The following is a 57671-nucleotide window of genomic DNA, read 5'->3' as shown; positions in this document are numbered from 1 at the left end:
AAGTTGACAGGTCGGGGCGCTCGCGGTGGAGCCGACCGCTATCCTGGATGGCGCGCGCCGCAGTGGTGCTGGCGGCCGTCGGTGCCACCTGGGGTGCCGGTTGGTCAGCGGGCATGCTGCCTGGCAGTGTTCGCTACTACATGGCGCAGGAAGTTCGTCGGCAGGTGCTACTGCCTGATCACAGCCAGGTGCAACTCAATCAGCGCACCAGCCTTGTCTACCTCGGTTTTCGCGATCAGCGCCAGGTAATGCTGCACAATGGCGAGGCTTTTTTCGATGTGCAGCACGATCCTGAGCAGCCGTTCGTGATTCGTGCCGATAACGCCAGCATCAGGGTCACCGGTACTCATTTCAACGTCTGGACCGGCCAGGAGTTCACCACCGTTACCGTCACCGAGGGTTCGGTGCTCGCTTCGCGCAATGATGGCAGCCGTGACAACAATCAGGGGGCGGTGCTCACGGCCGGTATGCAAGCGGTTTTCGGCCCCGACCGGATGTTGCAATCGGCTCGCATCGATCCATCCCGGGCCGCTGCCTGGCGCAATGGCAAGCTGATGCTCGATGATGTCAGCCTGCGCGAAGCTCTGCCCCTGATCAACCGTTACCTTGACGTACCGTTGACGCTGGCGGACAGCGAAGTCGGTGACTTGCGCTTTGGTGGCACCTATGACACCGCCGATATTGACCAACTGGTCGTCGCGCTGCCGAAGATTCTGCCGGTCAAACTGCGCCACAGTGACCAGGCGACCCTGCTGATCAGGCGCTGAAACCTGTCCCCTGAATTTCTTTTTGTGATTTTCTGAACAAATCACAGGCTCATTCGTCGATCCGGCATGCCCTGACAATCACGCTACCGGAAGCATTATGAGCGCCTATCCACTGAATCGAACCGCCCTGTGCCTGCGCCGCTGCATCGCCGCCGCCACCCTGGGCCTGTCACTGGTGACAGCCGTGTCGGCAGTCGCCGACCCGGTCCAGGTCAACATTCCTTCGCAGGCACTGTCGTCGGCGCTTTCCGATCTGGCCAGACAGACCAACCTGCAGATCATTTACAGCCAGGACACCGTGTCCGGCATGCGTAGCCATGACGTTGCGGGGGAGATGGAGCCGGAGGCAGCACTGCGTCAGTTGCTGGGAGGTACCAGGATTGTCTACCAGATCGAAGGCAACCATGTAACCTTGCAAGGCAGCAGTAGTGACGACTCGGCGATGGCCTTGCCTGTCACCAGCATTGTCGGTCAGGCCTACAGTTCGGTAAGCCCCGACGATGGTTATGTGGCCAAACGCGCCTCGGCAGGCACCAAGACCGACACCCCGCTGGTTGAAACGCCTTACTCGGTTTCTGTGGTCACCCGTGAGCAAATTGAAGCTCAGCAACCGAAGACCATCGCCCAGGCCCTGCGCTATACGCCGGGCGTCAATGCCGAAATCGCCGGCCCTCAGTTTGTGACCGACCAGTTGACCATTCGCGGCTTTCAGCAGGGCACCGGGCGTATGTTGCGTGACGGTACGCGCACCTTCCTGCCCGAGTTTCTCGGCTGGGATGCCCCCGAACCTTATGGCCTGGAACGTATCGAGGTGCTGCGCGGTGCCAGCTCGGTACTTTACGGAGCCTCCGATCCAGGTGGGCAGATCAACCTTGTGACAAAGCGCCCGACCATCGAGCCCCTGCGTCAAGTGCAGCTGCAAATGGGCAACCAGAATTACCAGCAGGGCGCTTTTGACCTGGGCGATGCGCTGGACGAGGAGGGCATCTGGAGTTACCGGTTGACCGGACTGTTCCGGGAGGCCGATGCCCAGACCGACCACATTACCAACCGTCGCCAGTACATCGCCCCAGCCATCAGCTACCGTCCCAGCGACAATACCGAGCTGACGTTCCTGGGCGAGTACCAGAAGCAGACCGGCAACTTCGCCAACCCGTTGCCGGCAGACGGCACTGTGTTTCGGGACCCGCGTGGACGTCTGGATCGTGACACCTACGTGGGTGACAGTGCCTCTGACTTCATGACCAATGAAAAGACCTCGTTGGGTTACGTGCTCGAGCATCACTTTAACGAAGTCTGGACCGGGCGACAGAACGTACGCTACAGCGACTACCGCCAAGCCAGCTCCGAGATTGCCCTGTTCGGGCCGGTAGGCGATCAGTACTCGCGCTATAACGATCAACGCAAGGGCGACGGCCATCTGTTCACCATGGACAACCAGGTACAGGCCAATTTCGCCACGGGCCCGCTCGAACACACGTTATTGACCGGCGTCGATTACAACAACGGCAAGTTTGACCAGGAGCAGTCGCTGAACTTCATCCTGGAAAGCTTCGACGTGTTCAATCCGGTCAATGGGCAGCCACTTACCTTTTTCCCGTTCAGCGCCAACAGCTATGAACAAAAAATGTCGCAAACCGGCGTCTACCTGCAAGACCAGTTGAAAGTTGACAAGTGGGTGTTCCTCCTCGGGGGGCGTTACGATTGGGCCAGCAACCAGAAAGACGACCGCGCGCCGCAAACTCAGAAGGATGAGAAGTTCAGCGGTCGCGCCGGTATCGTCTACCTCTTCGACAATGGCCTGGCGCCTTATGCCAGCTACAGCGAATCGTTTTTGCCGGTGATGGGCGTTACAGCGGACAACTCGCAACTTGATCCGGAAGTCGGCAAGCAATACGAAGTGGGCCTCAAGTATGAGCCTCCAGGGGCCAACGCGCTCTATACGATTGCCTGGTTCGACCTCACCAAACAGAACGCCACCGAGAGCGTTAACGGCTTCTCCAGGCAGGAGGGTGAGGTTCGTTCCAAAGGTGTGGAGCTTGAGGCCAAGACTGAAATCACCCAGGGTTTCAACCTGATCGGCAGTTACACCTGGAATGATGTCGAAGTCACTCAATCGGAGGTCGGCAACAAGGGCAATACGCCGTTCCGGGTGCCGGAGCACATGGCTTCGCTGTGGGGTGACTACATCGTCCAGAGTGGCCCGCTGGCGGGCTTGCGTCTGGGGGCTGGTGCCCGTTACGTGGGCAGCACATTCGGTGATTCGGCCAACAGTTTCAAAGTGGACAGCTATACCGTGGTCGACGCACTGGTCAGCTATGAACTCGGCAAGGTCGCGGCGTCGCTGGAGGGCGTAGAGGTATCGCTCAATGCCACCAACCTCTTCGACGAAGACTATGTAGCCGGTTGCTTCAGCACCGTTGGCTGCCAGTACGGACAGCAACGCACTGTCTACGGCACTGTGAGTTACAACTGGTAAACCCAGGCTGACCAGGTACGGTGTTTGTACCTGGTTGCCGGACCTGCCAGGCAACGCTCGGCAAGCGTGGATTTATAGGAAGGAAATACCGAACATGACCGCCCGAGGCTTGCGCAGCTGGTATCTGGTGCACAAATGGACCAGCCTGATCGCCACCATTTTTTTGTTGTTGCTGTGCCTGACGGGATTACCGCTGATCTTCCATGAAGAGATCGAGCATTACTTCGAACAGCACCCGCCGCTGCGCCCGCTGACTGCCGACGCGCCGCAAATCGATTACGACAAGGTTATTGCCGGTGCCTTGGCAGCAAGGCCAGGGGAGGTCGTGCGCTTCGTTGGTTTCGACCCGCAGGATCCGCTGGGTTTCGTGATCACCGCCACGGGCCTGGTGCCTCCGCCGCTTGACGGTCACATCCAGCCGTTTGATACGCGCACCGGCGAGCTGTTTGCGCCGGAGCCAGCGGATGATGGTTTCATGAACCTGATGCTGCGCCTGCATACCGATTTGTTCATGGGGTTGCCCGGTTATCTGTTCCTCGGGGTCATGGGGCTATTGCTGGTAGCGTCGCTGGTTTCCGGTGTGGTGGTCTATACGCCGTTCATGCGCAAACTCGACTTCTCCACGGTGCGCAGTGGGCGAAGCCGGCGGCTGAAATGGCTGGACCTGCATAATGTGCTCGGCATCGTCACCCTGGCCTGGGTACTGGTGGTTGGCATCACCGGTGTGATCAATACCCTGGCGCTGCCTATACAGGGCATGTGGCAGACGGGCCAGCTGGCGGAGATGACCGCGCCCTACAAAGACGCACCACCGCTGGAGCGCCTGGGGTCATTGCACAAGGCGCTGGAATCTGCCCGAAACGCCGCGCCGGACATGGTGCCAAGCTTCGTTGCGTTTCCCGGTACTCAATTCAGCAGCCAGCATCATTACGCGGTGTTCATGCGTGGTACCACGCCGCTCACCGCGCGCCTGCTCAAACCGGCCCTGGTTGACGCACGCACGAGCGAGCTGACCGACATGCGCGAGATGCCCTTGTACGTGAAAACCTTGCTGGTCTCGCAACCTTTGCACTTTGGCGACTATGGCGGCTTGCCGCTGAAGATCATCTGGGCGCTCTTCGACCTGGTTGCCATCGTCATTCTGGGCAGCGGCCTGTACCTCTGGCTGAGCCGACGCAAAGTACCGTCGGAAAAGCGCCTTTCCGAGCTCAATGGCAAGGCGATGGACGCGGAGGGCAGGGCATGAGACGCGGGCTCTGGATGATATTTCGTTGGCCGCTGTTACTGGCGCTACTGAGCTTTCTCGGCCTGTTTTCGGCGCTTGTCGGCGATGAGGTCTATGACCTGCTTTCGTGGCTCAGCCTGGGCGTGCCATTGCTGCTGGTCGGGGTGGTTTGGCGGCGAATGCTTCAGGCAAACCGGTCGCGTTTGTGATCAAGCCCGCGTCGCTGAACGTGCAGCGACGCGGGGAAGTTAACGGAGGTGGGCAGGGGATACAAAAAGTTATGCTTGGCGGCGGCCCGAACTAGCCTCTCGGGTCAAAGCTTGAACTTGCCCACCATCACTTGCAGCTCCGCGCCCAAACCGGCCAGCTTGATGCTCGAAGCGGCTGTTTCCTCGCTGGCCGTGGCCGTCTGTTCGGACACGTCGCGCACATTGAGCACACTGCGATTGATCTCCTCGGCCACGGCGCTCTGCTGCTCCGATGCCGTCGCGATCTGCAGGTTCATCGACTCGATGGTGGACACCGAACGGCTGATGCTCATCAGCGAAGCGCCTGCCCGGCGCGTCAGTTCAACACTGTTGGTGGTCAGTGCGCGGCTGCGCTCCAGAATTTCGCCGACCTGCTGCGTGCCACGGTGCAAGCCGCCAATCAGCTCTTCGATTTCTTCGGTGGAGCTCTGGGTGCGTTGCGCCAGGCTGCGGACCTCATCGGCGACCACGGCAAAGCCGCGACCGGCTTCACCAGCGCGTGCCGCTTCAATCGCCGCGTTCAGGGCGAGCAGGTTGGTCTGTTGGGCGACCGACTTGATCACATCCAGTACCGTGCCGATCTTGTCGCTTTCACGCTTGAGTTCGGCCATGGCCTGGGTCGAATGGCCCACCTCGATGTCCAGATGGGTAATCTGCTCGATAGCCTGGTTGACGACCGTGTCGCTTTCCCGTGCCTCAAGGCCGGCATTGACCGCCGCATGCGAAGCCTGTTCGGCGCTGCGCGCCACATCCTGCACGGTAGAGGTCATTTCGTTCATGGCGGTGGCCACCTGGTCCGTCTCGACCTTCTGGCTGCTGACGCCGGCACTGGTTTGTTCGGTCACCGCAGACAGCGCTTCGGCGGCACTGGCGATCTGCACCACGCCATCGCGCAATCCGCCGATCAGGTCGCGCAAGTTCAGGGTCATGCGTTGCATGCTCGCCTGCAGCTCGCCCAGCTCGTCACGCCGCGATACCTGGATGTCCTGGCTCAGGTTGCCATTGGCCACCCGCTCGGCACTCTGCAGGGCCTCTTTCAATGGCAGCACGATCAAGCGGGTGATCAACCAGGCAGCCAGAGCACCGACGATCAGGGCCAGCACCGCAGCGAAGATCAACCGCTGCATCGACGCCTGCACTTCATGGTCGCGCTTGCTCGACTGGCTGTCCGACAACTGCCCGGACGCTTCCAGCAGGCTCTTGAGATCGGCCTCCAGTACCTCCAGAGACTGACTGGCCTGGGCAGCGTTGCCACCCTCGATGGCACGGGCGTAATCCTGGAAGTGGTCACGGTAGCGTTCGATTGCGTTGCCGGCCTGCGCTATCCAGCGCAGATCCTCGGGGTCGGTGAACTGCCTGGCGAGCCCGACGATGTGAAGGTTGATTTCATCCATCGCCTTGACCATGAGGGCGGTTTGCGCCGAACCGGGGGCCACCGTGTAGTTCAGGCGCGCAATGCGCACATCACGTGCCTCTTCGTTGATTTTGGCAATGCTACTCAGCTTGGCACTGCGCTCGCCCAGACCGCTCAAGCCGCCCCAGCCGATTGCGGCGATCACAATGGTCAGCAGTAAAACCAGTGCAAAGCCCAGGGTCAGTTTTGACCGCACGCTGATATCAGCCAGCACCTTGCCAATTGCGTCGAACATCTATGTATCCCTTCTGTTAATCGATCCTGAAAAGCCAATGCCGGGTGGTGCCTGTAGGGGCGCCTGTTGCACAAGGTTGGGAGTGCCGCCGCGCACTAAGAAGGCGGCGGTGAAAGAAATGTGGAGTGGGGGCCTAACGTGAAGGCGCACGTAACATGGGGCCGCCTTCACACAGGATGAATCTCTGCGCGGATCTCAGGGATTGGAACCGCATCAGAGGTCGTGGCATTAGGCCATCATTTGCGCGAAATATACATCCAGCGCACATCATCGACAACAGATTATGTGCTTGTTTGTGAACATATTTGTTGATTGATTGTGCGCAATCTTGGGCGGCAGATGATGTGCCCGTTTCGGAGGGATGCTTTCGTGGCGGACCGTCAAGCCCGAGTCGCTGAGCTCGCAGCGACTCGGGTAGGGTGGTGGGGTTGGGGGATACAAGAGTGCGATGGGTCAACGGATGCAACACGCTGGTAGCCCGCGACATAAGCCTTATGCAGTTGCTTAAAAGTAGCGCTGGTTTCCGCCTGAAGTTATGCAATAGCGTCCGCCCTTAGGTCCGTAGCAGGCATTGCCGCCCGCACACGAACATCCACCACCATGGTACCCATATTGCTTTTCATAAGCCTGCTCTTGGGCCCTTTTCTTCTTGGCAGCTTGCGCCGCTTGTGCGGCCAGAATGACTGCCTGCTTTTTGACTTCTGCGAACTGGTCAGCATAAGAGACCATCGCTACCGCGTGGAGCGCCTCAAACTGGGCTGCGGCAGCCTGAACTTGAGTAGAGGGCTTATTGGCGTTGTATTCGTTGTTCCGCTGGATGGCTAAATCCGCAGCAGCTCGAAGGTAAGGGTCCCTGGCGTTCGTTTTGAGAACCACCTGGTTAGCAAGGCTCGCAAAGTCTGTGGTAGGGAACGCGGCGTAGTAGTCCAAGATGGGCTTGCTCATTTCAACGGCTTTGGCCATCGGTCCTCGCATAGCATCAATCGCGGCTATGGCCTTCAAGACGTCACTGTCGGAGGCTACGATGGTGCCACTAACAACATCGTTCACATAGCGATCGGCAGCCATTTTGTAGTGCGAGACTCTCTCGCTCATTACGTTTTGGGCACCGTGTACCGATTGCACATAGGCCCCTGGGGTCCGCGCGTCTACGTAGGCATAAACCTGTGGTCCACTGCCGTAGCTTCCCAGCGAGAGAACTTCTGTGTTCGGCCGAGAGTAGTAAGGTTGAGTGGTGGTCAGTTGCTGGCCCTTCTTGGCCGCCAGGGCATTGACCTCATTAACTACAAATGCGGCGCAGGTCCTGATGGTCCCCCTCGTGGCACCGCAACTCAAAGAATCCAGATTGCTAGTGTCGCATTTGGCTGCGCCGTATGACGGCTCGCATAAAATTTTGTACTGTTGGTTCTGGCAACCGGCCAAGAGTGTGGTGAACGCCAAGACGAATAGAACTCTGTGAAACATAACGATCCCTTAACACGTCGTCGATTGAGCCGGCCTTGCACCAGCGGCGCTGCTTTATACAGGAACTTTATCGCCAGCGCTTCTGGATCAAATTGTGGAGTAGAAGGGGGGGATAGTGCTTTTCTGGAACTCAAACGATGCTTGATACTCTCCATTAACACCCACCGGCAGTAGTGGCTTGCTCCACGACAGGCCTAATCACCGGATGGCCGCATCTGCGGCCTGAACCTGTTACTCCGCTCACTCTACCGGTGCTTGCCCTGCTAGCACGGTACGTCTCAGCACGGCTGCGGTTGCAGCACGCGCCTCAACTTCATCCAGCAACGCCTCCACCAGCGCCAGGCTCATTTCCAGCGAGTGCTGGGTCGCCCACAGCAAACCACGCACCTCGGCATTGACCAAGTCGCAGGCCTGGGCGTTGGTTTGGTAAGCGCTTTTGAGCAGGACGGTGGCGTGGATCAGGGCGTCTTCGGCAGACACGCCGGGGCGTATGGCGAACAGCGGATCGTGGCTGCCGTCGCAAGAGCCGAAGGTGGTGCTGGTTTTGTTGACGAGGGGAGGGGCGGGAACGGGTTTTGTTATTGTGGTGCTCCTTTTGCCGAGGAACTTCCAACCGTCGCCGCGAAACGAATAGGGTGGCAGCTGTGAGTGGGTTCGCGGACCGAGGCAAAAGGAAACCCGGCAGAAGCGGGCACAAAAAAAGCGCCTGCAATTGTGGTGGTGTGGCGCTGTTGCGCCTTTTGCCTTACGGGCCGCGACGCCCGGTCGCTGAATTTGCAGCGACTGGGGGCGGGTAACGGGGGTGGGGTGGGGATTCAAGCGGGCAATGGTAAACGACAGCTCTCGACCCAAAGCTGTTTCTAGCCCTTTTCCGAGCATGCGCCGCCCGATGCCTGCCCCTCACACAAAACGTGATAACAATCAGCACTGATGCTAGACGGTCGCGGCGCATATTCAGCCAACGCATCCCGGATAAACCCGCTCCTGCAACAGCGCGTGCTACTGCCAATCAGGCAAAACATCTGTCTTGCGACTAACTTTACCTCGAACACGAAAGCCTCAGCCCACCGCTTAACCAGGTTAAGGTTCGTTATGACTCAAAAAATCGATCTGACGATCAGCCGCGATTACCTCAATCCGTTTGCCTCGCCGGACAACCCCAAGCTAAGCCCCGAGTTGGTGGACTACCTGTCTGATAGCGCCTGGTACCACCCCGAACTGTGTCTGCACATTCGCTGCCCGGAAGATGAGCAAGAACGCCTGCAGCAAGCCATCAGCAATACCTTTGCGGAAAAGAGCGAACAACTCAGAGGGGATATCCGCACCCAGCGGCTGGTAGCGCTGACACTCCTGGGCTTGGCACTAGCCTTGGTGCTGGCGGGAACGGCTCTGGGAATTGAAGGCACCATCCCTGTGGGAGTCGTTACCGTCACCGCGTGGATGCTGCTCTGGCGTAGCGCAGAGATATTTTTTCTGGATATCCGCAGCATTAACCGGCAGTTGCGTAAGTATCAGCGCATCGCCAGCGCACCAAAGCAGTTTTGATTGAGGTTGATCGTTCCCACGCTACGCGTGGAATTCATGCCAGAGTTCTGGCGAGCTGAAAATCCGACCTTTTCAACTGATGACCTGCGCCATGGTCAGTGCCACTGGCTCCGGGCGGTCATACAGGTCGTAGTGCGACCAGCCTTCGGCAACGAACATCTGCTTGGCTTTTGACGCCGCGCGACCATAGATCTCCCTGCCATCGCGATACCTGGATATCTGTGTGCGCGAGCAACTGGCGTCGGGTGAACTGGTGAGGGTGCTACAGCCTTGGTGCCCGTCTTTCCCAGGCTTTTATCTCTACGCTCCTACGCGTGCGCAAATGCCAGCCAAGGTGCGGGCGCTGATCGATTTTCTGTTAGAGAAGCGATCTCTGCTGGGCTGACATTGTGGCTGCAGAAACGAAGGCGCGAGTGACTGCTTCTGGTCGGTAGCTGTCCTCCACGAAGGGCCGCTTTCGACCCAAAGCGGCCCTTCGCTGAATGCGGTTCGCAGCCAGGAGGGAGGCTCGAAGTAGTCATTTCATTTTGTCAAAGTGAGACAAGTCACGGGCTATCAGCTACTGTATGCAAAGTGTCACCTAATCCCAACCGGAAGCAGGTATCTAAGTTGTGCATCTTGATAAGTAGGGATGCCAGCCCTGCCCTGAACAGACAACAAAAGCCCCAAGTATTGGGGGCTGAAGTATTCTGAAATGTTCTTCTTCGGAGACAAGCGCGGCTACAGTAATTCATGATAGAAATTTCTATATCTCGATATCACAATGAATTTCTCAGCAAAAACTAAGACTCAGGAATGGAGCTTTAACAATTTTATGAAATTCGCAAAATTAACCATCACAGGGTGGCGTCAGTTTTCGGAGATAGATCTAAGGTTGCATCCAAGAATGACAATTATCACCGGTGCAAATGGAGCGGGAAAAACAACTATATTGAAGTTGTTGGCCCAGCATTTTGGCTGGCATTTTCCATTATTATCTACTCCTCATAAAAGACCGGGAGCATCTGCTTTCAGCTATGCTACTGGGCTACTTCTAAAATTAATTAAGCGCACCCCTGACCAGCACCAAAACTCCTTTCAAATTGGAAGTTTAACCTACAGCAATGGTGCGGTTGCTGAACTAATAGTCCCGGACAACGGGTCAGTCGCTTACACTGTTGAAATACGTAACCAACACCAAATTCAAGGGTTGAATATCAATTCTCATCGGCCAGTACAAAGCTATCAGCCTATTGCCTCAATACCAACTAACGCTATAAATGCAGAGCAGGCATACCAAACATACTACTCAGAACTAATGCAGCGATACCAGAACGGCTACAGTCAGTATTCGCCTGTTTATAGGATGAAGGAGACGCTGATCTCAATGGCGATGTTTGGGGCAGGCAATCAGTACGTGCAAAAAGACGAGGCGCTCGAACAATTATTTTTGAACTTTAAGAAAATACTCTCAGAGGTCTTGCCCCCATCGATCGGCTTTATTGACATTAGTGTTCGCATTCCAGATGTAGTGTTGATTACTAGGTCGGGTGAGTTTATGATTGATGCCGCTTCAGGCGGACTAATGTCTTTGATCGACTTGGCCTGGCAAATATTTTTATACTCTTTCAACAAGGAAGAATATACTGTTCTTCTAGATGAGCCTGAAAATCATCTGCACCCTTCAATGCAGAGAAGCCTGCTTGGCCGGCTCACTAAAGCTTTCCCAAGCGCCCAATTCATTGTGGCAACGCATAGTCCATTCATGGTTTCATCAGTGAAGGACAGCATTGTTCATGCGTTAAAGTACACAAATGAAAGTCAGTCGAATGAGGTGCACGAGTCCAATTACTCTAAAGTATCATCGGTAGAGTTGGATTTAAATACTAGAGCGGCTACGGCAAACGAAATCCTTCGGGACGTGCTAGGGGTACCTGTTTCACTTCCACAGTGGGCCGAGGATGACCTGCGCAAAATTACGGCTCAACTGACCGTGCATAGTATCACCCCAGAAGGTCTCGCCAGTTTGAGACGGGAATTAGAGGAGGCAGGCTTGGGTGAGTACTACCCAGATGCTCTGAAGATGGCAGTGGATCGTCGACCATGATAAAACTTACAAAAGAGCCCGAGCCAAAAATCCTTGTAGACAATGCCGCAGCATGGACAGAGAATTTTCTTTCTAAGCTTGCCGCCGGCATTGAACCTTCAGCATCGGAAAAAACCAAGTACCGGCATAAAGACATAAAGTCGGTGCTGGAGAAAGAGACTGGTGGCAAATGCGCTTATTGCGAAAGCAAGTTAAAGCACATACATCATGGAGATGTTGAACATATCTATCCAAAATCTCTGGACCCATCAAAGCAGCTGGAGTGGGCAAATTTAACTCTTGCATGCGAAATATGCAACCAAAACAAGTCCAACCGAGATCCGCATCTTGAATTCATAATCGATCCATATGTAAAAGATCCTGATCAGCACATCTGCTTCGTCGGATCGATGGCATTTCCATTAGGAACTGCTGAAGGGGTAAGCAGCATAACTTTGCTCGATTTGAATCGCCCCGCGTTGGTTCTCATGAGAAATGAAACGGTGCAACGTATCATGAGTCTATACGAAACTTTGCTTCGGCCAGATATTCCGTTGCCGGCAAAAAAAGCGATTCTCGACGATCTTGAATCGAATGAGTCAAGTAGCAAGGCTCAATTTTCGGCCGTGGTCAAAGGGATAATAGCCAGCATGAGATCAAAGCTTCCCCAAGAAGTGTTGGCAGCGAACTAATTCAATTTTAATGGCCAGTTTATGATTGCAACTGGTGCCCGATTAGATGGTCGAGATCATGGTCCAATGTATATCTCAAACTTACGTTATATAGCCGTGAACTGTGGGTTGCGCCCAACATGGTAAGCAGTTCTTGATGGAGAACTGCCAACCGTGAACGGCAGCAATTGGCCGTTAGCTGCCCTCCTCAAGGAGCATCTAACGGCCGTTCTCTGCCGCTCGCCTTTTCGGTTAGCTCAAGTCAGTCTACCGATTGACGGTTGAAGTCCCCGTTCCTGAACTGTGACCCCAGCGTGATATCGCCCACAAAAAAACCGGCTTGTTAGGCCGCTAGCTTCTAGCCACGAACCGCTGCTTCGATTTCGGCAATGTCGATTTTCCTTTGCTTCATCATCGCCGCCATCGCCTTGGCAGATACATTCTTGTCGGCACTTGTCGTCAGTTCAGTCAACCGTCGCGGGAAGACTTGCCAAGACACTCCGTAGCGATCCTTCAGCCAGCCACAGACACTCTCCTCACCGCCATCTGCGGTCAGCGCTGCCCACAGTCGGTCGGTCTCCGACTGATCGTCCGTAGCGACTGAAATGGACACCGCCTCGGTCAGCGTGAATGCCGGCCCTGCGTCAAGAATCTGGTACGGCACCCCGCCCAGCGAGAAGTTGATCACCGAGAACGCGCCGTGTCCGGCATCGCCAGAAAAGATCGTCTCGACCCGACTTCCAGGGATCAGAGAGCAGTAGAACGCTGCGGCCTCTTGGCCTCGCCCGTCGCGGAACCAGAGGCAGGTGCGGATTGTGCTGGACATAATCGTGTTCCTCCTGTGAGTGGATCGATTACTGCGGCCTGACTCTGAATAGACCCCAAGTGGGGTGATAGCGACTTCACGGGCCTGGTGGATAACATTCCATGTTCTGTCGTCTATCCCTGACCAGACCGGGCATTGTGACAGTCGGATGGCCACTGAAGGGGGTTATACACCAGGGACGGAAAGCCCAATCTGCTCAATCAGTTCCGGCAGTGGACCAAGCATAGCTACTCATTTGCTACCGCTCCGTCCATGGGCTGCTATTGGCCGTCAGCTCCACCTTGAAACTGATCCCGCACCTGCGAAAGCCCAAGCGACAGGTAAAACTCCACCGGCCGCTGCAGGGCAGCAAAGGAGACGGAGACTTTCCTGGTGAATGCGTTCTTCAGGATTAAGCAACTGGACTTGGCGGGGCTTGGTGACGAGGAGGCGGGATCGGATTTTGACTGGGTGGAACGCCTTCCTGGAAAGGATCCGCCAACGGGTGGCAGCGGGGTTGCCCCGCGATAGGTCAAATCACCGGATGGCCGCATCTGCGGCCTGAACCAATTACTCACCTCACTCTACCGGCGCTTGCCCCGCTAGCACGGTACGTCTCAGCACAGCTGCAGTCGCAGCACGCGCCTCAACTTCATCCAGCAACGCCTCCACCAGCGCGAGGCTCATTTCCAGCGAGTGCTGGGTAGCCCACAGCAAACCACGTACCTCGGCATTGACCATGTCACAGGCCTGGGCGTTGGTTTGGTAAGCGCTTTTGAGCAGTACGGTGGCGTGAATCAGCGCGTCTTCAGCGGACACGCCGGGACGTACGGCGAACAGCGGATCGTGGCTGCCGTCGCAGGAACCGAAGGTGGTGCTGGTTTTGGTGACGAGGGGTGGGTCGGGAACGGGTTTTGTCATGGTGGAACTCCTTCGTGGAAAGGGTCCGCCACCGGCTGCCGCCAAGCAGAGAAGGGTGACGGACTACGCAAGGTTGGCGGACCGGTACGAAGGAACCCGGCACTTCCGAAGAAGTCCATGCGCAGCCCGCCATAAAGCATCATCGCGGGCACAAAAAAAGCGCCTACGATGGTGATCTGGGGCGCTTTGCGCCTTCGTGTCGGACCGCCAAGTCCGAGTCGCTGAATTTGCAGCGACCGGGGGAGGTTAACGGGGTTGGGGGGCGGATTCAAGCAGGCGATTGTCACCGGCCGCTTTCGACCCGAAGCTGACCTTGTTGAAGGGCAGCAAATGAGCAAAAGTGCTCATTTGATGTGACTACTGAGCTCAAGGTGATTCAAACTCATCTAAGCGTTTGTCTTGAGCTGATCGCCATATGGACAGCAGGCACTTCCCAAGGTACGGTTCAATTGCTATGGCAACCCGCCATCGTTAAGTGATGCCTAGAGGGATTTAGAGTGCACGTTAAATCGATCAAGCTGATCAACTTCAAAAAATTTCGCGACGATTTCCTAGAATTCAACGACGACGTCAACATTTTTGTCGGCGACAACAATGCTGGCAAAAGTACAATCCTAGAAGCGTTAGAAATTGTGCTCAACTTCAGCCATCGTGGACGGCCCTTCAATGGCGAGTTCTCCCCTGATCTTTTCAATCAAGATGCCGTCACTCGCTTTCTCGCTTCAGACTTGAGTATTGAGCACCTGCCTAGCCTGATAATCGAAGCCTACATTGACGGTGTGCCTGAATACCGAGGGTCGAACAACAGCCTCAAGGCTGACGCTCAGGGCGTAGTCGTACAAGCCTGTTTCGACCCATCGCTGGAGGCCGTTTACAATAGCCATTTGCTGACCAAGCCGAACTTTACCAGCATTCCGATTGAGTTCTATAAAGTGGAGTGGCTTGATTTCGGCTGGAACCCCATAAAACCGATCGCCAAGAAGTTCAAGGCACTTTACATCGATCCCACACGCATACACCCCACAATGGGGAAGAACCAGTACATTTCGAGCATCCTCAACACCGCATTGGCCAAGGACGAACTCGTCAAACTAACCCTCAATTATCGTGAAAACCTGCAGGTGTTTAACAACTCCGGAGAGGTGAAGACAATCAATGGTAACCTTGATGCGGGTCACCTTATCACCGATAGCAAACTCACAATTGCAGCAAGTACATTACCAGCAGGCTCCATCCAGACCGGCCTGCAGCTTGAGGTAGATGATGTGCCGTTTCACTTTATCGGCAAGGGCGAACAAAGCAACGTGCAGATCAAACTTGCCATTCAGAATAAGTCTCATGACATCGATCTAGTGATGATGGAAGAGCCCGAAAACCATCTGTCTCATACCAATCTGAACAAGCTGGTGCACTACATCGAAAACCAGCGAGGAGACAAGCAACTGTTCTTGACCACCCACAGTTCGTATGTGTTGAACAAGCTGAGTATCGACAAGATTTGCCTTGTGCAGTCAGGGTATAAAAGGCTGCATATGCTAGACACGAAAGTAGTAAAAACTCTCAAGCGTCTTCCTGGTTACGATACATTGCGGGTGGCACTGTCGGGCAAGGTAGTCCTAGTTGAGGGACCATCGGACGAACTGGTTCTCAAGAAAATCTACCAACGAAAACACAACCGGCTGCCTGAGCAGGATGGGATAGATATTATCGTTGTACGCGGTGTGGGGTTTAAGACGTTCATTGAAGTAGGCAAAGAAATCGGCACCAAGATCCATGTGCTCAGGGATAATGACGGCGACTATAATGGTAACATTGAACAAGGGCGGTTGGAATATGCTGCGTTTCCAAATATCCAGTTGTACTCATCGAAGAACGACGCCGAATTTTCGCTTGAGCCAGCCATGATTTATGCCAACGCAACTGACATCAAAACTCTTGACGCTTTCGCGAAGGAAGTCTTGTCGACGGAAACCTTTAATATCTACAACAAAGAGGTCACTCTGGAGGGTCGAAGAGAGAATCTGATCCATTGGTTTAAAAGCGTAAAGGGCAACGGAAAAGGCGCTAGAAAGGTCGATTCAGCAATAAAACTGTTCGATGGCACACTGGACTTCAAGTACCCGGTATTCCTGGATGAGGTGCTCGATTTTGCCTAACGAACTTTGGATCGCGGGCGCCGGGTCAGGTAAAACGCACAAGATCATCACTGAAGCCATTGAGGTAATTGAGGCTGGTGGGCGGGTGCTTGTAGTCACCTACACGACCAACAATCAGGCAGAATTACGCGCTCGCTTTGTTGAGCTATACGGTGCTAGCAGTGAGCGCTTTGTCGTAAAGGGGCTGTTCTCTTTTTACCTGGAAGATATGATACGTCCCTATCAGAGTGAGGTGTTTCCAGATCGGATCGCGACTATCTCGTTCACTGAGAACAACCCTCACTTGATAGCAGGCACGACCTACTACATTGATGGCAGGGCTGAAAAATTAGAAGACGGCACGATCAACCCGCTGCATTACCTGACATCCTGCAAAACTCAGGCGTACTCCGGATTGTTGGCAAAACTTGCGACGCTTATTGCGAAGTTATCCAAAGATGCATCTGCCAAGCGGCTGAAAGAGATTTATCAAAGGGTCTTTTTTGATGAGGTGCAGGATTTGGTCGGTTGGGACTACGACGTAATCAAATCGCTCAACAAGGTCATGGTGGACTCGATCTGCTGTGTGGGCGACTTTCGGCAGACAATATACACCACGACGTTCGGCCATAAGGCTCCGCAGACGCCCCAACAGAAGATCGAATATTTCGTTGGAAAAATGAGGTTCAAAAAGCATTCAATGCCGAAGAATCGCAGGTGCATCCAAGAAATCTGCGATCTCTCCGACACGATCCACCCGGGGCTCTATGACAAGACAATATCGGGTGTCGAGCAAGTGCCTGATGAAATATCGCATCACCATGGCACCTTCATAGTAAAGCAATCTCAGGTGAGCGATTACCTCTCAGCGTTTCAGCCCCAAGTACTGCGCTGGTCGTCAACCACCGGTACTGGATATCTACCGGGGAATCTTAGCTGTTACACATTCGGTTCCTGCAAAGGCTTAGGCTTTGACCGGGTGCTTGTGATACTGCCAGATAAACATCTAAAGTTTATTGGCGGGAATGTTAATGTATTCGACAAGGATAAAACGGATGAATCGCGGAACAAGCTATACGTCGCGATCACTCGTGCGCGCTATAGTCTAGCCATCCTCGTCGAGGACAAGAAGGTCAAAGGGCTCCCTTACCCTGTTTGGGATGGCGCGCGCGCAGCAGTGTTTGAGACGTGATGCGCAAAGCTGGCGACTTATAGATGTTAGCGCGCGCACGTTGTCCAAAGTGGTCTGTAAAAACGCTCTGAGGCTAAAATGCCATCATGGCTTAACCAGCTTCACTGTAGCGAAGTGTTGAATGCATTGATCGATACGCCCTAAAAGAGGGTTGAATCCGGAAAAATTTATTTTATGCTTGTTAGGAGCCACAACCTTGCTCGCAAAATACTCTTTGCCGTACTCAGTATCGCTATCAGTTTTATTTTGTTTATTAAATACTTTTCCTCCAAGTTTTGTGGCTCTGATTTTTTTTGTGAACAAATCTTCAATTGAGCTTTTATCACCCTTGCCTTTCAGTGGTGTAAGAACAATATAAAGGTTATGTGCAATATGTATGAACTCTGCATTCCGAAAGTCGGTCGCTGGTAAAGTAATAGGAAAGATTGTCGGGTTGTACCTTTTGCCTTTTAAAGCGCTCTCAATTTTACCAAACCCATCGTCATTGTCCAAAATAATAATAACGGGATGGGTCGGCACGGGCGCTTTGTAAAATTTAAAGTGCTCATCGTAATCTAATATGAACTCTTTTAGATATGGTGTGCCGCCGTAGAGCTCAAGGAGAAATCGCGTTCGGTTAGTATAATTGATAAAGTTAACAAGAAGTTCGTATGGATCGTTCCCGGACTTAGCCTTAGCCAGGCTTGGGAACGCAGCTGCACGTTTATTAATAGCAGCTTTCAGGTAGACATTGTCTGTCTTCCCCTCGCATACAATAGTGGGCTTGGTATTGCCATAAAAATGCTTATAGAAAAGAAACCTGCTGAATGTACGCTCTCTTCCATTAAGAAGTTTTCTGGTTTTCGATCCGTGTTTCGAGAGCTCATACTCCGGATTCAAGAGCGGCTTGCTTCGCTTCCGATTAAAGAAATCAATCTGGTCTATGAAGCTTAGCTTCCCCTCCAACACAAAAATATTACCAGCTTGTGGCGGATTTGAACTGTTTTCCAAAAAATTGCCAGTTTGAAATAGCGCGTGACACTGAGACTTAACAGTGCGCCAATATTCAGATTTTGTTCCGGCTTTTTTGTTAACGACTAATCCTGTTACATCTTGGCGAGAATCTTTGTATTGAATTCTGGTTTTTTTAGGGTTGACACTAAACCCGGCTCGCTTGATTTCTGCCGCGAGCCTACTTCCAATAATGTATCCAGATTCTCGGTCCGACATTAAATTATTTGGGAATTCTTTTTTTCGCGTTGAAAAGGTGATGTCATCAGCATATCTAGTATAAGTGCATGAGTTATCCCGTGCCAACGATGCGAGTCTAATGTCGAGCGAATGGGTTATCAGATTTGTTATAACTGGAGAGCACGGGCTTCCCTGGGGAAGTTTGTTGTCGTAGCACGCAATTTGAGCAATTACTGTCGCCACGGCCGGGTCAAGCTGAAAAGTCTTGTTTGATATGAAATAACCTCGAACTCTGCCAAAATTAAACTGATCAAAGAAATCCTTTAAGTCAATGTTTAAGACGTTTCTTTGGTTAAGATGCATTATTGCATTTGTTAAGATTGATCGGTCGCGCACAAAACCATGGGAAAGAGTCGACTTGAATTTTGGCCCCTTCGAAGTATTTATTTCCTGAATGCAATCTTGCAGTAAAGTGGCGAGTGCACTCTGAATCGACTTCAGCTCATCGGATGGAGCATAGATCGTACGTACCCCACCACTTTTTTTCGGGACGGTGAAACTCGTGTATTGAGTTGTTGGTTTTAGTCTGTAAAGAATATTTGTTAGAAACGATGCATCAATACCCATCAGCAATGCGAGGTCTGGCTTAGTCTTTGCTAGGCGCAAGGCACTGATCTTTTTCATTTGTTGACTTTTTTATAAAGGAAAGGGGCTTACGGGCACTCCTACGCACTGTGCCAGGACCGTCAAGAAGCGACAAGTCACCACAAGGGCAATCCTTTCGGACAATTTTTTCACTGATCGCGATGCGCGATCCAAAATCTGCCCGTAAGCCGAGCGCGAGATTAACAAACTGTGGATTGCGAAATCAATCTTTGAAAAAGGTCCTATTTAGCCTGATAACCAAGACTTTCACCGCCTTCCTGAGTCGACTCTAGGGATATAGCTGTAGGTCCGTTTCTGGCCGTTTGCTGCCAGTGGTGAAGGGCGGCTTTGGGTCGATAGCTGCCTGTCGTGATCGACAGCGTTTAGCCAAAAATCGATCCTCACCAAGGTGAGTCAGGTTCATTGTGAAACGCAAAATCACACTACCACCCCATCCTCTTCCCCATAACAACCGTCCGCTCCCCCCCATAAAACTCATTCCGCACCTCCGAAAACCCAAGCAACAAGTAAAACCCCACCGCAGTAATCGAAGACGGCACCCACAACCGCTCAACCCCACCCTCAACCGCCACCGCCTCAACCCGCGCCATCAACAACCGCCCAATACCTCCCCCCTGATACCCCGGTTCAACAAACACACTCCTCACCGTATCCCCATCCAACCCCGCCGTCCCGACAACACGCCCACCAACCACCGCCACAAACACCTGCCGCTGTTCCAGCAACCGAAGCACCGCCCCCGGCGAAAAGTTCTTCTCCACCGCCTCAATAACCTCCGCCGAATAATCCCGAGCATTCGATCCCCGCAACGCAGCAACAATTACCTCACTGATCGCCACCGCATCCACCTCCGTGGCCCCTCGAATCAAACACGCCATTCCTCTATCTCCTTCCATGTCCTTATCCGCCCCAAACCCACTCCACCATGGACAACCCCATCCCCCGGTCCTTATGCTCCCCCGACATCACATGAACAACAATTACAAATCCCATGGATACCGAATACCCCGCGAGCGCGTTCTGGCGGCGGCTGGCGCGCCCGCGCCGCAGCCTGGTGGCGCGTTACACATTGCTTTCCATCGTGGTGATGAGCGTAGCGCTTATCGCCCTGGCGGTGCTCTATGAGCAACTGGCCAAAGACCTGCTCAACCGCCTGACCGGCGAACGCCTCGACGCCCAGGCGCTGTCGACGGCGAACCGGTTGTCGTCGTTTCTCGACGACCGTTTCTACCAGCTCTCGGCACTGTCCAATCACCCGAGCATGCCGGATTTCATCGCCGACCAGGCGCACCCGGCCGGTGATGTGGATGCCTTGCTGAAGCTCGAAAGCGAGTTGCCGTTTCTGTACGGCGTGCTGTTTTTCGACGAGCACGAGCAACTGCTCAAGGTGATACCGGGGCAGGGTGCTTCAGGGGCGCCGTACTGGGGTCGCGAAGCGTGGTCGCTGAACGGGCTGGCCCGGCAGATGGTCGGCGATGTCGAGGTGATCGGGCCGATGCTGCCCCAGGCCGGGCGCTCGGGCTGGCTGCTGATTCGCAAGACGATTCGTAATGGCCGCCTCGATCACCGCGTGCGTATCGGCCTGCACCTGCGCCTGGCGTCACTGACCGAATTGCTGGTCAGCTCTGGCCTGAGCGGGGTGGTTACGCCGCTGCTGCGGGTGCCGGGCGGGGCGTATATCGATGCCACCGGGCGCCAGGTCGAGGCGCCGGGCGAGTGGCGCGACGGCCCGGTGATTCTGCCGGGCTGGCAGGTGGTGTTCAGTGTGCAGCCGGGGGCGGTGCTCAAGCCGCTGGACGACGCGCGCTGGTGGTTGTACCTGGCGGCGGTGGGGTTTATCGGGTTTATCCTGGTGGTGTTCTTTACGCTGTCGCGCCAGCTGCGCGCGCGGGTGGGCTCGCTGGTGGAAGGGGCGCATCAACTGTCGTCGGGCGACCTCGGCTATCGCCTGCCGGAGCAGGCTCATAACGACGAGATCGGCCGGGTGACGCGGGCGTTCAATGTAATGGCGGGGCGCCTGGCGGATGTGATGGAACGCACCGTGCGTGCGGAAAACCTCGCGGTGCTCGGCACCTTCGCCACGGGCGTGGCCCATGAGGTGCGCAACCCGCTGGCGACGATGAAAACCACCGTGCAGGCCCTGCTGCGCCGCGAGCAGGAAGCAGAACGGCGTCTGCTGTTGAGCGACCTCTGCCAGGAAATCGACCGCCTTTCTCACGTAACCAGTGACTTGCTCGAATACGGCCGGCCGCACCCGGCGGTGCCACAAGTGGTAGACCTTACGGCGCTGCTGGCGCGCACGGCGCGGCTGGTTGCGCCGGAGGCCGAGGCCAAGGGCGTCAGCGTTTCCAGCACCTGCAAACCGGGGCTGCAGCTGTGGGTCGACCCGGATCAGGCCCAGCAGATTCTCCTCAACCTGTGCCTGAATGCCGTGGAAGCCAGCGCGCCAGGCCAGTGCGTGGCCATCGATGGCCAGGCCTGGGGCGAGCGGGTGTGTGTGACCGTGGCCGATCAGGGCTGCGGCATTCCCGAGGCGGCACTGGCGCAGGTGCGTCAGCCGTTTTTCACCCTCAAGGCCCGCGGTACCGGCCTGGGCCTGAGCATCTGCCAACAACTGCTGGAAGCCAATGCCTCGCACATGGAACTGGCCAGCACCCCGGGCGCGGGAACGGTGGTCACCCTGGACTTCCCCACGCCCGCAGCGACTTATCTGAAGTGAGCGACCGATGTCTGAAATACGTGTACTGATCGTTGATGATGAAGAAGCGCTGGTGCGCTCACTGAGCTACGCCCTGCGTGGCGAAGGCATGCAGCCGCGCGCGGTCTACAGTGGTGAGGCGGCGCTGGCGCTGCTGGCCGACAGCAGCGTTGAGGTCGATATCGTGTTGCTCGACCTGGGCCTGCCGGGGATGGATGGCATCGCCACCCTCGAAGGCCTGCGCAACTGCCGGTCGAATCTGCCGGTGATCATGATCTCGGCCCACGGCGACACCCGCGCGGCGGTGCAGGCGGTGAAGGGTGGGGCCACGGACTACCTGACCAAACCGTTCGAGCTGGACGACCTGCTGGCGACCATTCACGGCACACTCACGGTGCCTGCCGCTGCGGCCACGGCCGTAGAAGAGCAGGGCGCCTTGCTCGGACAGAGCCCGGCCATGGGTAACCTCAAGGCTGCGGTGCAGCGCATCGCCAACAGTTCGGCCACGCGGATTTTGCTGCTGGGTGAATCCGGCACTGGCAAAACTTTGGTGGCCCAGGCGCTGCACGCTAACAGCTCCCGCGCTGCGCACCCGTTTATCGAGGTGAACTGCGCGGCGCTGCCGGAGCAACTGATCGAGGCCGAGCTGTTCGGTTCGGAAAAGGGCTCGTATACCGGCGCGCACCAGAAGCGTATCGGCCTGGTGACCCAGGCCAACCACGGCACGCTGTTCCTCGATGAAATCGGCGAGCTGCCGTTGGCCTTGCAGGCCAAGCTGCTGCACTTTCTCGAAAACGGCAGTTACCGCGCGGTGGGTGCCAGCCAGGCCAGCAGCGCCGATGTGCGCGTGGTGGCGGCGACCAACCGCGACCTGGCCGACGATGTGCGCCAGGGGCGTTTTCGTGAAGACCTGTTCTACCGCCTCAATGTCATCACCGTGGACATCCCGGCGCTGCGCGAGCGCGGCGACGACATCCTGCTGCTGGCCCGGCACTTTGCCGCGCACCAGGCCCGCGAGGAAAAGGTCGCGCCCATCAGCTTTGCCGCCGACAGCGCTGCGGCGCTGGTGCGCCACCGCTGGCCGGGCAATGTGCGTGAACTGAAAAACCTCATCGAGCGCCTGACCATCTTGCTGCCCGGGCAGGCCATCGGCAGCGCCCAGCTGCCTGCGCACCTGCAATCGGCCGAGCCCGCACCCACGTCGCTGTCGGCGCTGGACGACCGCCTGGAACGTGCCGAGCGTGAGCTGGTGACCGATGCCCTCAGCCGCAGCGCCGGCCACAAGGGGTTGGCGGCTGATTTGCTGGGGATTTCCCGGCATGCGCTCAAGCGCCGTTTGCAGCGCCTGGGCATCGAGCGCCAGGATGAGCGCTAACCGCTCAAGCGCTCGCGCGCGCTGAGCGCTAACCGCTCAACATTGCCCGCACCACGCCGCGTCGGCACCCGTCGCGGCGCCCCCTCCAGATCAATTTTCATCACGCAAAGCCTCGTTCCAGAGCGCTTTCGTGTTATCTCATGCAGCGTTCGCGCAAGGCTGGCACAGCCTTTGCGATAGCCCATTCCGCAAACCGACAAGAGGCGTCCACGAACGCCCCAAGGGATTTTATGCAACTGCCGTTTTCTCACCTGCCCACCGTTGTCGCTCTGAGCGCCTTGCTGCTGGCTCACGCCGGCAGTGCGCATGCCGGACGCGTCGAACTGGGCGCGGCGGCTTCGCAAGCCGAGCTGACCCTGGGTTGCCTGTACCCGATGACCGAGCGGGCAGCGATCTATGGCCAGGACAGCATCGCCGGTATCCAGGTCGCCTTGAGCGAGCTGCAGGCGCAACGTGAAGCCGGGCAGCAGGTGCCCCGCATGCGGGTGATCATCGACGACGACCAGTCCAAGGCCTCGTACGGCACCAGCCTGGCCCGCGCCTTCATTCGCAAGGACGGCGTGCAGGTGCTGTGCGGCATGGTCTCCTCCGGGGTGGCGATTGCTGTCAGCCAGCTGGCCCGCGAAGAGAAGGTGCTGATGATCGGCACCGACCATGCCTCGTCGCGCATGACCCTTGAGAACGGCCACCGTTACTACTTTCGCGTGACCAACGACACCTGGACTTCGATGGCCGCCGGGGCGCATTACCTCAAGGCCCTGCAGGCGAAAACCGGCTGGAAGCGCCTGGCCTTCATCGGCCCCGATTACGAATACGGCCATGTCTCGCGTGACGACCTGCACGAGGCGCTGCGCCAGCTGGGCGTGCAGTTCGACGACGTCACCGAACTGTGGCCGCGCCTGTACGAGCCGGACTACTCGGCGTACATCGCCGCACTTGAACAGGCCAAGCCCGACATCATCGTTTCGGCGCTGTGGGGCGGCGATTTTCATGCCTTCGTCAAGCAGGCCGCCGGCACCCGGCTGTTCGAGACGTCGCGGCTGGCCAACTTCGACACCGGCGGCAACTACGACTTTCTCGTCGCCCTCGGCGACAAGGCGCCGCCGGGCTTGATCCTCTCGGCCCGGCACCACAACAACTGGCCGCAAACGCCGCGCAACCAGTCGTTTGTCGAGCGCTTTCACACCCTCACCGGGCGCTACCCGACCTACGCCGCCGAAGGCGCCTACACCGGGGTGATGGTGCTGGCCAAGGCCAGCCAGAAGGCCGGTGGTGCCACCGACACCGAATCGCTGGTGAACGCCCTCGAAGGGCTGGAAATCGCCTTGCCGGAAGACCCGCCGGGCTTTGTCTCGCGCATCGATGCGCAAACCCACCAGATCCTGCAGACCCAGGCCGTGGGCACCCCGGTGCGCAACGACGACTACCCGCCGGCAAAAGTGATGCTCGGCGACTGGGCGGTGTATTCCGCCCAGGACCTGCTGCCCGACCCGGCCGTGCGCGCACGCCGCCAGGCCACCCAGATCCGTAATCCCGAGGGGCATGCCCCTTAGCTTCAGTAACCCGCAATGGAAATGACCATGAACAACTATAAGAAAAACGTCCCGCACTACCGCAAAGCACTGCCCCTGGCCCTGGCGATCGCCACGGCGGGGATGACTGCCAGCGTCACGGGCGCTGCTGTGGCCGCCGAGAACGGCAAGTTCCGCATCGGCGTGGTGACCTTCCTGTCCGGCCCGGCTGCCGGCCCGTTCGGTGAGCCTTCGGCCAACGCTGCCAAGGTGCTGGTAGACGGCCTCAACCAGGGCAAGCTGCCCGCGCCGTACGACAAGCTGGGCATCAATGGTGCCGAGATCGAGATGGTGATCATCGACGAGGCCGGCGGTGCCGCCAAGCAGGTGGAAGAGTTCCGCAACCTGGTGCAGCGCCAGAAGGTCGACGCCGTGGTCGGCTACATTTCTTCCGGCGACTGCCTGGCAATTGCGCCAGTGGCCGAAGAGCTCGGTGCAATGACCGTGTTCTACGATTGCGGCACCTCGCAACTGTTCAGCGAAGACAAGACCCCGCAGTACGTATTCCGTACCAGCCTGGATGCGGCCGTCGACAACATCGGTGCTGCCCGTTACCTGGCCAAGACCCGCCCGGACGCCGTGCGCGTCGGCGGCATTCAGCAGAACTACGCCTGGGGCCAGGACAGCTGGAGCGACTTCACCCTGTCGATGGCGCAGATCATGCCGAAAAGCGAAGTGGTCGAATCGCAGATGCCGAAGGTCTTCCAGGGCCAGTACGGCGCTGAAATCTCGGCGCTGTCGGTGAAGCGCCCGGACATCATCCACTCCAGCTTCTGGGGTGGCGACATGGAGGCCCTGGTGCTGCAGGCCAACTCCCGCGGCCTGCTCGAAGACGCGACCGCGGTGCTGACCTGCGGCGAGTCGGCGCTGGCCCGCTACAAGGACCAGGCCCCCAACGGCATGATCATCGGCGGCCGTGGCCCGTTCGGTGCCTTCGCCCCCGAGAACCCCCTGAACAACTGGTTCACCCAGGCCTACCAGTCGGCCTACAACGCCGCGCCGACCTACCCGGCAAGCAAGATGGCCCAGGCCATTCTCGGCCTGAAGTTCGCGGCTGAAAACGCCAAGGCCGAAGCCGGCAAGATCCCGGCCCCGCTGGAAATGGCCAAGGCGCTCAAGGGCGCGAGCTTCGAGTCGGTGTCCGGCACCGTGCAGATGGCCCGTGCTGGCGGCCACCAGGCCATGCAAGGCATCGCCTATGGTGAGTACCACTACGACGCGGCGAGCAAGAAGGGCGGCGTGCAGAACGTCATCGCCTTCTCCGGCGAGTGCGTGACCCCGCCTGACGGCACCAGCGCCCACGACTGGATCAAGGCCGGCTTCCCTGGCGCGCAGTGCAACTGATCACGTTGCACACCTGACTGACCGTGGCGGCCGCTGCCGGCCGCCACTCTTGCCAAGGTAGAACCTTATGCTGAGTGTTTACGCGGTGCTGATCGACGGCGCCATCTATGCCTCGTGGCTGTTTCTGGTCGCGGCCGGGCTTACCGTCATTTACGGCGTCATGCGCATTCTGAACATGGCCCATGGCAGTTTCTACGCCATCGGTGCCTATGCCGCCGCCTCGCTGGTGGGCTGGTATTTCAACAACGGGGTAGGGCCGGTGTGGGTCGGCTACCTGATGATGCTCGGCTGTGCGCTGGCCGCCGGGTTGATTGTCGGCCTGCTGATCGAGCGCGGCCTGCTGCGTTTCATGTACGGCCGCGACGAGGTGTTGATGGTGATCATCACCTACGCCTTGCTGCTGATCCTCGAAGACGCCATGAAGATGATCTGGGGCGTCAACCCGTACTTTGCCTACCAGCCTTACGCCGAAATGGGCCGCAGTGTGCTGGCCGGGCTCAAGGTCTCCAATTATGACCTGATGCTGGTGGGCGTCTCGCTGGTGCTCGGCCTGAGCCTGTGGCTGTGGCTGGAACGCACGAATCAAGGAAAGGTCCTGCGTGCAGTGATCCACGACCGCGAAGTGGCCCAGGCCATGGGCGTCAACGTGCGCCGGGTGTTCACCCTGGTGTTCGTGCTCGGCACGGTGCTCGGCACCCTGGCGGGTGCATTGACTGCTCCGGCCATTTCGGTCGCGCCCGGTATCGGTGTGGAAATCATCGTGCTGGCGTTTGCCGTGGTGGTGATCGGCGGCATGGGCAGCATTGAAGGGGCCGCACTCGGCGCCTTGCTGGTGGGCCTGAGCCGCGCCGCTGCCGTGCACTACGCACCGCAATTCGAACTCTTTGTGATCTATGGCGTGATGGCGCTGGTCCTCGCGGTGCGTCCGCAGGGGCTGTTCGGCCGCGTGCTTGCGAGGAAAATCTGATGCGCCTGGATAAAACCGAACTGATTCTGCTCGGCGTCGCCGCCGTGCTCGCCGCCAGCGGCCTGATCGCGCCGCAGTGGCTGGTGTTCCTGCTGACCATGGCGCTGGCCAAGTCGATGGTGGTGCAAGGCGTGGTGATGCAGATGCGCGCCGGCCTGGTGACCTTTGGCCAGGGCCTGTACTTCTGCATCGGTGGCTACGCCGTGGGCATGAGCGGGCACTTCCTGAACATCAGCGACCTGCCGACCCTGCTGCTGATCGGCGTGGTGGCCGCGGTGGCACTGGCGATGCTCCTCGGCCTGCTGATGACCCGCTACCGCGAAATCTTCTTCGCCATGCTGTCGCTGGCGTTCTCGATGATCCTCTACGGCATGCTGGTGAAAAGCCCGGCGCTGGGCAGCACCGACGGCTTCAACGTCAAGGCCTGGACCCTGTTCGGCTGGAGCCCGGCTGCCGGCCAGGCGCCGCTGGCACTGTTCGTCATCATCGTCGCGGTGTCGGCGGTGCTGGCGGTGTTGTTGCACCGCTATGGCCGCAGCAGCGCCGGGGCGATGTGCGAGGCCATCCGCGAAAACGAGGTGCGCGTCGAATACCTCGGCCAGTCGCCACGCTGGGTGCTGTACATGAACTACGTTGCAGCGGCCGGCGTATCGGCGCTGGGCGGCGGCTTCATGGCCCTGGCCGCCGGCCACATCGACCCGGAAATGGCCTACTGGATCACCTCCGGCGAGTTCGTCTTCATCGCCTTGCTCGGCGGCACCGCCCATGTGGCTGCACCGATCATCGCCGCCGTTCTGTTCGCCGTGGTGCGTACCTACGCCATCGAACTGGTACCGCACAGCTGGCAGATGATTCTGGGCATCACCTTGCTCGCCATCATCGTCTTTCTACCCAAGGGCCTGTGGAGCCTGTTCAGTGGCCAGGCCCGCGCGGCCAAGGCAGTGGAGGCCAAGGCATGAGCTGCATTCTCGAAACCCGTGGGCTGTACAAAGAGTTTGGCGCGGTCACCGCGGCCAAAGACGTCAACGTGCGCATCAGCAAGGGCGAAGTGGTGGGGGTGATCGGCTCCAACGGCGCCGGCAAAACCACCTTCATCAACATGGTCACCGGCTATCTCAAGCCCAGCCGTGGCGAGATCCTGTTCAACGGCCAGTCGATCATCGGCCGCACGCCGCGGGCGATCACCCGCGCCGGCATGGCCCGTTCGTTCCAGGTTGCCCAGCTGTTCCCCGAGCTGACCGTGCTCGACAACCTGCTGATTGCCCTGGCGGCGGCCGAATCGCCGTTTCCGTCGTTGCTGCGACCGCTGCGCAATGACGGGCGCATCGCCCGTGCCGAGGCGATTCTCAGCGAGTTCAGCATCCTCACCTGGCGCGACAGCAAGGTGACGGCCGTGCCGCAAGGTGTGCGCAAGCTGATCGACATCGCCATGGCGCTGATCGGCGACCCGCAGATGCTCCTGCTCGACGAGCCCACCAGTGGCGTCAGCGCCGAGGAAAAAACCCAGCTGATGGACACCGTGATGCAGGTGGTGTCGCGCCATCAGGTGACGGTGCTGTTCGTTGAGCACGACATGGACGTGGTGCGTCGCTACGTCTCGCGGATTCTCGCGTTCTACAGCGGTGAAGTGCTGGCCGACGGCCCGCCGCAAACGGTGTTGGCCAACGCCCGGGTCCAGGAACTGGTCACCGGCGGTCAGCGCGCACACAAGGGGGCAACCGCATGAGCCTGGAAATTCGCAACCTCAACGTGGCCATCGAGTCAGTGCCGATCCTGCACAACGTGTCGCTGGATGTCGGTGCCGGGCAGATGGTCGGCCTGATCGGCCATAACGGTGCTGGCAAAACCACCCTGATCCGCACCCTGATGGGCCTGCTGGATGCCACCTCCGGCTCTATCCGTTTTGCCGGCAGCGACCTGTGCGCCCAACCGGGCCACCAGCGCGCGGCAGCGGGCATCAGCTACCTGCCGGAAGACCGCCGGTTGATCCCGGCACTGACGGTCGAGGAGAACATCCTGCTGCCGGTGTGGGCCAACAAGCTGCCGGGCAGCGCCGAGCGCCTGGAGTGGGTGTACAGCCTGATCCCGGAAATCGCCCAGTTCCGCGATCGCCGCGCCATGCAGCTGTCGGGTGGCCAGCAGAAGCTGGTGGCCCTGGCCCGCGCGCTGATGCCGGGCAACCGCCTGCTGATCCTCGACGAGCCGTTCGAGGGCGTGGCGCCGGTGCTGTCGCGCCGCCTCACCGAAGTGATCGCCCAGCTCGGACAGGAAGGACTGTGCGTGCTGATCTCCGAATCCGATGACACCCATTCCGCTGACCTGGTCGATGCCTTGTACCGCATCGAACGCGGCAGCGTACGCGCAGGATAAGCCGCCATGTCGACCTTTACCTTTGAAACCACCCCCCGTGTGATCTGTGAAGTCGATGGCGCCTTGCGCCTCGGCAGCCTGTGCCGCGAACTTGGCGCCGAGCGCGTGCTGCTGGTCAGCGACCCGGGCCTGCAACGCGCCGGCCTGCTGGAGGCGCCGATGCAGGCGTTGCGCGAGGCCGGTGTTGAAGTAACCCTGTACAGCGACGTGCAGGCCGACCCGCCCGAGGCCTCGGTGCTTGAAGCGGTAGCGGCGGGGCACGCCTGCCGCGCCCAGGCGGTGATCGGCCTGGGCGGCGGCAGCTCGCTGGACACCGCCAAGCTGGTGGCGTTGTTGTGCGGCCATGACCAGGCGCTGACCGACATCTACGGCATCAACCTGGCCAAGGGCCCGCGCCTGCCGCTGATCCAGGTGCCGACCACGGCCGGTACCGGCTCGGAAGTCACCGCCGTGGCCATCGTCACCACCCCCAGCCACGAGAAGAAGGGCGTGGTCAGCCCCTTGCTGTACCCGGACATCGCCTTGCTCGATGCGCGCCTGACCGTTGGCCTGCCGGCAGCGGTGAGCGCCATGACCGGTGTCGATGCCATGGTCCATGCCATCGAGGCCTACACCAGCAAGCACAAGAAGAACGTGCTGTCCGACGGCCTGGCCTTGCAGGCCCTGCGCCTGCTGGGTGGCAACCTGGACCGCGTGCTCGCCGAGCCCGGCGACCTGCAGGCGCGTTCGGACATGCTGCTGGGGTCGATGCTGGCCGGCATGGCCTTTGCCAATGCGCCGGTGGCGGCGGTGCACGCGCTGGCCTATCCGCTGGGCGGGCATTTCCATGTGCCCCATGGCCTGAGCAATGCGCTGGTGCTGGTACCGGTGCTGAACTTCAACCGCAGTGCAGCGGAGCCGTTGTACGCGGAACTGGCGGCCACCGTGCTGCCCGGCCAGCGCTTCGACAGCCCGGCGCAGGCCTGCGATGCCTTTATCGCCTTCATGACCGCGCTGGTTGAGCGCATGCCGTTCGCCCAGACCCTGACGCAAGTGGGTGTGACCGAAGCCGACCTCGACCGCCTCAGCGATGACGCGATGAAAGTCGAGCGCCTGCTGATCAACAACCCGCGCCCGGTGACCTGGGCAGATGCCCGCGCCATTTACGCCTCGGTGCTGTGAGGAGAGCGACATGAATCATGAATTCAGAAGTGTGCCGCGTATCGTCTGCGAGGCCGGAGCCTTGCAGGGTATCGGCAAGGTGTTTGCCGGGCTGGCGGTGCGCCGTGTGCTGGTGGTGTGCGATCCGGGCATCGTCAAGCTCGGCTTCGCCGCCAAGGCTTGTGCGGCGCTGGAAGCGGCGGGTTGCAGCGTGGCGGTGTTTGATGAAGTCGTAGCCGACCCGCCGGCAGCGGTGGTCGAGCAGGCGGTTGCCCAGGGCCGTGCGTTCGAGGCCGATGGCGTGCTGGGCCTGGGCGGTGGCAGCTCGCTGGATGCGGCCAAGCTGGTGGCGTTGCTGATCAACAGCGAACAGCCGCTGGAAGACCTGTACGGCACCGACAAGGCGCAAGGCAAGCGCCTGCCCCTGGTGCTGATGCCGACCACGGCAGGCACTGGCTCGGAGGTCACCTGGGTCTCGGTGATCACCGACGCCCAGCAGCGCAAACAGGCGGTGTATTCGGCGCAACTGATGCCGGATGTGGCGGTGCTCGACCCGGAGCTGACCCTTGGCCTGCCCCCCGTGGTTACCGCCGCGACCGGCCTGGATGCCATGGTTCACGCCATCGAGGCCTACACCAGCCGCACGCGCAAGAACCCCATCTCCGACGGCCTTGCCACCACAGCGCTGCGCTTGCTGGGCGGCAACCTGCGCAAGGTGCTGGCCGACGGTAGCGACGTGGCGGCGCGCTCGGCCATGCTGCAGGGCTCGCTGATGGCCGGCATGGCCTTCGTCAACGCCTCGGTGGCGGCGATTCATGGCCTGGCGTACCCGTTGGGCGCACGCTTTCACATCCCCCACGGCCACGCCAATGCCTTGGTGATGGCGCCGATGATCCGCTTCAACCTGCCGGCGGCGCAGCAGCAGTACGCCGAACTGGCGGCGCACCTGTTGCCGGAAGCGGTGTTCGAAGACGAAGCCAGCGCCGCGCAGGCCTTCGTGCAGGCTATCGAAGCGCTGGTAGCCGACAGCGGGCTGGAAACACGGCTGTCCCGGCTGGGCATCGATGAAGCCGCCATTCCAGCAATGGCGGCGGACGTGGTCACCGGGCTCAAACGCCTGATCGACAGCAACCCCAGGGACATGACCGAAGCCGAGGTGGAGGGCATCTATCGCGGCATTTACTGAGCGTGCCCGGATCGCGCTGAAGTTATGCTTCAGCGCTCTATCTCCTGTGAAAAAAAGGAATAGCGACAGCCTTGATTGTCGTCGGCCAGCCACTAGCCTCGACAACAGCCTTCGCACCATTCCCTACAACACAGGAGAGCGCTCATGAGCGAGCGAAGCACTGCGGTGATGCTGCGCTTTGATCCGGCGCTGGCATCGCTGCGCGATGGCCTTTCGGTTGCCCTGCAGATCGGCAACACACTCTGGGTGGCCAACGATGAAACCACCCACCTCGAACGCCTGACCGTCCACAACGATGCGCCAGGCGGCAAGGTGACGTGCGATGAACACCAGTCGTTCGCGCTCGGCAAGTACCTGGACCTGCCCCTTGAGGAAGCAGACGCCGAGATCGACATCGAGGGGCTGGCCTATGACCAGGACAGTGGCTACCTCTGGGTGGTGGGCTCGCATAGCCTCAAACGCAGGAAGGCCGAGGCCGACAAGTCTGCGCAAAAGAACATCAAGCGGCTCTCGACAGTGGTGGTGGACGGCAACCGCTTTCTTCTGGCACGGGTTCCGGTGGTGTCTAAAAACGACAACTATAGCCTCGCTACCGAGGTGGAGGCCGATGGGCGAACGGCGGCGCAGCTTAACGGCGACGAGTTCGGCAACGACCTGACTGCGGAAATTGGCAAAGACGAGCAGTTACGCGACTTTTTGCGCATTCCGGGTAAAGACAACGGTTTTGATATCGAAGGCCTGGCGGTAATCGGCTCGCGGTTGTTGCTGGGGCTGCGGGGGCCGGTGCTGCGTGGCTGGAGCGTGCTGCTGGAGGTTGAGCCCGAACTTGATCGCGGGTCCACTGACACGCTGGTGCTCAAGCAGATCGGCCTGCATGGACGGCACTACCGCAAACACTTCTTCGACCTGCATGGCCTGGGTGTACGGGACCTGTGCTGGCGTGGCGACGACCTGCTGATCCTGGCGGGCCCGACCATGGACCTGGACGGGCCGGTCACGGTGTTCCGCTGGCAAGGAGGCTTCGATTCCGACGAGGAAAGCGTGGTCTTTGCCGATCAACTGGAAACGGTGCTGGAAGTGCCGTTCGGCCAGGGTGATGACCATGCCGAGGGCATGTGCCTGTTCGATGCCGGCGGGCAGGGCGGGGAGGCGTTGCTGGTCGTCTATGACTCGGCGGCAGAGCGTCGTAAACACGGTGAGGCAGGGGTGGAAGCGGACCTATTTGTTCTGGATTAGCCAAGCCGCCAGACCTCCTGCGACAGCTAGCCAGACGAGCACAACGGCCACGGCGGCAAGTCTGTTCACGGGGCGTTGTGCCCGGCTGGCTTCCCAGGCGCGGGCTTTCTGCCGGCTGTCTTCGAGTACCTGCGTGGGCATCAGGTGGAGGGCGAGCAGGATGCCCAGCGGCAGGAGGATCAGGTCGTCCAGGTAGCCAAGCACCGGAATGAAGTCGGGTATCAGGTCGATCGGGCTGAGTGCATAGGCCACGATAATGATCGCGACCCATTTGGGTAACCAGGGTGTTTGCGGATGCCGATAGCAGAACCAGAGCACCATGATGTTCCGCTTGAGTGCACTGGCCCAGCTACGTAGACGATCAATCAAGCGTTTCATGCTGTAGTGCCTTGGTTGGCTGTGCTTTCTTCGTGGGTAAACCCGCTCCCACAGGGTCAGTTGCAAACCCTGTGGGTGCGGGTTTACCCGCGAACACGGGCGAAGCCCGTGCCATGCACCCCTCAGATTGGCTGGTTCACCCGGCTCACTACTTCATCGTGATCGCCCACGTGATAAAGCCTGCAATGCCCGTGGTGCAGGTCAGGGCCGTCAGAAAAAGGCCATCGATCAGTTTTTCCAGCAGGTGATTGCGGTTCAACTGTCGGGTACGCAAGGCCCAGTACGATAGTAGTGTTGTGATCAGGTACAAAATGGCGTTGACCGCAAGAAGGTCATCACCCAGAGAGTCCTCACTTCTCAGCGTACTGACCACCTGAAAAATCCCGATAACCGTGATGCACACACCCACCATCGCAGCGGAGGCGGTAAAAATGTGAACACACACGTCTTCATTCAAACTGACAGGAGAGTCTGTTTCGTTCATGGCATTGTCCCTCGCAAGGGGGTGTACTGCGCAGAACAGGCATCCTGGCCCCGGAAATGAACGGGCTTCAGATTGAACGCTGGTTCACCCGGCTCATCAGCTGTTCGGCGGTTTCCTTGCGTTCCGAGTAACGGTCCACCAGAAACGCCTGGCGGTCACGCAGCAGAATAGTGAACTTCACCAGTTCTTCCATCACATCCACCACCCGGTCGTAGAACGGCGAGGGCTTCATGCGCCCGGCTTCGTCGAACTCCATATAGGCTTTGGGCACCGAGGACTGGTTGGGGATGGTGAACATGCGCATCCAGCGGCCCAGTACCCGCAGCTGGTTGACCACGTTGAACGATTGCGAGCCCCCGCACACCTGCATCACCGCCAGCGTCTTGCCCTGGGTCGGGCGAATGGCACCGAGTGCAAGGGGGATCCAGTCGATCTGTGCCTTGAATACCGCCGACATCGCACCGTGGCGTTCCGGCGAGCACCACACCTGGCCCTCCGACCACAGCACCAGATCGCGCAGTTCCTGCACCTTGGGATGCTCTACCGGTACATCGTCGGGCAGCGGCAAGCCGGAAGGGTCGAAGACGCGTGTTTCGGCACCAAAGTGTTCGAGCAGGCGCGCGGCTTCTTCAACCAGCAGACGGCTGAACGAGCGTTCGCGAGTCGACCCGTACAGCAACAGGATGCGTGGCTTGTGATCGCCTGGGCGAGGGGAGACCTGCGCGTCTTCGAACAGCGAAAGGTCGAGGTTGGGGAGTTGTTCGGACATGTGTCCTCCTACTTAAAGAGCGCCGATTCGATCCAGCTCGCGTTGCAGTTCATCGCGGCTGAGGCGGTTGAAGGGTAGGGCGAGGAAGGCTGCGCAGCGTCGCTCGATGCACGTCAGGGTGGTGCGGAACGCTGCGTCCACTGCCGCCTCGTCACCCACCACGTCGGAAGGATCTTCCAGGCCCCAATGGGCTTTCAGCGCCGGGCCGAAATACACCGGGCAGCTTTCGCCGGCCGCCTTGTCGCAGACGGTAATGACGATGTCCGGGGGATTGTTTTCGAAGGCGTCGTTGCCTTTGCTGCTCAGGCCCTCGATGGCGATGCCGGCCTGTTGCAGGGTGGTCAGGCTGCGCGGCAGCACCTGCCCTTTGGGAAAACTGCCGGCGCTCACCGCCTCGAAGCCCTGGGGGGCCAGGTGGTTGAACAAGGCTTCGCTAAGGATGCTGCGACAGCTGTTGGCGGTGCACATGAACAGGACACGCATGAAATGCTCCTTCCGCGTTGGCGGACATCAAAGGCTCAAGCGCAGTGCCAGCGCCGAGAGGGTGATCAACAGAACCGGAAGGGTCAGCAGGATGCCGACCTTGAAGTAGTAACCCCAGGTAATGAGCACCCCCTTGCGCTGCAGCACATGCAGCCACAGCAGGGTGGCAAGGCTGCCAATGGGGGTGATCTTGGGGCCGAGGTCGCAGCCGATGACGTTGGCGTAGATCATCGCCTCACGCACCAGGCCCTCGGCGCCGCTGGCTTGAATCGACAGTGCGCCGATCAGCACGCTGGGCATGTTGTTCATCACCGATGACAGCAGCGCAGACAGCAGGCCGGTGCCGATGGCGGCGCTCCACAGGCCATGCTCTGCCAGGCGGTCGAGCACCTGGGTGAGTGCATCGGTAAGCCCTGCGTTCTTCAGGCCATACACCACCAGGTACATCCCGAGGGAAAACACCACCACCTGCCAAGGGGCTTCGCGCAACACCCGGCGCGTGGAAATCCGGTGGCCTTTGGCAGCCACCGCAAACAGGATCGCCGCGCACACGGCCGCGACCGCGCTGATGGGAATGCCCAAGGGTTCCAGGGCAAACAGACCAACCAGCAGCACAACCAGTGTCCACCAGCCAACGATGAACGTGGCGCGATCGCGAATCACCGATTCAGGTGCCGGCAACGCATCGACGGCATAGCGTTGCGGCAGGTCCCGGCGAAAATACAGGAACAGCACCAGCAAGGTGGCGGCGACGCTGGCCAGGTTCACCGGCACCATCACCGAGGCGTACTCGGCAAAACCCAGGCCGAAGTAATCGGCGGACACGATGTTGACCAGATTGGACACCACCAGCGGCAGGCTGGCGGTGTCGGCGATGAAGCCGGCGGCCATGACGAACGCCAGGGTCGCGGCAGGCGAGAAACGCAGGGCCAGGAGCATGGACATGACAATGGGCGTAAGGATCAAGGCCGCACCGTCGTTGGCAAACAGGGCAGATACCGCGGCCCCGAGCAGTATGCAGAAGGCGAACAGGCGATAGCCGCTGCCATTGGCCCAGCGTGCCACGTGCAGGGCGGCCCATTCAAAGAAACCCGCCTCATCCAGCAACAGGCTGATGACGATGACGGCGATAAACGTGGCGGTGGCGTTCCAGACGATGGCCCACACCGTGGGGATGTCGTGCAACGACACCGCGCCCACGGCCAGGGCGATGACCGCGCCGATCGTGGCGCTCCAGCCAACGCCGAGGCCTTTCGGTTGCCAGATGACCAGCACGAGGGTGAATACGAAGACTGCAACTGCGACCAGCATTTGAACGCTCACTTGTTCTGGACGGTTAACAGCAGGCGGCGTCACGCACAGGGCGTCCGTCCATGCTCTGCAGGCGGGCGGCGTTGTGGTGCAGCCAGTCGGCGTTGGCCTGGAGCGTGGTCTGCAGGATGTCGTGCACCCAGGTCGGCAGGTCGGGGTTGAGGCGGTAATACACCCACTGGCCCTGACGACGATCCAGCAACAAGCCGTTGCTACGCAGTTGGGCGAGGTGACGGCTGATCTTCGGCTGACTGTCGTCGAGGGCGCACATCAGCTCACAGACACACAGCTCGCCCTGGTCGGCGATGAGCAGCGTGGCGCGGGCACGGGTCTCGTCGGCCAGGCTTTTGAAAACCTCGGGTGGTGTGATCATGCTGGGCACCTTTACATATGGATAGACGAATATACGGATATACATATGTTTATGGCAAGTTCCTTCTCGCCGATCCGCCGTGAACATTTTTCATGTCTACACTTTTCCCAGCAAAGGAGGGCGGGCAGCCCTTGATGCCTGATCGCGATAAATCATGGTGTGAACACAGGAGCTTTTCTGCATGACGACAGTCTTCAAAACCCTGGTCCTGGGCAGTGCATTGGTGGTTCTGGCCGGTTGCGCTTCCACATCGCAACCGGGCAGAAGCACCCCGCTGGCTGAAAACGTCAAGGGCGCAGGCTTCATGCCGGATGTTTACCCCTTGATGAAGGCGGGGGACACGGGCGAGTCGTTGCTGGTTTATCGCAACCCTGAATTTGCCGCGCCTGCGGCGTTTTCCCGCTACAAGAAAATCTACCTGGACCCGGTCAAGCTCTATGGCGGCCCGGCGTCCAAGTTGCATGACACGCCACAGGCGCAGAATGCCGCCATCGCCCAGGGCCTCTACGATCAATTGCATCAGCAGCTCGGGCATGACTATTAGATGGTCGATCAGGCCGGCCCGGATACCCTGCAACTGTCGGTCGCGATCATCGACGCGCAGGAAGCCGACACCTCGCTCAAGGCTGCTTCCTATGTCCCCATTCCATTAGGCCTGCCAGGCGCCAAGATGGCGACGATGCAGACACTGCAGCACACCGCCGGCAAGCCACCGTTCGCCGGACAGGTGACGGTCGAGGGAAAAGTGACCGACGCCAGTACGGGTACGCTGGTGGCGGCGATGATCGACCGGCGGGTAGGGGCGCGCAAGCCGATCATCGGCCTGTTCGAAAGCAGCACCTATGACGCCTGGAGCGATGTAACCGAAGCGGAGCGCTACTGGGCCGAGCAAGTGCGTTACCGGTTCTGCGTTCGCCGTGGGGACAGCAACTGCACACAGGCCAGTGAGTAATCGCCTGCGTCACTGACGGGCGATCAACGCCAAGGAGCCCCACATGCTCAACCGACTTGAGGCCGCGGCACGGGTTGCCGCGTTGTGTTGCACATCGGCCCTGACCGCAAGTGGTGCCATCGCCGCCGAGCCACCGGCCTCGGCGAATGGCGCCTATCCCGCGTCAGAGCTGAGCCGGGCAGTCGTCCAGCAGGACAACATGCAGCCCGCCATCCCCCGTGAAGCGCAAGACAAGGCGGCGGACGAAAAGCTCGACGCCTGGCTAAAGAAAACCGGCAAGCGCCCGAACATCGTCTGGCTGGTGGTGGATGACCTTGGCTTCGGCGATGTCGGCGGCCCGTGGGGCGGCGGGGCGCATATCGGTGCAGCCACACCTCACATCGATACCCTGGCCGCCAGCGGGCTGGCGATGACCTCGACCTATGCCCAGCCAACCTGCACGCCGACGCGCTCGGCGATGATGACCGGAAGACTGCCTGCGCGCACCGGCCTGATCCGCCCGATTCTTGCGGGCGACAAGGTAACCAAAAATCCCTGGGAAGACGAACACAGCATCGCCGAACTGCTCTCCGGCGCGGGCTATCACACGGTCCTGACCGGCAAGTGGCACACCGGTGAGCTGCAAGGCATGCGGCCCTGGGAGGTGGGGTTTGACGAGTTCCAGGGCTATTACGCTTCGCAGAAGGAGCTGACCCAGCAGTTCGATGGCCGGCGTTACCCGGACCTGGTGTACGACGCCGAGAAGCTTGCGCGCTTCCAGAAGGTCGGCGGCAAAATCGACATGTACTACGGCGCCAAGGGCCAGGGTGAAAAGGTCGTAGAGAAAACCACCAGCATCGAACAGTTCGCCGAAGCGGACCAGACGCTCGCCGCCTTCACCATCGACCGGATCAACGCGCTGGCCAAGGACAGCAAGCCGTTCTTCATCGCCCACAACTTCATGCGGGTGCACGCTGACAACCATCCCAGCAAGGCCTTTCTGGGCGCCAGCGCCAGCAAATACCCGTTCAAGGACAACGTCGTCGAAGTCGACGCCCTGGTCGGGCGGATCGTCGAGGCGCTGGACAAGGCCGGTGTGCTGGAAAACACCTTCATCTTCCTTACCTCCGACAACGGCCCGCAAATGGACAGTTGGCCCGACTCCGGCTACACACCGTTTCGCGGTGCCAAGGGCTCGGCGTGGGAGGGTGGGGTGCGGGTGCCGGGGATCGCCTACTGGAAGAACATGATCGCGCCGCGTGAAAGCGCGGAGCTGTTCGACCTGATGGACCTGTTCAACACCAGCCTGCACTTCGCCGGGGCCAGCGACAAATTGCTCAAGGACCGTTACTACGACGGTATCGACCAGGCGTCGTTCCTGCTGGCAGATGATGGCCAGAGCAAGCGTGAGGCCGAGTACATCTGGACCGGGGCGAACCTTGCTGCCGTGCGCATGCGTGAATACAAGATCCACTTGAAGATGACCGTGGAGCAGGCGCCGCACATGACCCTCGATTACAGCACCACCGAGCAGATCGGGCTGGCGCCCTGGCTGTTCAACCTGTACATCGACCCCAAGGAGTCGCTACCGCTGGGGCACCGGCTGAACCCATGGCTGGCGTCCATGTTGTCGGAGGCCCAGGCGCACATGGCCACCTTCAAGAAATACCCGCCGAAGAAAATCGGCTTGTGAGCAGGGCATAGCAACCAGCCACAGGGCTTGGGTCATGGCGGGGCGTATTTTTTGTATACAGGAATAAATATTTCTGCTTACATTATGCCGCGCCTACGACAGCGGTAATCGCCGCTGCGTATTGCGATGGTCTTCGCCATGCGACACCCACACCCGCTCGACCTCTTCGAGCACCCTCTGCGATTGTCGTTCGTCGTTCGTTACGCTGCTTGCGTGAGTGATGAATTAGTCTTTATCCCGTTCGCCGGGAACACCCCGAGATTTCTCGATCCTTTGCCCAGGGGCAGTACCTGGACAACGTCCGTGCGCGTGCACTGACCGATCAAGCCACAAGGCGCCCACTTCATACGGCGCCTGGTTGCATGGGCTTGGCTGAACACGCAAACCGGGTGCCTGTAAAAGAATCACGTTGAAATCCAACTCCAAGCGGGAGAGGAATACCCATGCCCAAGACATTACTGGTCAAGAACGCCGAACTTCTGGTGACCATGGACGGCGAGCGCCGCGAGATCAAGCGCGGTGGCCTGTATATCGAGGACAACCTGATCAAGCAGGTCGGCCCGAGCGACACCCTGCCGCAACACGCCGATGTGGTGCTGGACATGACCGGCAAGGTGGTCATCCCAGGCCTGATCAACACCCACCACCACATGTACCAGAGCCTCACCCGCGTGGTGCCGGCCGCTCAGGACGGCGAGCTGTTCAACTGGCTGACCAACCTCTACCCGATCTGGGCACGGCTGACACCGGAAATGATCGCGGTATCGACCCAGACCGCGATGGCGGAGTTGATTCTGTCGGGCTGCACCACTTCCAGTGACCACCTGTATATCTACCCCAATGGCTGCAAGCTCGACGACAGCATCCATGCCGCAGGCGAAATCGGCATGCGCTTCCATGCCGCGCGCGGCAGCATGAGCGTCGGCCAGAGCCAGGGCGGCCTGCCGCCGGATTCGGTGGTGGAGAAAGAAAGCGACATCCTCAAGGAGTCCCAGCGCCTGATCGAGGACTACCACGACGCCAGCCACGGTTCGATGCTGCGTGTGGTGGTGGCGCCGTGTTCACCGTTTTCGGTGAGCCGCGACCTGATGCGCGAAGCCGCGGTGCTGGCGCGTCAGTATGGCGTATCGATGCATACGCACCTGGCGGAAAACGTCAACGACATCGCCTACAGCCGGGAGAAGTTCGGCATGACGCCTGCCGAGTACGCCGAAGACCTGGGCTGGGTAGGGCACGATGTATGGCACGCCCACTGTGTGCAGCTCGACCAGCACGGTATCGAGCTGTTTGCCCGTACCGGTACGGGGGTTGCTCATTGCCCGTGCTCGAACATGCGCCTGGCTTCCGGTATCGCGCCGATCCGCAAGATGCGCGACCACGGTGTGCCGGTAGGCCTGGGTGTCGACGGTTCGGCCTCCAACGATGGCGCCAGCATGATCGGCGAAGTACGTCAGGCGCTGCTGCTTCAGCGTGTCGGATTTGGCCCGGATGCGATGACGGCGCGCGAAGCGCTGGAAATCGCCACCCTGGGCGGCGCCAAGGTGCTCAACCGTAACGATGTCGGTGCCCTGGCGCCGGGCATGGTCGCGGACTTCGTTGCCTTCGACCTTGGCCATGTGGCCTATGCCGGCGCCCACCACGACCCGTTGGCGGCCCTGGTGTTCTGCACGCCGACCCACGTCGACACCAGCGTGATCAATGGCCGTGTGGTGGTCAAGGATGGCCGCATTACCACCGTGGACCTGCCACGGGTGCTGGAGCGCCACAACCAGTTGGCCTACCAGTTGGTCAGCGGCGAGTGAGCTGATCTGACGTGACCTGAGTTGACCTTGCCGTTGCGCGCTGAGCGCAGCGGCGGGGTGCTGTTGTGCCTGTTAAAAACGTTTCAAACGCGACTGAGACCGTGCTGTTAGACGCATCAAAATAACAAAAGCGAGCTACTCACCATGACTTCTCCAGCTTCAACCCTTCCGGAAGACGAGAACCTCGGCGTTGGTGCCAACCTGGCCTACGGGCTGCAACATGTGCTGACGATGTATGGCGGGATCATCGCGGTGCCGCTGATTATCGGTCAGGCCGCCGGCCTTTCGCCTGCGGACGTGGGCTTGCTGATTGCCGCGTCACTGTTCGCCGGTGGCCTGGCGACTTTGCTGCAGACCCTCGGCATTCCGTTCTTCGGCTGCCGCCTGCCGCTGGTGCAGGGCGTGTCGTTTGCCAGCGTCGCGACCATGGTCGCAATTATCGGCAACGACGGTACGGGCGGTTTGTCGGTGGTGTTCGGCGCGGTGATCGTGTCGTCGCTGATCGGCTTGCTGATCACGCCACTCTTCTCGCGCATCATCAAGTTCTTTCCACCGCTGGTGACGGGCATCGTCATCACCACCATCGGCCTGACCCTGATGCCGGTGACGGCGCGCTGGGCCATGGGCGGCAACAGCCAGGCCGCCGATTTTGGCAGTACGGCGAACATCTCCCTGGCGGCGTTCACCCTGGTGACCGTGCTGTTGCTGAGCAAACTGGGCAGCGCCAGCCTTTCGCGCCTGTCGATTCTGCTGGCGATCGTCATCGGCACCTTCGTGGCGATGGCCTTTGGCATGGCCGACTTCTCCCAGGCCCTTGAAGGCCCGTTTGTGGCACTGCCGGAGATCCTGCCGCTGGGTGCACCGCAATTTCAGCTCGCCGCGATCCTGTCGATGCTGATCGTGATTGTGGTGACCATGGTCGAGACCTCTGCCGACATTCTGGCCGTGGGCGAGATCATCGAAACCAAGGTGGACTCAAAACGCCTAGGCAACGGTTTGCGTGCAGACATGATCTCCAGCGCGCTGGCGCCGTTGTTCGGCTCCTTCACCCAGAGTGCCTTTGCCCAGAACGTCGGCCTGGTGGCCGTGACCGGTGTGAAGAGCCGCTACGTGGTGGCCACCGCAGGGCTGATCCTGGTGACGTTCGGGTTGCTGCCGGTGATGGGCCGTTTGGTCGCTGCAGTGCCAACCGCAGTGCTCGGTGGAGCAGGGCTGGTGCTGTTCGGCACCGTTGCGGCCAGCGGTATCCGTACTCTGGCCCAGGTGGACTACCGCAACAACATGAACCTGATCATCGTTGCCACGTCGATTGGCTTTGGCATGATCCCGATTGCTGCACCGGGTTTCTATCACCATTTCCCGACCTGGTTCGAGACCATTTTCCACTCCGGCATCAGCTCGGCAGCGATCATGGCCATCCTCCTCAACCTGTTGTTCAACCACCTGCGCGCCGGCAACTCTGACCAGCAGTCGGTGTTCGTAGCCGCCAGTGAGCGCACCCTGCGTTACCGGGATATCGCCGGCCTCAACGATGGCGACTTCTTCCGTGACGGCAAGCTGTTCGACTGTGACGGTAAGGAAGTGCTCATTGTTGAAAACGACGAGGCGCACGAGGATGTTCCGCCACCGCGTAGAAAGCACCCGCAACCGGTGCACTAAACAGTAAAAAGCCTGGCAAGGGGCGTGCGGCGATATACTGCGCGCCCTCAGCCAGCAGTCGGGAGTCAGCATGCGTCAGGTTCTGCTCAGCGTGGATATCCAGTCCACCTTCAATCCACCCCAGTGGCTGATCGACGGTGTGCGGGTGTTGTCGGCGCGGATTCCCACTGTCGTTTCGGTCGAGCTGCATGACGAGCAGGTCACTCCGTTTCAACGCCAGCTCGGCTGGCACCCGGCCGCCGAAGACGAAAGCCTGATCGAGGCCGATCAGGTGTTCATCAAGCACGGCTACGGGCCGACGGCTGAAATGCTCGCGTACCTCAAACAGTGCAACGTCGAGCGTGTGCTGGTGTGTGGCATCCAGACCGAAACCTGTGTGCTCGCCGCCGGCTTTGCGCTGTTCGATGCCGGTTTGTGCCCGACGCTGGTTACCGACCTGACCGTGGGGTCGTCGCTGGACAGGTCGGGGCAGTTGGGGATCGACTTGTGGAAGCATCACTTTGGCCAGGTCACCACCCGTGCCGAGGTGCTTGCCGGGCTGGCTGAAATAGACGGCTAAAAAGCTTGCTCCAGCGCACTGGCTGGCGATAGATTCAGGCGCTTGCCTGCGCGTCCACTGGACTGGACGCGCCTTATCGACCCACAGGGAATGCCGCATGCAGGTGATCAAGCGCCGGCGCTCGTTCGCCGGATTCATCGCCCTGGCCGTTGGCCTGATCGGCTTTTCGGCTGCGTTGCTGCTCAAGTCCGAGACGCACCGCTGGGAAACGCGTTTTTCGCAGTATGTGCAGGGCATCTCTGGTGTGGTGCGCAATCAGCTCGATACCAATGAAGCGGTGCTGGCCGGCTTTACGGCTTTTCTCCAGGCGGTAGAGCAGAGCGATGCGCAGGCAGCGGCGCGCTATTGTGAAGCGGTGCTGGCCGCTTACCCGCATCTGTACATGATTGAAGTGGCTCGGGGCATCCCTGTGTCAGAGCAGGCGGATTTTGAAGCGCTGCTGCGTCGCAACTGGCGAGCGGATTTTGCCTTCAAGGACTTTCCCAGCCTGACCCATCAAGCACCCGCGCAGCAGCTCAACCTCGGCGAAACCTGGCCGGTACTGTTTATGTACCCCGAGCTTGAACAAGCCCGCGCCATCTATGGTGTAAAGCTGGAAAGCGTCGGTTACCTGTCCTACGCGCTGGCCCAGGCGCGCAAAAGCCTCAAGCCCACGGTATCGCCGATTTTCTCGATGTACGAAGGCGAGAACGCCTACATCCTGATGCAGTCCGTCATGCGTCCCGAGCAGGCGCAACAGCCGGCGCGCCCCAACTTCTTTGGCAGCACCATGGTTGCGTTGCTGGTGATCAAGACCGACGCGATCCGTCAGGCTGTGAGCGCGGTCGATCCGGACCCGCAGGTGGGCATCCGTGCCGTGCTCAACGGCGTCACCGGTGATCGCGGTGTGCTGTTTGCCAAGGACACCGAACTGGCCGGCGTGCTGGACCGCCTGTTGCTGCCACGCCTGAATGACAGCGTCGAGATCACCCACAACTCGCAACCGGTAACCTTGTCGTTCGAACGTCAATTGCGCCTGGGCGATGTGCTCACGGCCGAAGCGCTGACGCTGCTGGCGGTACTCGCCGGCGCCCTGGTGCTGATGCCGCTGGTGTTGGTCCGCCATTTCAAGGCCATTGAGCAGGCTGAGCGCGAGCACGAGAAGTCAGCCTATCTTGCCACCCACGACGTCCTCACCAAGCTGCCCAACCGCCAGTTGCTGAGCGAGCGCTTCGAGCAGGCATGCGAGCACTGGCATCAACACGGCGTGCCGTTTGCGTTGATGCTGATCGACCTCGACCGTTTCAAGCCGATCAACGACAACCATGGCCATGAGGTTGGCGACCAGGTGCTGCGTGCCGTGGCCAGCCGCTTGCTGCAAACCGCGCGGTCGAGCGACACCGTGGCACGTTTCGGCGGCGATGAGTTTGTGGTGCTGGTGGCAGACCTGTTCAATGCCGCGGATGCCGAGAAGGTGGGCAATCGGATGCTCGACGCCGTTCGCCAGCCCATCGTGACGACGGCGGGTGAGTTCACGATCTCGTGCAGCATCGGTATTGCCCGCTGTCCGGGCGACGGGCAGAACCTTGCGGTGTTGCTCAAGGCTGCGGATCACGCCATGTACCAGGTCAAGCAGCGCGGGCGGGAAGGGGTTGCCTTCGCGGGGAACGAAGCTGAGGCATAAAAATCTGTTCCATTTGCAATTCACTTGGTGATAATGCGACATATTTGCAATTGATGTCGGCACAGTGGAAGGAACGGCATGTCTGGCAGACACCCCATCGAGCATCTCTACGTCGAGCATCATGGCTGGTTGCGGGGCTGGTTGCGTCAGCGCCTGAACAACTCGGCCGATGCCGCTGATCTGGCACAGGACACTTTCATTCGTGTGCTGCTTGCGCGCACCTCCGGCACCCTGCAGGAGCCGCGTCGTTACCTGGCGACCATTGCCCGTGGCCTGGTCATCGACATGTACCGCCGGCGCAGCCTGGAACAGGCCTACCTGGAAGCGCTGAAGTTGCGCCCCGAGATCCACGCGCCGTCGGCAGAAGACCGCGCGCTGATCTTCGACAGCCTGCTGGCCATCGACCGCATGCTCGACGGCCTTGGCACGCGCACCCGGCAGATCTTCCTCGCCGTGCAACTCGACGGGCTCAGCTATGAGAAAACCGCCGAGCGGGTTGGCGTGTCGGTCAGCACGGTGCGCAAGCACCTCGCCAACGCCCTGATGCACTGCCTGCTGCTGGACGAAGCATGAAACGCATCCTGGCCCAGGCGGTGGACTGGTATGTGCGGTTGCACGAAAGCACCGTGAGCGAAGCCACCCGTAACGAATGGCGTACCTGGCTGACGGCTGACCCGCAACATGCCGAGGCCTGGAAGCGCATCGAGCAGCTGCAGCAACGCCTCGGGCAGGCCCCGGCCGTCGCCGCCACCACCCTCGAACAGGCCAGGCAACAGCGTCGCGCGGCGCTGAAAATGTTCGCCATGCTGCTCGGTGTCGGTGTGGTCGGCTGGCAGGGTTATGAGGTTTCGCCTTGGCGTGCGGACTACACCACAAGGGTAGGGCAGCGGCGTCATCTGACCCTGGCCGACGGCAGCCGCCTGGTGCTCGACACCGATACCCGGGTTGACGTGCACTTCGATGAGCGCCAGCGCCTGATTGTGCTGCGTCAGGGCGAAATTCTGGTGGAGACGGCCAAGGATGCTCGCCCGCTGAGTGTGCACAGTGCACAGGGCACTGTACGCGCCCTCGGTACACGCTTTGTCGTGCGCCAAGGCGACGGTGTTACCCGGGTGACGGTGGAGGCACACGCGGTGGAAGTGCGTCCGCGCCTGGCCACTGCGCACAGCGTGCGTGCCGAGGCAGGGCAGACCCTGAGCTTTGCCGCTGACAGCGTCGGCCCCTTGCTGCCCGCTGCAACGCAAGCGTCGGCGTGGACGCGCGGCATGCTGGTGGTGATCGACTGGCGGCTGCAGGATGTTCTCGCCGAGCTTTCCCGGTACCGCCATGGGTACCTTGGCTGTGCCCCCGAGGTTGCCGACCTGCGACTTTCCGGCACCTTCCTGCTCGATGACAGTGAGGCGGTGCTGGCCAACCTGGAGGACTCCCTGCCTGTGCAGGTACGCCGCCTGACTCGCTACTGGGTTCGGGTCGAGGGCAGAGCAACCTGAGTGGGTGAAAATATTTTGCTTTTTCGGGTAACAGATTTTCATTCCTGTTTCGGCCCTACCTGCACATGCGCATCAGACGCAGCCATTGCCAACCCGAACAGGAACCTTTCGATGCATTTGCGCCCCTCACTTCTTGCCAGCTGCTTGCGCCCTGCGGCGCTGACCCTGAGCCTTGCCGGGTCGTTGCTGGCGCTGACGCCGGCCTGGGCGAAACCGCTGGCCTACGATATTCCGGCCGGTAGCCTGGCCACTGCACTCAGCCAGTTCGCGGCTGCCAGTGGCGTGATGATCACCTTCAGCAGCGAAGAAACCGCCGGCCTGCAATCGCCAGGGTTGCACGGTGATTTCGAGCTGGAGCAGGGCTTTGCCCGCCTGCTGCAGGGCAGCGGCCTGCGCGTGCTGCAAGCCGGGGAAAAGCGCTACGTGCTGGCCCGCAGTGAAAACGGCAGCGCCCTGGAGCTCGGGGCTACCAGCATCAATGCCGCCGGCCTGGGCGCAACCACCGACGGCACAGGCTCGTACACCACAGGCTCGAGCAATACCGCCATCAAGTTGCCGCTGTCGCTGCGCGAGACGCCGCAGTCGGTCAGTGTCATCACCCGCCAACGCATGGACGATCAGGCCCTCAACGACCTCACCGACGTGCTCAAGCAGACCCCCGGTCTTTCGGTGCAGAGCCTGGGCAGCGAACGTTTCAATATCTACTCGCGTGGCTACAGCGTCGACAACTACCAGTTCGATGGCATTCCCACCACCCTGGATATCGTCAGCCAGGTGTCGGCGCAGAGCCTGGCCGACATGGCCATCTACGACCGTGTCGAAGTGCTGCGCGGTGCTTCCGGCCTGATGACTGGCGCGGGCGACCCTTCGGCCACCATCAACCTGGTGCGCAAGCGTCCCACCGCCGAATTCAAGGGGCACGTGACCGCAGGCCTGGGCTCCTGGGACAAGTACCGCACCGAGCTCGACCTGTCCGGCCCGCTCACCCCGACCGGCAACGTGCGCGGGCGGATGGTCGCGGCCTATCAGCAGAACAACAGCTATGTGGATCACTATTCCCAGGAAAAGCAGATTTTCTACGGGATACTCGAAGCTGACCTCAGCGACACCACGCTGCTGACGGTGGGCGCCGACTACCAGAAGAACGAACCCGAAGGCTCCTCTTCGGTGGCCTTCCCGCTGTTCTACAGCAACGGCAAGCAAACCGACTTTTCGCGCTCGACCAACAGTGCCGCACGCTGGAGCAGCAACCCCCAGGATGCGCTCAATACCTTCGCCAGCATCGAACAGCAACTGGGCTACGACTGGAGCCTGCGGGTGGCCGTCAACCAGATGTACATCAAGCGTGACGACTACAAGCTCGCCACCGCCAGCTGGGGCTTTCCCGATATCAACACCGGTGCCGGCGTGCGCCTGTACGGAGGTGCCGGCAGCACCTGGCAGAAGCAGACCGGTGTGGACGTCATGGCCCAGGGGCCGTTTCAACTGTTCGGCCGCCAGCATGAGCTGATTGTCGGCTATAACTTCTCGCGCTTTGAAAACCGCCACTCGCCGCTGCGTGGCACGGCGATCGAAGGCACGTTCGTCAACTTCTACGACTGGGACAACTACACCAAAGAGCCGAACACCAGCAACGGCAAGCTGTATGACGGCGACACCACCATCTACCAGAGCGGCAGCTACATCGCCACGCGCCTGCGCCCGACCGACGACCTGTCGATCATCCTTGGCGCCCGGGCCAGCAACTACAAGTACAACTACGACCTCGAATATGTGCTGACCCCGAACAGCAACCGCAACACCCAGTACCGCGAAAGCGGCGTGGTGACGCCGTATGCCGGCGTGGTCTACGACCTCAACGACATTCATTCGGTGTATGCCAGCTACACCAGCATCTACAAGCCACAAAGCGTGCGCGACGCCAACGGTGCCACCCTCGACCCGCGTGAAGGCGACAACTACGAAGTCGGCCTGAAAAGCGAATTCTTTGGTGGCCGCCTGAACACCAGCATTGCCGCTTACCAGATCAAGCAGGACAACCTCGCCGTGGTCGATCCGGGCAAAGTCATTCCCGGAACCACATCGGCGGCTTACAAGGCGGTCAGCGGCGCCACCACCCGCGGCTTCGAGGTCGAGGCCAATGGCGAGCTGATGACGGACTGGAACGTTGCTGCCAGCTACAACCACAGCATCACCGAAGACGCCGACGACGAGCGCATCAACACCGAAGCGCCGGCCAACATGATCAAGCTGTGGAGCACCTATCGCCTGCCAGGCGACTTCAACCGGCTGACCGTCGGTGGGGGCGCCAACTGGCAGAGTGGCACCCACATCACGGTGACTCCGAGCTCGGCATTGGGCACCGTCAAGGCCACGCAGGAGCAGTTCACCGTGGTCAATCTGATGGCCCGTTACCAGTTGACCGATCAGCTCTCCACCAGCCTCAACGTCAACAACGTGTTCGACAAGAAGTACATCAGCGCGCTGGATACCACGTTTTTCAGCGGCTATTACGGGGAGCCGCGTAATGTGATGCTCACTACCCGGTACGACTTCTGAGTGATCACCTTGGCCCTTTCGCGGCTAAAGCCGCTCCCACAGGTGAAGTCCCGACTCTGTGGGAGCGGCTTCAGCCGCGAACACGGGCGCAGCCCGTGCCATCCACCCGCCTCATACTTATGTGAATCTGATATCAGTGCTATGTAATTACTGCACTTTATCGATGAATCACTGAACGGTACTTTGCCCTCGAGCCCCCTGATCGAGAGCACCATGATGCGAACCACGTTGAAGGCCACCCTGATGGCGGCCATGATCGGAATGTCGGGCGCCGAGGCAGCCGACTACAAACAGAACCCCTTCACTTTGACCTACGACGGCGCGCTGACCCGCAACGAGCCGGGCAAGGTCAACATCCATCCAGTCACCTACACGCTCAATGGCCTCGAGATTGCCGCCAACGTCTATACCCCGGCGAACTACGATGCGGTGAAGCGCTACCCGGTCGTGGTGGTGGCGCACCCCAATGGCGGGGTGAAGGAACAGGTCGCGGGGCTGTATGCCCAGCGTCTGGCCGATCAGGGCTACATCACCATCACCGCCGATGCCGCGTATCAAGGCGCCAGCGGTGGCCAGCCACGCAACGTCGACAAGCCGGCGCATCGCATCGAAGACATTCACGGCATGGCTGATTTCATTGCCAACTATCCCGGCGCCGACAATAAACGCCTGGGCTTGTTGGGTATCTGTGGCGGGGGCGGCTATGCCCTGGCGGCCGCGCAAACCGACAAGCGCTTCCAGGCAATCGCTACCTTGAGCCTGTTCAATTCCGGGCGGGTCCGCCGTAACGGCTATCAGGATTCGCAGCTGTCTACGGTCCAGGAGCGCCTGCAACAGGCCTCGGCGGCCCGCGCCGAGGAGGCGGCGGGAGGCGAGGTGCGCTATGTCGGTGACGCCACACTGACCGATGAGCAGATCGCCAAGCTGCCGTTTGACCTGTACCGGCAGGGCTTTGAGTACTACGGCAAGACCCACGCGCACCCCAACTCTACCTTCCGTTACACCCAGAGCAGCTTGCTCGACCTGATGCGCTTCGACGCCACCGACCAGCTCGAACTGCTCGACACGCCGCTGCTGCTGATCGCGGGGAGCAAGGCCGACAGCCTGTACATGTCGCAACAGGCCTTTGCCAAGGCCTCCGGTACCCAGGACAAAATCCTGTTCACTATCGACGGCGCGACCCATATCGACACCTATTGGGTGCCAGCGTATGTGGACATCGCCATGGACCAGTTGACTGCGTTTTACGCCAGAACACTCTGACAAGAGGACGTCTTGATGAAGAACACCCTGATCGGCATCGCCGTGTGCGCTGCCGCCCCGTTTGCCGACGCCGCTGGCGCTGGCGATGCCCGTGAACCCCGGTCCGCACAACAGATCACCCGTGCGGGCAGTCAGGCGGCGGTTGCGGGTCCGGCGGACTATTTCACCGGGAACGTGCGCGTCGACCCGCTATTTACAGCCACAGACGAGGTCAACGCCTCTGGTGCCTACGTCAGCTTCGAAGCGGGCGCGCGCTCGGCCTGGCATACCCACCCCGCAGGCCAGCGGTTGATGGTGACGTCCGGTGTGGGGCTGGTTCAGGAGTGGGGCAAGCCGATACAGCAAATTCACCCGGGCGATGTCATCACCTGCCCGCCGGGCGTCAAGCACTGGCATGGCGCCGCGCCGGACAGCGCCATGACCCACCTGGCCGTGACCGGTTCGGTGGATGGCAAGAATGTGCACTGGCTGGAGAAGGTGACCGATGCGCAATACCAGGCTCATGGGTCGCCGACTGAGCTTGACGAGCCTGCCAGCCAGCCGATCTCCGAGACGCTTTCCGGTAAACAACAGGCCATCCCGCTGATCGCGGCGGCCATGGCCACCAGCAACATGCCGGGGCTCAACGCGGCACTGAACCGGGGGCTGGATGCAGGCCTGACGGTCAGCGAGACGAAGGAAATCCTCGTGCAGCTCTACGCTTACAGTGGCTTTCCTCGCAGTCTCAATGCCCTAGGCGAGCTGATGAAGGTGGTCGAGGCCCGCAAGCAAAGCGGACTTAAGGACGAGCCGGGGCGCGAGCCCGGTCGCTACATCCCGGTCGGCGATGCGCTGCTGGCGGCGGGTAAAGCCAACCAGACGAAGATCGCCGGGGCACCTGTCCAGGGCCCGTTGTTCGATTTCGTGCCGGTCATCAACCAGTATTTGCAGGCGCACCTGTTCGGCGACATTTTCGCGCGCGACAACCTCGACTGGCAAAGCCGGGAGCTGGCGACCGTTGCGGCGTTGGCTGTCACGCCGGGTGTCGAGTCGCAGCTGCGCTCGCACATGGCGGCAAGCCTGCGGGTGGGCCTGACAGCGGCGCAGTTGCGCCAGCTGATTCAATTGCTGGCCGATCAGGGCGATGCCGACGCGGCCCAGCGTGCCGGGGCAGCGCTGCACAGCGTCGAGGCCGATCAACCTTCGTAACGCAGGGTATCGCGCAGCAAGGTGAAGGCCGGTGAACTCTGGCGCCGGCTCGGGTAGTAGAGGTGGTAGCCGGAGAAGGGTTCGCACCAGTCTTCGAGCACCCGCACCAGGCGGCCTTGCGCGATCAGTTCCTGTACCAGGTCCTCGGGCATGTAGGCCAGCCCCAGGCCCTGAAGGACGGCCTGCAGGCGCATGGCGATGTTGTTGAACACCAGCTGGCCCTCGACCCGCACGTTCAGGGTTTGCCCGTTTTTGTCGAACTCCCACAGCGACAGGCCGCCGTAGGTTGGCAGGCGCAGGGTGATGCAGTTGTGCGCCATGAGGTCACTGGGGGCGACGGGCCTGGGGTGGCGGCTGAAATACGCCGGTGAACCCACCACCGCCATGCGCATGTCAGGCCCGATGCGCATCGCGATCATGTCCTTGGCCACTTGTTCACCCAGGCGTACACCGGCGTCGAAGCCCTCCGCGACGATATCGGTAAAGCCATAGTCGACGATGATTTCGATGTTCAGGTCGGGGTTGTCGGGCAGCAATCTGGCCAGTACCGGTTGCAACACGGTGATCGCCGAGTGTTCACCAGCGGTGATTCGCAGCTTGCCGGCCGGCTTGTCGCGAAACGCACTGAGCAATGCCAGTTCGCTGTCGATCTCCTCAAAGCGGGGAGCGATCACGCGCAGCAAATGCTCGCCGGCTTCGGTAGGGGAGACGCTGCGCGTGGTGCGCGCCAGCAAGCGCACACCCAGGCGTTCCTCCAGTTGCCGCATGGCCCGGCTCAAGGCCGGTTGTGACATGCCGAGCCGGGCGGCAGCGCGGGTGAAACTGCGCTCCTGTGCCACGGCTGAGAAAATCGCCAGCTGGTCGTAACTTTCGACGGTCATTTATGCGGGCCTGTTATGAGTCCTGTCCGATTATGCCACGGTGTTCAGGCACTGGATTACCCGGCAAAGGCTGCTAGCGTTCAAGGCGATGCCGGCACACGCGGAGTTGCGAAATGCCCTTAGCACTGCTTACCCAAAAAGCACGTTCAGGTTGTATTGCCGTGTCGGCGCTAATGCTGGCCATCGGTGCGCCAACGGTCGGTGCTGCCCAGCCCCCAGGCACATTTGCCAGCAAGCCGGACATTCACACCGTCACCGACGCCTACACCTACCTGTTGGGCCGCTTGCTGGTCATTCGCCAGGAGCAGATGGACCGCGCCGGCGACGGATTCAACTGGAATGCCATCAAATACAACCCGCTGGGTTCTGCAGACTTTGTGAACCCGAACTTCGATGTGGCCTACCTGGAGGCCTGGATCGCTGCCGATGATCACAACGGCGTGCTGCTGGAAGTCCCGCAGGTAAAGGGTCGTTATTACACCGCGCAACTACTGGATGAATGGGGCGAGGTGATTGCCAACATCAATGAACGCACCTTCCCGTCAAAACCGTATGGCAAATTTGCCCTGGTCAAACCCGGCTCCACGGCAACGATCCCGCCCGATGCGGCACGCATAGAGCTGCATTCAAGCAAGGCGAAGTTGCTCGCACGGGTCGAAATCAAAGGCGATCCCGACGGCGCGTTGGCCCTGCAAAAGCAGTTCAAGGTGACCCCGCTTGGCGACATTGCCGTCGTACCGGCACCCGAGGTCAAGCCGTTCGATAATGCCAGGCTGCTTGGCGTGGAAGCCTTCGATAACGTCGACAAGGTGTTCTCCAGCGCTCTGGATGTGTCGCCGGTTGCCGCGCAGATGCAGCAAAAGGTGCGTTACGTTGCCCAGTATGTGGCGTCTTCGCCACAGGCCCGGGAGGCGATCGACAAGCAGCTCAAAGACACCGTCGTCCCCGATTTCGTCACCCATGCAATTGCCCGCAGCGCCGAGCCGCACAACAACTGGGTAGGCGGCAAAAAGACCGGGAATTATGGTGAAAACTACAGCCTGCGCACCACAGTGAACTACGCCGGCATCTGGGCCAATACCACCGACGAGGTCATCTACTTTGTACCCGTCGCCGATGCCGCCAACCATCCACTGGATGGCAGCAGGCGCTATGTCATGCATTTTGCGGCCGACAGCCTGCCTTCAAGCGTGGTCGACGGATACTGGTCGGTCATTCTGGTCAGCGTGCCTGACTACCGCGTGGTGCCCAACCCGTGGAACCGTTTCAACTTCAACAGCCATTCAAACCTGAAAAAAGAGCCGGACGGCTCGTTGAAAATCGCCATCGGGCCCAAACCCGTTGCGGGCATCCCGGAGTCGAACTGGTTACCCTCTTTAGCGGGCAAACCGTTTTCGCTGACTTTCCGTACCTACGTGCCCAAGGACATCGTCAAGCAGGGCAAGTGGGCACCACCGGTGCTTACCGAGCAGCCTTGAAGCGGTCGGCAGAGGCAGCGGCGGTCAGCGCCGCACCCGCCGGTACTGCTGCAGCGCAAACGCCCCTGCACAAACGCCCCAGGCCAGCCAGGCGACAACCACCTGCCAGTGGCTGGACGCCGCTGCGGGGTCGCCCATGAAGAACGCCGCAGCCGCCAGAAAGAGGATCAACGCACCTGCCGCCACCGCGATGCGCAATGTTCCGCTCAGGGTGCGCCACCACACGCCGGGGGCATAGCGGGCTTCGATGCGGCGGGTCAGTAGCGTCAGCCCGGCGAGCAGCAACGCGCTCACTACCAGCAGAAGCGGGATGCCAAAAATGGCCATCGCCGGTTCGAACTCGCCACCATCCTCGCCCGGGGTGTAGTAACTGGCCTGCCAGATGTCTTTGCACAGCCCCGCGATCAGGTAGATCACGGCGATGGGCGCGACGGGGAAGATCAGGCAGCTGACCAGCGGGTTTGTATGTTCCTTCATGGTGGTTTCCATTTCACAGGCGATGACGCCGGGATTGTACCGCGCTGCCGCAGTTTTCTGCGCTCAAGGGATAATCCACGCCGTCACGGGACTGCCGCAAAATCCCCAGGAATCTATCGTCGACCCAAGCAAACTGCCGGCGCCTGCCCAAGGCGCGCGGCTGACCCTGACCTTGAGTGTGACGTGAATGAGCGCTTACCTGCATTGTCTTTCGCATACGCCGTTGATGGGCCATGTGGACCCGGCGCAGGCCGTTCTGGATGAAGTCGACGAGGTGATCGCGGCGGCGCGCCAGCGTATTGCCGCATTCGATCCCGAGTTGGTGATCCTGTTCAGCCCTGACCATTACAACGGCTTTTTCTATGACGTGATGCCGTCGTTTTGCATCGGCATGGCCGCTCATGCCATCGGTGATTTTGGCACGCTGGCTGGGCCCTTGGCGGTGCCGCAGGCATTGGCCGAGGATTGCGCGGCGGCGGTGTTGGAGGAGGGTGTCGACAGCGCGGTGTCCTACCGCATGCAGCTCGACCACGGGGCCGCGCAACCGCTTGAACTGTTGCTCGGTGGTTTGCGTGAGGTGCCGGTGATCCCCGTGTTCATCAATGCCGTGGCCACGCCGTTGCCGAGTTTTACCCGGGCGCGGTTGCTGGGCGAAGCCATTGGCCGCTGGGCTGCAACGCTGGGCAAGCGCGTGCTGTTTCTCGGCTCCGGCGGGCTTTCCCACCAACCGCCGGTTCCGGAGCTGGCCAAGGTCGAAGGGCTGATGGCCGACCGGCTCAAAGGCAGCGGCCGTTACCTGCCGGCCGACGAGCGCGAAGCGCGCACGCAACGGGTGATCCTTGCAGCGCAGCGCTTCGTTGAGGACCCGCACACATTGCACCCGCTCAACCCCGAGTGGGACGCGCATTTCCTGACATTGCTTGAACAGGGTCGCCTGAGCGAGCTGGACGCTGTCAGCAATGCCGAGTTGTCGAGCCTGGCGGGCAAGTCCACCCACGAAATCAAAACCTGGGTGGCCGCCTTCGCCGCCCTGGCCAGCTTTGGGCCGTATCAGGCCAGCGACCGCTACTACCGGCCGATTCCCGAATGGATCGCCGGTTACGGCTCGATCAGCGCCCATCCCGTTAGCCCGCTTGAGAATCCCCGGAGAGCCGTATGAGCTTGTACAGCGAAAGCGCGACCAGCCGTTTTGCCCTGATCGAAGACCGCGGCGTGCACCTCAATATTCACTACCACGACTGTGGCGACGGCCAGGAGGTGGTGGTCATGCTGCACGGCTCCGGGCCGGGGGCCAGTGGCTGGTCGAACTTCAGCCGCAACGTCGAACCGCTGGTGGCGGCCGGGTACCGGGTGATCCTCATGGACTGCCCTGGCTGGAGCAAGAGCGACAGCATCGTCTGCGAAGAATCGCGCTCGGCGCTCAATGCCCGCGTGCTCAACGGCTTGCTGACGCAACTGGGAATCACCCGCGCGCACCTGATCGGCAACTCCATGGGCGGTCACAGTGCGGTGGCGTTTGCCCTCGACTACCCGCACAGCGTTGGCCGCCTGGTGCTGATGGGCGGTGGTACCGGTGGCGTCAGTGCCTTCGTGCCGATGCCGACCGAGGGCATCAAGCTGCTGCAGAAGGTGTACCGCGAGCCCACGCAAGACCACCTGCAGCAGATGATGGACATCTTTGTGTATGACAGCAAAGACCTCACTGCCGAGCTGATCTCAGGTCGCCTGGAGAACATGCTCCAGCGCCGTGACCACCTGGAGAACTTCACCCGCAGCCTGGCGTTGCATCCCCGACAGTTCCCGGATGTGTCGACGCGCCTGGCTGAAATCAGCGCGGCCACCCTGGTGATCTGGGGCCGCAACGACCGCTTTGTGCCAATGGACACCGGCTTGCGTCTGGTCGCCGGTATCCCCAACAGCGAACTGCATGTGTTCAACAACTGCGGCCATTGGGTGCAGTGGGAACACGCCGAGCGTTTCAACCGCCTGGTCGTGGATTTTCTTGCCCCTTAAGCAGACGCCAAACAGCTGATTGCGTGGCCGCCCGAGCGGCCGCGCCGTGAACCCCGAGGTGACTATGAGCGTGACCCAGCAAACCCTTGAACAACTGGCCGCCGCCCTGCGCGCTGCCGAGCATAGCGGCGAGGCGATTGCCCCGTTGCGTGAGCAGATCGGCGAAGACGCCGGCGAGGCCGCCTACGCGATTCAGCGCCTCAACGTCGCCCACGCCGTTGCCGGCGGGCGCCGCGTGGTCGGGCGCAAGATCGGCCTGACCAATCCCAAGGTGCAGGCCCAGCTTGGCGTCGACCAGCCGGACTTCGGCACTCTGTTTGCCGACATGTGCTACGGCGACAACGAAGTGGTGCCCTTCAACCGCGTGCTGCAACCGAAGATCGAGGCGGAAATCGCCTTGATCCTCAACCAGGACCTGCCGCGCCCCGACACCACCTTTGCCGACCTGCTGAACGCCACCGGCTGGGTGTTGCCAGCGCTGGAGATTGTCGGCTCGCGTGTACAGAACTGGAACATCCGCTTTGTCGACACCGTGGCCGACAACGCCTCCAGCGGTTGCTTCGTACTCGGTGGCCCCGCCGTGCCGCTGGCCGGAGTCGACCTGCGCAACACCCTGATGCGCATGACCCGTAACGGTGAGCAGGTATCCAGCGGCAGTGGCGCTGAATGCCTGGGCCATCCGCTCAATGCCGCCGTGTGGCTGGCGCGGACCATGGCGCAGCTGGGTGAGCCGCTGCGCGCCGGCGACATCGTCCTGACCGGCGCCCTGGGGCCGATGGTGGGGGTCAATGCCGGTGACCGTTTCGAGGCGCTGATCGAAGGCATTGGCCAGGTCGCCGTCAATTTTTCCGCCGAGTGATCGGCAGCTCAACCAAAAGAGCGCACCAGCATGAAGAAACTCAAGGTTGCCATTATCGGTTCCGGCAACATCGGTACCGACCTGATGATCAAGATCCTGCGTAATGCGCAGCACCTGGAAATGTCGGCGATGGTGGGTATCGACCCGGCGTCCGATGGCCTGGCGCGCGCTGCACGGATGGGCGTGGCCACGACCCACGAAGGCGTAGAAGGCCTGACCCGTCTGCCAGCGTTTGCCGACATCGACTTCGTCTTCGATGCCACCAGCGCCGGCGCCCACGTTAAAAACGATGCGTTCCTGCGTTCGATCAAACCGGGTATCCGTTTGATAGACCTGACCCCAGCAGCCATCGGCCCGTACTGCGTGCCGGTGGTCAACCTGGAGCAGAACCTCGGCCAGCTCAACGTCAACATGGTCACTTGCGGCGGCCAGGCGACCATCCCCATGGTCGCCGCGGTATCGCGCGTGG

Annotated in this window: 50 protein-coding genes and 2 pseudogenes (1 of these 52 running past the window's edge); 37 read left to right on the top strand and 15 right to left on the bottom strand. The window is 60.1% G+C overall.

What is annotated here, in order from left to right:
• The 4 genes from DM813_RS11500 to DM813_RS11485 form a co-directional block, all read left to right on the top strand.
• Positions 1-767, top strand: the 3' portion of a protein-coding gene (locus DM813_RS11500) for a FecR family protein (protein WP_241653164.1). Its footprint begins 379 nt before the window's first position; 767 of the gene's 1146 nt are visible here — the last part of the coding sequence; its start codon lies off the left edge, out of view; it ends in the stop codon at positions 765-767.
• A 97-nt stretch (positions 768-864) separates the two neighbouring features.
• The gene (locus tag DM813_RS11495; protein WP_128323519.1) at positions 865-3246 is read left to right on the top strand and encodes a TonB-dependent siderophore receptor; all 2382 of its coding nucleotides are present in this window, start codon (positions 865-867) and stop codon (positions 3244-3246) included.
• 94 nt (positions 3247-3340) lie between these two features.
• A complete protein-coding gene (locus tag DM813_RS11490) occupies positions 3341-4492 on the top strand; it encodes a PepSY-associated TM helix domain-containing protein (protein WP_128323518.1) in 1152 nt (383 codons plus the stop codon).
• A complete protein-coding gene (locus tag DM813_RS11485) occupies positions 4489-4680 on the top strand; it encodes a hypothetical protein (protein ID WP_128323517.1) in 192 nt (63 codons plus the stop codon). The genes DM813_RS11490 and DM813_RS11485 overlap by 4 nt, the downstream gene beginning before the upstream one ends.
• Before the next feature lie 104 nt (positions 4681-4784).
• Here the strand turns inward: DM813_RS11485 and DM813_RS11480 are convergent, their stop codons facing one another.
• From DM813_RS11480 to DM813_RS28780, 3 genes are all read right to left on the bottom strand, one after another.
• Positions 4785-6368 (bottom strand): methyl-accepting chemotaxis protein, encoded by a 1584-nt coding sequence (locus DM813_RS11480; protein WP_128323516.1) that lies wholly within the window; start codon positions 6366-6368, stop codon positions 4785-4787.
• A gap of 504 nt (positions 6369-6872) precedes the next feature.
• A complete protein-coding gene (locus DM813_RS11475) occupies positions 6873-7832 on the bottom strand; it encodes a hypothetical protein (RefSeq protein ID WP_128323515.1) in 960 nt (319 codons plus the stop codon).
• Between the two features lie 240 nt (positions 7833-8072).
• Positions 8073-8711 (bottom strand): DUF3077 domain-containing protein, encoded by a 639-nt coding sequence (locus DM813_RS28780; protein WP_128323514.1) that lies wholly within the window; start codon positions 8709-8711, stop codon positions 8073-8075.
• A 213-nt stretch (positions 8712-8924) separates the two neighbouring features.
• On the opposite strand from DM813_RS28780, the gene DM813_RS11465 reads away from it, so the two are divergent.
• The 4 genes from DM813_RS11465 (at position 8925) to DM813_RS11445 (ending at position 12134) form a co-directional block, all read left to right on the top strand.
• The gene (locus DM813_RS11465; protein WP_128323513.1) at positions 8925-9377 is read left to right on the top strand and encodes a hypothetical protein; all 453 of its coding nucleotides are present in this window, start codon (positions 8925-8927) and stop codon (positions 9375-9377) included.
• Between the two features lie 223 nt (positions 9378-9600).
• Entirely contained in the window at positions 9601-9762 is a 162-nt protein-coding gene (locus tag DM813_RS11455; protein ID WP_277750103.1) for a LysR substrate-binding domain-containing protein, read from the top strand.
• Between the two features lie 378 nt (positions 9763-10140).
• Positions 10141-11463, top strand: coding sequence for an AAA family ATPase (locus DM813_RS11450; protein WP_241653162.1), 1323 nt, complete (start codon positions 10141-10143; stop codon positions 11461-11463).
• The gene (locus DM813_RS11445; protein ID WP_128323512.1) at positions 11460-12134 is read left to right on the top strand and encodes an HNH endonuclease; all 675 of its coding nucleotides are present in this window, start codon (positions 11460-11462) and stop codon (positions 12132-12134) included. The genes DM813_RS11450 and DM813_RS11445 overlap by 4 nt, the downstream gene beginning before the upstream one ends.
• Positions 12135-12471: 337 nt before the next feature.
• Here DM813_RS11445 and DM813_RS11440 read toward each other — a convergent pair whose 3' ends face one another.
• Together DM813_RS11440 and DM813_RS11435 are read right to left on the bottom strand one after the other, a co-directional pair.
• Positions 12472-12939, bottom strand: coding sequence for a VOC family protein (locus DM813_RS11440; protein ID WP_128323511.1), 468 nt, complete (start codon positions 12937-12939; stop codon positions 12472-12474).
• 558 nt (positions 12940-13497) lie between these two features.
• The gene (locus DM813_RS11435; RefSeq protein ID WP_128323510.1) at positions 13498-13839 is read right to left on the bottom strand and encodes a DUF6124 family protein; all 342 of its coding nucleotides are present in this window, start codon (positions 13837-13839) and stop codon (positions 13498-13500) included.
• A gap of 497 nt (positions 13840-14336) precedes the next feature.
• On the opposite strand from DM813_RS11435, the gene DM813_RS11430 reads away from it, so the two are divergent.
• Complete coding sequence (locus tag DM813_RS11430) at positions 14337-15995, top strand: ATP-dependent nuclease (protein WP_128323509.1); 1659 nt, start codon at positions 14337-14339, stop codon at positions 15993-15995.
• Positions 15988-17166, top strand: coding sequence for a UvrD-helicase domain-containing protein (locus tag DM813_RS11425; RefSeq protein ID WP_128323508.1), 1179 nt, complete (start codon positions 15988-15990; stop codon positions 17164-17166). Before DM813_RS11430 ends, DM813_RS11425 begins: the two co-directional genes overlap by 8 nt.
• A gap of 84 nt (positions 17167-17250) precedes the next feature.
• Here the strand turns inward: DM813_RS11425 and DM813_RS11420 are convergent, their stop codons facing one another.
• Together DM813_RS11420 and DM813_RS11415 are read right to left on the bottom strand one after the other, a co-directional pair.
• Positions 17251-19020, bottom strand: coding sequence for a retron Ec67 family RNA-directed DNA polymerase/endonuclease (locus DM813_RS11420; RefSeq protein ID WP_128323507.1), 1770 nt, complete (start codon positions 19018-19020; stop codon positions 17251-17253).
• 404 nt (positions 19021-19424) lie between these two features.
• Positions 19425-19880, bottom strand: coding sequence for a GNAT family N-acetyltransferase (locus DM813_RS11415; RefSeq protein ID WP_128323506.1), 456 nt, complete (start codon positions 19878-19880; stop codon positions 19425-19427).
• Positions 19881-19993: 113 nt separating this feature from the next.
• Between DM813_RS11415 and DM813_RS11410 the strand changes: the two genes are divergently transcribed.
• The 11 genes from DM813_RS11410 to DM813_RS11360 all read left to right on the top strand — a co-directional run bounded on the left by DM813_RS11410 (position 19994) and on the right by DM813_RS11360 (position 32889).
• Positions 19994-21721 (top strand): HAMP domain-containing sensor histidine kinase, encoded by a 1728-nt coding sequence (locus tag DM813_RS11410; RefSeq protein WP_128323505.1) that lies wholly within the window; start codon positions 19994-19996, stop codon positions 21719-21721.
• Positions 21722-21728: 7 nt separating this feature from the next.
• Complete coding sequence (locus tag DM813_RS11405) at positions 21729-23075, top strand: sigma-54-dependent transcriptional regulator (protein WP_128323504.1); 1347 nt, start codon at positions 21729-21731, stop codon at positions 23073-23075.
• Positions 23076-23305: 230 nt separating this feature from the next.
• Positions 23306-24628 carry an ABC transporter substrate-binding protein gene (locus DM813_RS11400; RefSeq protein ID WP_128323503.1) on the top strand — a complete coding sequence of 441 codons (1323 nt, stop codon included), beginning with the start codon at positions 23306-23308 and terminating at the stop codon, positions 24626-24628.
• Between the two features lie 27 nt (positions 24629-24655).
• Positions 24656-25990: an ABC transporter substrate-binding protein gene (locus tag DM813_RS11395; protein WP_128323502.1), complete on the top strand. Its 1335-nt coding sequence runs from the start codon at positions 24656-24658 to the stop codon at positions 25988-25990.
• Positions 25991-26057: 67 nt separating this feature from the next.
• Positions 26058-26957 carry a branched-chain amino acid ABC transporter permease gene (locus DM813_RS11390; RefSeq protein ID WP_128323501.1) on the top strand — a complete coding sequence of 300 codons (900 nt, stop codon included), beginning with the start codon at positions 26058-26060 and terminating at the stop codon, positions 26955-26957.
• Positions 26957-27916 carry a branched-chain amino acid ABC transporter permease gene (locus DM813_RS11385; protein WP_128323500.1) on the top strand — a complete coding sequence of 320 codons (960 nt, stop codon included), beginning with the start codon at positions 26957-26959 and terminating at the stop codon, positions 27914-27916. Before DM813_RS11390 ends, DM813_RS11385 begins: the two co-directional genes overlap by 1 nt.
• Positions 27913-28683, top strand: coding sequence for an ABC transporter ATP-binding protein (locus DM813_RS11380; RefSeq protein WP_128323499.1), 771 nt, complete (start codon positions 27913-27915; stop codon positions 28681-28683). Before DM813_RS11385 ends, DM813_RS11380 begins: the two co-directional genes overlap by 4 nt.
• Complete coding sequence (locus tag DM813_RS11375; RefSeq protein WP_128323498.1) at positions 28680-29327, top strand: ATP-binding cassette domain-containing protein; 648 nt, start codon at positions 28680-28682, stop codon at positions 29325-29327. The genes DM813_RS11380 and DM813_RS11375 overlap by 4 nt, the downstream gene beginning before the upstream one ends.
• Before the next feature lie 6 nt (positions 29328-29333).
• Positions 29334-30488 carry an iron-containing alcohol dehydrogenase gene (locus DM813_RS11370; protein ID WP_128323497.1) on the top strand — a complete coding sequence of 385 codons (1155 nt, stop codon included), beginning with the start codon at positions 29334-29336 and terminating at the stop codon, positions 30486-30488.
• 10 nt (positions 30489-30498) lie between these two features.
• Entirely contained in the window at positions 30499-31653 is a 1155-nt protein-coding gene (locus DM813_RS11365; RefSeq protein ID WP_128323496.1) for an iron-containing alcohol dehydrogenase, read from the top strand.
• A gap of 144 nt (positions 31654-31797) precedes the next feature.
• The gene (locus DM813_RS11360; RefSeq protein ID WP_128323495.1) at positions 31798-32889 is read left to right on the top strand and encodes a DUF3616 domain-containing protein; all 1092 of its coding nucleotides are present in this window, start codon (positions 31798-31800) and stop codon (positions 32887-32889) included.
• Here the strand turns inward: DM813_RS11360 and DM813_RS11355 are convergent.
• The 6 genes from DM813_RS11355 to DM813_RS11330 all read right to left on the bottom strand — a co-directional run bounded on the left by DM813_RS11355 (position 32872) and on the right by DM813_RS11330 (position 36687).
• Positions 32872-33267: a YkvA family protein gene (locus DM813_RS11355; protein WP_128323494.1), complete on the bottom strand. Its 396-nt coding sequence runs from the start codon at positions 33265-33267 to the stop codon at positions 32872-32874. The genes DM813_RS11360 and DM813_RS11355 overlap by 18 nt on opposite strands.
• 148 nt (positions 33268-33415) lie before the next feature.
• Positions 33416-33751, bottom strand: a complete 336-nt coding sequence (locus tag DM813_RS11350) for a hypothetical protein (RefSeq protein WP_128323493.1) — start codon at positions 33749-33751, stop codon at positions 33416-33418.
• A 67-nt stretch (positions 33752-33818) separates the two neighbouring features.
• A complete protein-coding gene (gene arsH / locus DM813_RS11345; RefSeq protein WP_128323492.1) occupies positions 33819-34520 on the bottom strand; it encodes an arsenical resistance protein ArsH in 702 nt (233 codons plus the stop codon).
• Positions 34521-34532: 12 nt separating this feature from the next.
• Positions 34533-35003 (bottom strand): arsenate reductase ArsC, encoded by a 471-nt coding sequence (locus tag DM813_RS11340; RefSeq protein ID WP_128323491.1) that lies wholly within the window; start codon positions 35001-35003, stop codon positions 34533-34535.
• Positions 35004-35030: 27 nt separating this feature from the next.
• Entirely contained in the window at positions 35031-36314 is a 1284-nt protein-coding gene (locus DM813_RS11335; RefSeq protein ID WP_128323490.1) for an arsenic transporter, read from the bottom strand.
• Positions 36315-36339: 25 nt separating this feature from the next.
• Positions 36340-36687, bottom strand: coding sequence for a metalloregulator ArsR/SmtB family transcription factor (locus DM813_RS11330; protein WP_128323489.1), 348 nt, complete (start codon positions 36685-36687; stop codon positions 36340-36342).
• 181 nt (positions 36688-36868) lie between these two features.
• On the opposite strand from DM813_RS11330, the pseudogene DM813_RS11320 reads away from it, so the two are divergent.
• The 11 genes and pseudogenes from DM813_RS11320 to DM813_RS11270 all read left to right on the top strand — a co-directional run bounded on the left by DM813_RS11320 (position 36869) and on the right by DM813_RS11270 (position 51494).
• Positions 36869-37639 (top strand): annotated as a pseudogene (locus tag DM813_RS11320) (DUF3313 domain-containing protein).
• 43 nt (positions 37640-37682) lie between these two features.
• Positions 37683-39311 carry a sulfatase-like hydrolase/transferase gene (locus DM813_RS11315; RefSeq protein ID WP_128323486.1) on the top strand — a complete coding sequence of 543 codons (1629 nt, stop codon included), beginning with the start codon at positions 37683-37685 and terminating at the stop codon, positions 39309-39311.
• Positions 39312-39754: 443 nt separating this feature from the next.
• Positions 39755-41113 carry an 8-oxoguanine deaminase gene (locus DM813_RS11310; RefSeq protein ID WP_128323485.1) on the top strand — a complete coding sequence of 453 codons (1359 nt, stop codon included), beginning with the start codon at positions 39755-39757 and terminating at the stop codon, positions 41111-41113.
• Between the two features lie 144 nt (positions 41114-41257).
• On the top strand, positions 41258-42772 hold the full coding sequence (locus tag DM813_RS11305; protein WP_128323484.1) for a nucleobase:cation symporter-2 family protein: 1515 nt from the start codon (positions 41258-41260) through the stop codon (positions 42770-42772).
• 70 nt (positions 42773-42842) lie between these two features.
• The gene (locus DM813_RS11300) at positions 42843-43331 is read left to right on the top strand and encodes an isochorismatase family protein (RefSeq protein ID WP_128323483.1); all 489 of its coding nucleotides are present in this window, start codon (positions 42843-42845) and stop codon (positions 43329-43331) included.
• Between the two features lie 97 nt (positions 43332-43428).
• Positions 43429-44994 carry a sensor domain-containing diguanylate cyclase gene (locus DM813_RS11295; RefSeq protein ID WP_128323482.1) on the top strand — a complete coding sequence of 522 codons (1566 nt, stop codon included), beginning with the start codon at positions 43429-43431 and terminating at the stop codon, positions 44992-44994.
• A gap of 78 nt (positions 44995-45072) precedes the next feature.
• A complete protein-coding gene (locus DM813_RS11290) occupies positions 45073-45567 on the top strand; it encodes a sigma-70 family RNA polymerase sigma factor (protein ID WP_128323481.1) in 495 nt (164 codons plus the stop codon).
• The gene (locus tag DM813_RS11285) at positions 45564-46484 is read left to right on the top strand and encodes a FecR domain-containing protein (RefSeq protein WP_128323480.1); all 921 of its coding nucleotides are present in this window, start codon (positions 45564-45566) and stop codon (positions 46482-46484) included. Before DM813_RS11290 ends, DM813_RS11285 begins: the two co-directional genes overlap by 4 nt.
• Positions 46485-46595: 111 nt before the next feature.
• A complete protein-coding gene (locus DM813_RS11280; RefSeq protein ID WP_128323479.1) occupies positions 46596-49043 on the top strand; it encodes a TonB-dependent siderophore receptor in 2448 nt (815 codons plus the stop codon).
• A gap of 213 nt (positions 49044-49256) precedes the next feature.
• The gene (locus DM813_RS11275) at positions 49257-50306 is read left to right on the top strand and encodes an alpha/beta hydrolase (RefSeq protein ID WP_128323478.1); all 1050 of its coding nucleotides are present in this window, start codon (positions 49257-49259) and stop codon (positions 50304-50306) included.
• 15 nt (positions 50307-50321) lie between these two features.
• Positions 50322-51494 carry a (R)-mandelonitrile lyase gene (locus DM813_RS11270; RefSeq protein WP_128323477.1) on the top strand — a complete coding sequence of 391 codons (1173 nt, stop codon included), beginning with the start codon at positions 50322-50324 and terminating at the stop codon, positions 51492-51494.
• On the opposite strand, the gene DM813_RS11265 is transcribed toward DM813_RS11270, so the two are convergent.
• Entirely contained in the window at positions 51482-52375 is an 894-nt protein-coding gene (locus DM813_RS11265) for a LysR family transcriptional regulator (protein WP_128323476.1), read from the bottom strand. The genes DM813_RS11270 and DM813_RS11265 overlap by 13 nt on opposite strands.
• A gap of 161 nt (positions 52376-52536) precedes the next feature.
• On the opposite strand from DM813_RS11265, the gene DM813_RS11260 reads away from it, so the two are divergent.
• Positions 52537-53853 (top strand): DUF1214 domain-containing protein, encoded by a 1317-nt coding sequence (locus DM813_RS11260; protein WP_206617374.1) that lies wholly within the window; start codon positions 52537-52539, stop codon positions 53851-53853.
• A gap of 24 nt (positions 53854-53877) precedes the next feature.
• Here DM813_RS11260 and DM813_RS11255 read toward each other — a convergent pair whose 3' ends face one another.
• Positions 53878-54330, bottom strand: a complete 453-nt coding sequence (locus tag DM813_RS11255; protein WP_128323474.1) for a hypothetical protein — start codon at positions 54328-54330, stop codon at positions 53878-53880.
• Positions 54331-54517: 187 nt separating this feature from the next.
• Between DM813_RS11255 and mhpB the strand changes: the two genes are divergently transcribed.
• The 4 genes and pseudogenes from mhpB to mhpF form a co-directional block, all read left to right on the top strand.
• Positions 54518-55489, top strand: coding sequence for a 3-carboxyethylcatechol 2,3-dioxygenase (mhpB, locus tag DM813_RS11250; RefSeq protein WP_128323473.1), 972 nt, complete (start codon positions 54518-54520; stop codon positions 55487-55489).
• Positions 55486-56343, top strand: a complete 858-nt coding sequence (locus tag DM813_RS11245) for an alpha/beta fold hydrolase (RefSeq protein ID WP_128323472.1) — start codon at positions 55486-55488, stop codon at positions 56341-56343. The genes mhpB and DM813_RS11245 overlap by 4 nt, the downstream gene beginning before the upstream one ends.
• A gap of 64 nt (positions 56344-56407) precedes the next feature.
• Positions 56408-57202, top strand: a complete 795-nt coding sequence (gene mhpD / locus DM813_RS11240) for a 2-keto-4-pentenoate hydratase (protein WP_128323471.1) — start codon at positions 56408-56410, stop codon at positions 57200-57202.
• A 30-nt stretch (positions 57203-57232) separates the two neighbouring features.
• Positions 57233-57671, top strand: a pseudogene (gene mhpF, locus DM813_RS11235) (acetaldehyde dehydrogenase); the annotation flags it as partial.

Source organism: Pseudomonas alkylphenolica (genome assembly GCF_004025535.1).
Classification (GTDB): domain Bacteria; phylum Pseudomonadota; class Gammaproteobacteria; order Pseudomonadales; family Pseudomonadaceae; genus Aquipseudomonas; species Aquipseudomonas alkylphenolica_A.
Note: the sequence above shows the minus strand (reverse complement) of the source record. Positions and strands in the feature narration are given on the sequence as shown.

Coding starts and splice junctions, on each gene's coding strand:
- DM813_RS11370 (WP_128323497.1), top strand. CDS start 29,334: ATGTCGACCTTTACCTTTGAAACCACCCCCCGTGTGATCTGTGAAGTC.
- DM813_RS11495 (WP_128323519.1), top strand. CDS start 865: ATGAGCGCCTATCCACTGAATCGAACCGCCCTGTGCCTGCGCCGCTGC.
- DM813_RS11305 (WP_128323484.1), top strand. CDS start 41,258: ATGACTTCTCCAGCTTCAACCCTTCCGGAAGACGAGAACCTCGGCGTT.
- DM813_RS11265 (WP_128323476.1), bottom strand. CDS start 52,375: ATGACCGTCGAAAGTTACGACCAGCTGGCGATTTTCTCAGCCGTGGCA.
- DM813_RS11365 (WP_128323496.1), top strand. CDS start 30,499: ATGAATCATGAATTCAGAAGTGTGCCGCGTATCGTCTGCGAGGCCGGA.
- DM813_RS11335 (WP_128323490.1), bottom strand. CDS start 36,314: ATGCTGGTCGCAGTTGCAGTCTTCGTATTCACCCTCGTGCTGGTCATC.
- DM813_RS11400 (WP_128323503.1), top strand. CDS start 23,306: ATGCAACTGCCGTTTTCTCACCTGCCCACCGTTGTCGCTCTGAGCGCC.
- DM813_RS11340 (WP_128323491.1), bottom strand. CDS start 35,003: ATGCGTGTCCTGTTCATGTGCACCGCCAACAGCTGTCGCAGCATCCTT.
- DM813_RS11420 (WP_128323507.1), bottom strand. CDS start 19,020: ATGAAAAAGATCAGTGCCTTGCGCCTAGCAAAGACTAAGCCAGACCTC.
- DM813_RS11450 (WP_241653162.1), top strand. CDS start 10,141: ATGAATTTCTCAGCAAAAACTAAGACTCAGGAATGGAGCTTTAACAAT.
- DM813_RS11285 (WP_128323480.1), top strand. CDS start 45,564: ATGAAACGCATCCTGGCCCAGGCGGTGGACTGGTATGTGCGGTTGCAC.
- DM813_RS11390 (WP_128323501.1), top strand. CDS start 26,058: ATGCTGAGTGTTTACGCGGTGCTGATCGACGGCGCCATCTATGCCTCG.
- DM813_RS11310 (WP_128323485.1), top strand. CDS start 39,755: ATGCCCAAGACATTACTGGTCAAGAACGCCGAACTTCTGGTGACCATG.
- DM813_RS11445 (WP_128323512.1), top strand. CDS start 11,460: ATGATAAAACTTACAAAAGAGCCCGAGCCAAAAATCCTTGTAGACAAT.
- DM813_RS11290 (WP_128323481.1), top strand. CDS start 45,073: ATGTCTGGCAGACACCCCATCGAGCATCTCTACGTCGAGCATCATGGC.
- DM813_RS11315 (WP_128323486.1), top strand. CDS start 37,683: ATGCTCAACCGACTTGAGGCCGCGGCACGGGTTGCCGCGTTGTGTTGC.
- DM813_RS11440 (WP_128323511.1), bottom strand. CDS start 12,939: ATGTCCAGCACAATCCGCACCTGCCTCTGGTTCCGCGACGGGCGAGGC.
- DM813_RS11410 (WP_128323505.1), top strand. CDS start 19,994: ATGGATACCGAATACCCCGCGAGCGCGTTCTGGCGGCGGCTGGCGCGC.
- DM813_RS11245 (WP_128323472.1), top strand. CDS start 55,486: ATGAGCTTGTACAGCGAAAGCGCGACCAGCCGTTTTGCCCTGATCGAA.
- DM813_RS11465 (WP_128323513.1), top strand. CDS start 8,925: ATGACTCAAAAAATCGATCTGACGATCAGCCGCGATTACCTCAATCCG.
- DM813_RS11380 (WP_128323499.1), top strand. CDS start 27,913: ATGAGCTGCATTCTCGAAACCCGTGGGCTGTACAAAGAGTTTGGCGCG.
- mhpD (WP_128323471.1), top strand. CDS start 56,408: ATGAGCGTGACCCAGCAAACCCTTGAACAACTGGCCGCCGCCCTGCGC.
- DM813_RS11485 (WP_128323517.1), top strand. CDS start 4,489: ATGAGACGCGGGCTCTGGATGATATTTCGTTGGCCGCTGTTACTGGCG.
- DM813_RS11275 (WP_128323478.1), top strand. CDS start 49,257: ATGATGCGAACCACGTTGAAGGCCACCCTGATGGCGGCCATGATCGGA.
- DM813_RS11355 (WP_128323494.1), bottom strand. CDS start 33,267: ATGAAACGCTTGATTGATCGTCTACGTAGCTGGGCCAGTGCACTCAAG.
- DM813_RS11330 (WP_128323489.1), bottom strand. CDS start 36,687: ATGATCACACCACCCGAGGTTTTCAAAAGCCTGGCCGACGAGACCCGT.
- DM813_RS11300 (WP_128323483.1), top strand. CDS start 42,843: ATGCGTCAGGTTCTGCTCAGCGTGGATATCCAGTCCACCTTCAATCCA.
- DM813_RS11405 (WP_128323504.1), top strand. CDS start 21,729: ATGTCTGAAATACGTGTACTGATCGTTGATGATGAAGAAGCGCTGGTG.
- DM813_RS11270 (WP_128323477.1), top strand. CDS start 50,322: ATGAAGAACACCCTGATCGGCATCGCCGTGTGCGCTGCCGCCCCGTTT.
- DM813_RS11395 (WP_128323502.1), top strand. CDS start 24,656: ATGAACAACTATAAGAAAAACGTCCCGCACTACCGCAAAGCACTGCCC.
- DM813_RS11280 (WP_128323479.1), top strand. CDS start 46,596: ATGCATTTGCGCCCCTCACTTCTTGCCAGCTGCTTGCGCCCTGCGGCG.
- DM813_RS11435 (WP_128323510.1), bottom strand. CDS start 13,839: ATGACAAAACCCGTTCCCGACCCACCCCTCGTCACCAAAACCAGCACC.
- DM813_RS11255 (WP_128323474.1), bottom strand. CDS start 54,330: ATGAAGGAACATACAAACCCGCTGGTCAGCTGCCTGATCTTCCCCGTC.
- DM813_RS11375 (WP_128323498.1), top strand. CDS start 28,680: ATGAGCCTGGAAATTCGCAACCTCAACGTGGCCATCGAGTCAGTGCCG.
- arsH (WP_128323492.1), bottom strand. CDS start 34,520: ATGTCCGAACAACTCCCCAACCTCGACCTTTCGCTGTTCGAAGACGCG.
- DM813_RS11295 (WP_128323482.1), top strand. CDS start 43,429: ATGCAGGTGATCAAGCGCCGGCGCTCGTTCGCCGGATTCATCGCCCTG.
- DM813_RS11490 (WP_128323518.1), top strand. CDS start 3,341: ATGACCGCCCGAGGCTTGCGCAGCTGGTATCTGGTGCACAAATGGACC.
- DM813_RS11415 (WP_128323506.1), bottom strand. CDS start 19,880: ATGGCGTGTTTGATTCGAGGGGCCACGGAGGTGGATGCGGTGGCGATC.
- DM813_RS11480 (WP_128323516.1), bottom strand. CDS start 6,368: ATGTTCGACGCAATTGGCAAGGTGCTGGCTGATATCAGCGTGCGGTCA.
- DM813_RS11475 (WP_128323515.1), bottom strand. CDS start 7,832: ATGTTTCACAGAGTTCTATTCGTCTTGGCGTTCACCACACTCTTGGCC.
- DM813_RS11385 (WP_128323500.1), top strand. CDS start 26,957: ATGCGCCTGGATAAAACCGAACTGATTCTGCTCGGCGTCGCCGCCGTG.
- mhpB (WP_128323473.1), top strand. CDS start 54,518: ATGAGCGCTTACCTGCATTGTCTTTCGCATACGCCGTTGATGGGCCAT.
- DM813_RS11350 (WP_128323493.1), bottom strand. CDS start 33,751: ATGAACGAAACAGACTCTCCTGTCAGTTTGAATGAAGACGTGTGTGTT.
- DM813_RS28780 (WP_128323514.1), bottom strand. CDS start 8,711: ATGCTCGGAAAAGGGCTAGAAACAGCTTTGGGTCGAGAGCTGTCGTTT.
- DM813_RS11360 (WP_128323495.1), top strand. CDS start 31,798: ATGAGCGAGCGAAGCACTGCGGTGATGCTGCGCTTTGATCCGGCGCTG.